Raw genomic sequence first — 57,671 nt, 5'->3', positions numbered from 1 at the left:
TATTTAAGAGCTTTTGAATATTCAAAAGCTCTTTTCTTTTTGTACCTTTCACTTTACCCTAATACTCCTTTATGGATAAACAAACAATAACTATAGGTCTAACGGGCGGTATCGGATCTGGAAAATCAACAGCTGCAAAATTCTTCGAAAAAGCTGGTATACCAATTTATTACGCCGATCAACGAGCCAAAGACTTGATGAACAATAATCCCCAGCTTATCAAGAAGATAAAAAATATTTTCGGTGAAAAAGCTTACCAAGACGGAAATTTGAATCGGGTTTGGATAGCTGAAAAAAGTTTTAGCAATCCTGAAACTTTACAACAACTCAATCAGGCGGTGCACCCTATTGTCTACAAAGATTACAAACAATGGATTAGCCAGCAAGCTTCGCCATTGGTAATGAAAGAAGCTGCCATCTTGGTAGAAAGCGGATCGTACAAAAACTGTGACGAAGTAATTGTAGTAGTTGCAGATGAAAAGCGAAGAATAGAACGCGTAAGCAAGCGTGATCGCACTACACAAGAAGCGATACAGCAGAGAATGAACAATCAGTTGAGCGACGAAGAAAGAAAAAAATTTGCTACTTTTATTATAGAAAACAATGAAGGTATTGAACAATTAGAAAAACAAGTTTCTAAGATAATTGTAGCACTACGAACCAAATATCATTTGACCTAACCCTATGAAGAAAGGATTTTATAAAGTTTTGATTATTGTCATGAGCGTCGCGCTTATCGGACTGATGATCATCCAATTCTATTGGTTGAAATTAACTTTTGACTCGAGCAAAGAAAACTTCAACACCAGTGTTTATCAGGCGATGAACAATACAGTAGAAAAGATAAACAAAGGAGAACTCGAGATGTATTACAAACAATTCGAACATGTCCAGAAAGATTTCCAAAACAACCAAAACAAACCTGAAGTTTTTTCTACTCAAGCGATTAAGGATTCGGTTGGCGTTACGTATGTTCTATTTACACGGTATATTCTCGACCGTGCTATGTTGCCAATTTCTGGACAATACAATGATAGTATTACCAAAGCCGATGTTTATAAACAAGAAAGTTTGATCAAAATTCCGAAAGATACTTCGGCAATAGGTGTTTCTCCATTGAATATGAATTTCGAAGAAGCTTTTAAGAATTCTACCTACTCTATCGAACGTTTGGCTCGTATAGACGCTGGAACGAAACCTATCGAAATGAGAGTTTCACTAGAGGTTATCGATTCAATCTTCAAAAAAGAACTGAAACATCGTGGCGTGCATGCCAACCCAGAATTAGGAATTACAAAAGTAGATTCGGGTGACACGAAGATCAAAACTCATAATTTTCGTCTGGCAGATACTAATTATTCGATTCCTTTGTTTTATGACAAAGATGAACATCCCGTTTATTATTTTAACGCTTATTTTCCACAACAAGTATTTGCTATTTTAGGCCCTATTGTTCCGATTTTGGCCTTGACATTTATCTTGACCTTGATTATAATTTCTGTTTTCTCCTTGGCTATTTATTATATGCAAATGCAACGAAATATATCAGAGATAAAAACAGATTTCATCAATAACATGACTCACGAATTCAAAACTCCTATTGCAACCATCAATATTGCTTCGGACGCTTTGAAGAATGAAAAAGTTACCCAAAACCCCGAAAAAGTAAGATATTATGCAGACCTCATCAAACAAGAAAACAAACGAATGAACTCTCATGTAGAAATGGTTCTTCGAATGTCTAAACTCGAAAGAAACCAAATGGAGATGAATCTGCAAAGTGTAGACATGGATAGTATTATAGAAAATGCATTAGAACCTATTCGATTTATTGTATCTGAACGAAGTGGTACAATTTTTGAAAGTTATGAAGCAGATCAAACTATCGTAAATGGTGATTCTTTCCATTTAGAGAATATTGTGATTAATATTTTAGACAATGCACGAAAATACTCTACTGGGAAACCCGAGATATCCATCAGAACTTATAACGATGATCTGTACTTTATCCTCGAAGTGAAAGATAAAGGAATTGGGATGTCACCTTCAGTTTTACGGAAGATATTTGATCAATTTTATAGAGAAGAAACAGGAAATATACACAATGTAAAAGGACATGGACTAGGTCTTGCCTACGTGAAAAAAATTGTAGAACTGCACCACGGAGCAGTTTGGGCAGAAAGCAAATTAGGCGAAGGAAGCAAATTCTATGTAAAAATACCTTTAAAAAAATAACTATGAGCGAAAAACAAAGACTGCTTTTAGTGGAAGATGATCCAAGTTTTGGTAGTGTACTAAAAGATTATTTATTAATTAATGATTTTGATGTTACCCATGCAATTGATGGAGAAGATGGTCTTAATAAGTTTAAAGAAGGCGAATACGACTTATGCATACTGGATGTGATGATGCCAAAAAAAGACGGTTTCACGCTGGGGAAAGAAATAAAACAACTAAAACCAGAGCAACCCATCATTTTTCTTACCGCAAAAAATATGCGAGATGATGTATTGAATGGTTATAAAATTGGTGCTGATGACTATGTACTCAAACCATTCGATTCGGAAGTTTTATTGTATAAAATAAAAGCGGTTTTACAACGTAATTTTGGTGAAGAAGAAAAATTCGAACAAGAAGAGTTTACGATTGGGAAATTTCATTTCAATGCTAAACTTAGACAACTAGTTTACGAAGGAAAATCACAGAAATTATCACCAAAAGAAAACGAATTGCTTCGTTTGTTAGCAATTTATAAGAACGATTTAATGCCGCGTGAAATTGCCCTAACCCGTATTTGGCACGATGATAATTACTTTACCTCTCGTAGTATGGACGTTTACATTGCAAAATTACGCAAATACCTAAAAAAAGACCCTAATGTAGAAATTGTCAATATTCATGGTGAAGGATTTCGTTTGCTCATACAAGAAATATAAAATGATGTATCAAAACAAAAAGCACAAGATATCCCTCTAAATCTTGTGCTTTTTTCTATTGAATTAATCTAATTTTTAGGCAGACAATATTTTTTTCACTTGTTCAGAAATTGTTTTGCCATCTGCTTTACCCGCTAACTGTTTTGATGCTACTCCCATCACCTTACCCATATCTTTTGGAGAGGTCGCACCTACTTCTGCCACAATAACTTCTAAGGCACTCACCAACTCTTCCTCAGACAATTGGGCTGGTAAGAAGGCCTGGATAACTTCTGCTTGCTTCAATTCTTTCTCTTCTAATTCTGGACGATTATTGACTCTGAATTGTTCCGCTGCTTCTTTTCGTTGTTTCACTAACTTTTGCAACAATGTAATTTCGTCCTGCTCGGTTAATTCTCCTAGATTTTCACCCGAAGTTTTTGCCAATAACAATTCAGATTTTATTGCTCTTAGGGCTTCTAAAGCAACTGTATTTTTTTCTTTCATAGCAGCTTTCATTTGCTCCATGATGTTGGTCTCTAAACTCATTTGTACTTTATTTTGTTATCCAAATTTACGAAATTTCTATCTTATAATTTTTGTCCTTGTTCGATTTTCGTTCGTTGTATAAGCTGGTTTTGCTCGGATATTTTTCCTGCCCCTCTACTGTTACGAAACAAAAAAGCTCCACCTTTTCAGTACGGAGCTCCTTTTGAATTAATAAGAATATAATATAGCGATTAATCTACATTATCGTGTAAAAAATTATTAGGTTTGATTTTAGAATCAGGACCAATCATGAAGTCTGAAGGCTTATTTTCTTCTCTTTCAGAAAGATTCAATCCTTGACGCTTATACGCTGGAATCGACTCAAACTCGTCTACTTGTGCGTTATTCAAAGTGTTTTTAAATTTGAAATTAAATTGCTTCAAACGATTTCTTCGTTCTTCTATGGTCGAATTCAGTGCTTCAGAAATAGGCTTTTGGAAATCTACAATTGGTGTTTCGATTATCTCCTCTTTCATGGTTTCCACATCTTGTGCAGCCATTGAGGTTTTTTTATCCTGATTGAGACTAAAAATTACCGTCTCTTGCTTTTCTACGATAGGTTTACTCGGTTTTTGGACAAAAGAATTTTTCGGCTGATCAGGATTCGAACTTCCTATGTTTTGATAAGATGATCCGGTTTGATTTTGAGTAGAATTCTCATTATTGATTTCTGATTTTAGACGCGGTTCATATTCATCAAAATGTTTTGTTTCTTCTGATTTGTACGTAGACTCTTCATCCAAAACATACTTGGTTATGCCTTCATCATCACTTTCTTTATCCTTAATTGGTTCTTGGAACGTATCTTGGTCGTGTTGAATAAACTCGTCTTTTTCTTCTGATCTTGTACCGAAATTCAACTCGAAATTAATCGGATTTACTTTAGGGGTAAGCGGTTGATCTATCGCCAATGTTTTGGTTATAGGTTGATCTTCTTCTAGAGCATGAATAATTTTCTCTTCTTCTTTTCCTGTATATACTTGGTCATCTTTTGGGAAGCCAGTCGCCACAATTGTAATCGAAATTTCTTCACCCAAACTTGGATCTTCGCCGATACCCATGATAATATTCGCACTATGTCCAGCTTCATTTTGGATATAATCATTGATGATTCCAATTTCATCCATCGTCAATTCATTATCACCAGATAGCAATAACAATAGAACATTTTTAGCACCTGTGATTCGGTTATTATTCAGTAATGGCGAGTCTAATGCAGCCTGGATTGCTTCTTTTGCTTTGTTTTCACCTTTTGCTTTAGCAGATCCCATAATTGCGGTTCCACTATCGGCTAAAACTGTTTTGGCATCGCGTAAATCTATGTTTATCGAGTAGTTATGCGTAATAACTTCTGCAATACCTTTGGCGGCTGTTGTAAGCACTTCATCGGCTTTTGCAAATCCACTTTTGTACCCTAAATTACCGTATAACTCTCGAAGTTTATCGTTATTGATAACAATCAATGAGTCTACATTACCGCGTAGTTTTTCGATTCCCAACTCGGCTTGTTCCAACCTCATTTTACCTTCGAAATAAAATGGAGCTGTTACAATCCCTACCGTTAAGATTCCTAATTCTTTTGCAATACCTGCAATTACAGGAGCAGCACCTGTTCCAGTTCCGCCACCCATACCGGCAGTGATAAAAGCCATTTTGGTGTTGCTATCGAGGACTGTTTTTATCTGGTCCATACTTTCTAAGGCGGCTTGTTCGCCTACTTCTGGGTTTGCACCAGCTCCCAAACCTTCTGTTATAGCTTCACCTAGCTGTATTCTGATCGGAATTGAGCTATTTTCTAGTGCTTGTGCATCGGTATTACATACCACAAAGTCTACTCCTGTAATCCCTTGTTCAAACATGTAATTCACGGCGTTACTTCCGCCTCCACCAACGCCTATGACTTTTATGGCTGATGATCGGTGTTTTGGTAAGTCGAATTTGACTAGTCCTTCTGTAATATCGCTCATACTAATTCTTTTTATTAATTCTTATTTATTCAGTTAATTTTTATTCTGTTTCGTTGATCATTTGGATGAATTTGTCTGTCCACTTGGAAAAGATGTTTGATTTTTTAGGCTTTTCACTGCTTTTTACTTTAGAACCTAATTTTACTCCCATCAATTCGTCTTCTTTTTCTTCTTCTTTATTCTGATGTTTTTCTTTGTTTTCGGTTTCTGCTTTTGAGAGGTTGAGTGTTTGATCTGAAGAGCTATCTTTACTCATCGAACCAATAATATTTTCGGTCATTGGATTTGCGTAAAGTTCTTTCATCTGTTTGTTTTCTAACTCTTCAATCCCTTTCATCAATAATCCGACGGCAGTTGCATATTCTGGTCCTGATAATTCTTCAGCTTTTGCGCCAACGATATGTTCATTAGAGTAACCAATTCGTACATCCATTCCTGTAATATATTCGGTCAATTGACGAATATGTTTTAACTTAGATCCACCCCCTGTTAGTACAATTCCTGCAATGAGTTTCGAGTTTTGCTCTTCGCACCCATAGTTTTTTAGTTCTAAAAATACTTGTTCGAAGATTTCTTGTACACGAGCATTGATAATTTGCGATAATCTTTTAAGCGAAATCTCTTTTGACCCGCGCCCTTTGAGTCCTGGAATAGAAACGATTTCTGTTTCTTTATTTTCTCCTGGCCATGCAGAACCATAACGCTCTTTGAGTAGCTCCGCCTGTCTACCAATAATGGAACATCCGGTTTTGATATCCTCTGAAATTACATTTCCTCCGAACGGAATTACTGAGGTATGTCGGATTACGTTATCCTTGAAAACTGCGATATCTGTTGTTCCTCCTCCTATATCGACAAGTGCTACCCCTGCTTCTTTTTCTTCTGGACTAAGTGCTGCATTAGATGATGCAAGCGGTTCTAAGGTGATACCAGAAAGTCGTAAACCAGCATTTTTCACGCAGCGGGCAATGTTACGAATAGATGCTACTTGACCAATTACTACATGGAAATTAGCTTCTAGACGGCTACCGTACATCCCGATTGGCTCTTCGATTTCATCTTCGTTATCTACTTTATATTCTTGCGGAAGAACATGGATAATTTCTTCGCCTGGTAGCATCACCAATTTATAAACTTGATTAATCAATAAACGTAAATCTTCTTCATCGATGACTTCTTCTGCATTTAGACGAGTTATGTAATCGCTATGTTGTAAACTTCTTATGTGTTGTCCTGCAATTCCTACTGTAACTTCTTCTATTTTGATCCCAGACATTGCTTCTGCTTGCGATACAGCAAGTTTTATAGAGTTAATAGTTTGGGTAATATTGTTCACTACACCACGGTGCACGCCTAGGCTTGGTGCATGACCGTATCCTAGTATTTCGATTTTTCCGTTGTCATTTTTCTTCCCGACTAAAGCGACAATTTTGGTTGTCCCGATGTCTAATCCGACTGCGATTTTACTATTATTCATTTTCGTTTGTTTTGGTTGCCACAACTTGATTTATAAATTTAATACTGATTTTCTTATAATAATCTAATCCTACATTACCGAGGTATTGATCATAAAAAAGTTTCAGATTCTTTAGTTTCTTCTCAAAATTATATAGGGTCCCTAGCTCAATATAATAGTTTCCTTTGTTCACTATTAAATTATACGATCGTTGACCAACTTTTTGTATACCAATGATATGATTTTTTAATAAATTATCGGTGTTAATATATTGTATCAAATCACTCAATCCCACATAGTCTTCTTCTTTTACATCTCCTGCAACCATGATTACTGGTGCAGAATAAACTTTTGAGATGGGCATTCTTTTTCCATCTGTTGTTATATAAAATTCATCTTTTGCAGTGTTTACACGTGCGATTGGCTCTTTTTGTTCTATGTTTACGTGTATGTTGCCATAAATATCTTTGCTTACTTGGGCGGTATCTACGTACGGACTTTCGTTTATTTTCTTTTCCATTTCATACACATCGAGATTACCGATTGGTGTATCCATGATTGGCTGACCGTCTTCTTCTATGATATTTTTCACGATACTATCATTCAAAAAATAATTATTTTTTTGATGTTCGATAATAACTTTCAATGACTCTACTTTTCGGCATGCATTTTTTCTTACCGAAAAACCGACCAAAACACCTAGAATTACTAATCCCAAGAAGACTTTTAATATTTTTAATTTAGTTTTCATTTAGCCATTCTTTTATGGGATTCACTAAGGTATCGATATTTCCAGCGCCTGCAGTGAGCAATATATCAAATTTCTTGGTTTTTAATAGGTCCATTGCTCCTTCTAAACTACAAACTTTTTTTTGGTCTAGCGTAATTTTAGACAATAGCCACTCAGAAGTAACGCCTTCTATCGGGAGTTCTCTTGCTGGATAGATGTCTAATAAAACTAACTCATCTACTGCTGATAGGCTTTCTGCAAATTCGTTTACAAAATCACGTGTTCTTGTATACAAATGTGGTTGAAAAACTAGTAGCAATTTTTTGGTAGGATACAATTCCCTTACCGATTCGATCACTGCTTTCAGTTCGTTTGGATGATGTGCATAATCATCGATATAGATTTTGTCAGTATATTCGAAACGATTGAATCGACGCTTGACACCTTTGAACTCTGCCAATGCTTCGATAATTTTCTTTTCATCGATCCCCATATAATCGGCAACAGCCAAGGCTGCCAATGCATTCTCCATATTATGTCTACCTGGTAATAGAATTCCTACATTGTGAATTTCTTTGGTTGGCGTCTGAACGTCGAATACATAGTGCCCATCTTCTATGCGTACATTTTTTGCTACATAATCAGCCTCTTCTTCTACGCCATAAGTTAAGGAATTTGAGAAATTTAATCCTTTCCGAACAAATAATTTTTCTTCTACAAGTTGTCCAAATTCATGAAAAGATTTTTCTACTTCTTTTCGTTCACCGTATATATCCAAATGATCTGCATCGATAGAAGTAATGATGGCAAGTTTTGGCGACAAGCGTAAGAAAGAACGATCGAACTCGTCGGCTTCTGCAACGGTTACTTCTCCTCCATTCAAGATGATACTAGAATGATAGTTTTCGGCAACTCCACCCAAAAATGCAGTGCTCTTTACCTCTGCAAACTTCAGCACATGCCCTAATATAGATGATGTGGTTGTTTTCCCGTGTGTTCCTGCTACGCCGATGCTGTAGGTGTGTTTGGTGATTTCTCCTAATACCTGAGAACGTTTGAGAACGGTAAAGCTATTTGCTCTGAAATAATTAAGCTCTTGATGATCAGATGGTACTGCAGGAGTATAAATCACTAAGGTATTATTAGGATTAATTTCGGGAGGAATCAACGCAACATTATCTTCGAAGTGGATTTCTATACCTTCATCCATCAAAGTTTTGGTTAATTCAGTTTGAGTTTTGTCGTAGCCCAAAACGTTTTTTCCTAATGATTTGAAATAACGTTCTAAAGCACTCATACCGATTCCTCCTGCACCGATAAAATAATAATATGTATAGTCTAAAACATTCATTATATTAATCCTAATACGATATCTACAATTTCTTTGGTGGCATTTGGTTTTGCCAATTTATTTATATTTTCACCTAAACGTTTTTGTTTCTCTTTATCGTTTGCTAATAACAGAACTTCTGTAACTAAACGTGTTTTGGCTTGTTCGTCGCTCAGCATTAATGCTGCATCAGCTTCTACCAAAGCTTGTGCATTTTTGGTCTGATGATCTTCTGCTGCAGTTGGTAATGGAATCAGTACCACTGATTTCCCAACCATTTCTAGCTCTGATATGGCCATTGCTCCGGCTCGCGATACAATTGTATCAGCTGCTGCATAGGCATCTTGCATATCATAAATAAATTCTGCCAAATGAATCATCGGATAACCATCACCCAATTTTTCTTTAATCGAGTTATAATCTAACTTTCCGGTTTGCCAAATCAACTGAACGCCCGACTGTGCAAGCTGATTGATGTTGGCCAGCCAAGCATTGTTAATTGCTCTAGACCCTTGACTTCCTCCTACACTTAGCACCGTTGGTTTTGTTGGGTCTAAGTGAAATTTACGGATCGATTCTTCTCTATCGGGTAAGTTCTGAAACATATCTACCCGAATCGGATTCCCAGTATAATGAGTTTTCTCTTTCGGGAACTGTGGAATTTCTTCGTACGCTGTGCAAATTGCCGATGCTTTTCTCATCAGTAACTTATTGGTCACACCTGGATACGAATTTTGTTCTTGCAATACATAAGGAATTTTATGTTTACCAACTTCCCATAACATCGGGCCAGAAGCATATCCTCCTGTACCTACTGCAATATCAGGCTGAAATTCTTTTCTTATTTTTTTAGCCAATAAAAGTGATTTCATTAATTTTATCGGGAAATTAACATTAGCCAAAAGATTGCCACGATCGAAACCGACAATTGGCAAACCTTTTATTGTGTACCCTATTTTTGGTACTTTTTCCATCTCCATTCTTCCATCGGCACCGACAAATAATATAGCAGCATCGGGAAGTCGACGTTTGATTTCGTCGGCTATCGCTATCGCAGGGTAAATATGTCCGCCTGTTCCTCCTCCGCTGATTAATATTCTAGGCGATGTCTTCGATGACTTCTTCACTGTTTAATTCTTTTTCTAATTCTATTTCTTCTTTCGATTTGATTTTTGTACTCACACTGAGAATTACTCCAAACGATATACAGGTCATCCACAAGGATGTTCCTCCATAACTTATTAATGGTAGGGGCTGTCCTGTTACAGGAAATAAACTAACGGCTACTGCCATATTAACAAATGCCTGTATGATGATCGGCATCCCCACCGCAAAAACTAAGAGAGTTCCAAAGATAGTATGTATTTTAGTGGCAATTACACAAATTCTATAAAGAATAAATGTAAAAACTCCTATGAGAAACAGGGCTCCGAATAAGCCATATTCTTCCACAATTATTGCGAAAATAAAATCGGATGAGGACTGTGGTAGAGTTTGTTTAAAGACGCTTTTTCCTGGTCCAGCCATTTCTACCAATCCTTTTGCTATTGCAGCTTTTGCACGTAATACTTGGTACCCTTCTACTCCTTCGTCATTAAAAAACTTATTAATTCTAGACATCCAAGTATGTACACGGGTATTGGGAATAAGATCTGGGAAATATAGCGCTATATAGATAAACAATCCTATCAAAATTCCACAAACTAATCCAACACCTAATAAATATTTTGTAGGAAAACCTCCTATAAACAATAGTACACCACACATAAAGAGTAGCATAAGTGCTGTAGATCCATTGGCAGGTAGGATTAATCCTACTACAACCACTATCGGAAGAAATAAATATAGAAAGATATTTTGGAGATTTGGCTGCTTGTTTCTGTTGATGGTAAGGTATCTTGCAATGTAAATTAACAAGGCTTGGGATGCCAAAACCGAAGGCTGAATACCTACCCCAATTCCTGGTATAGATAACCAACGTGCTGCATTAGCTCCCTCTATGGTAGTACCCATTAGGGCTGTGAATAACAAGATGATAGAAGTGATAAAAACTCCAAAAATAGCTATTACACCAAACCATTTATAATCAAATCGTTGTACGAAAAAAATAATCAACAAACCACCTAATAGGAAACCTGCATGTTTTATCATATGAGACAAAACGGTACCCGAACCCACTGTGTACACCAAGTTCGAGCTTGCTGAATAGACAGGTAAAAATGAGAACAAAGCAAGCAAAATAATAAATGCCCACAATGCTTTGTCACCTTTTAGGTTGTTTTGGATAATGTTTCGCATTCGTTTATAATTCTTTTACTTCTTTTTTAAATTGGTTTCCGCGATCTTGGTAACTTGTAAACAAGTCGAAACTTGCACAAGCGGGAGATAACAAAACGGTATCACCTTTTTCACCATACATATAAGCTGCGCGTACTGCGTCTTTCATTGTTTTGGTTTCGGTGATTTTTTCTACAACCCCCGAAAAGGCTTCGATAATTTTATGATTATCAACCCCAAGACAAACTATAGCTTTTACTTTTTTCTTGACAAAAGGCATTAGTTCGCTATAATCATTCCCTTTATCGGTTCCTCCGACAATCCAAATAACAGGATTTTTCATACTTTCTAATGCAAAATAGGTTGCGTTAACGTTGGTTGCTTTACTGTCGTTGATAAATTCTATTCCACCAATTTTCAGTACATTTTCTAGTCGGTGTTCTACCGACTTAAAATCGGATAAGCTACGCTTTATCACATCCTTTCTTATTTTCAAAATATTGGCTGCTGTAGCTGCAGCTAAAGAATTCGACACATTGTGTTTTCCTATCAATCCAAGATCTGCTATTGGCATTAGGAAACTGTTATCATTATCTTTTATTTCGAAAATCTTTTCGTTTGCATACGCTTTCTGTTTTTTATCTTTCATAGAAAAAGATGTTTTATTGGCTTTTATTTTTAGTTCTTTTATTAGCTCGTTAATCTTCTCATCATCTACATTGTACACGAAATATTCTTTATCGGTTTGGTTTTCTGTAATACGAAATTTAGAGTGAGCATACTTATCAAAATTATTCTCGTACCGATCTAAGTGATCAGGTGTAATATTTAGTATTATTGCGATATAAGGCTTGAAAAATCGAATGTCATCCAACTGAAAACTACTGATTTCTATCACATAATACTCATGAGGATCTTCTGCGACTAATTGCGCAAAACTTTTCCCGATATTTCCGCACAAGCCTACATCTAGACCTGCTTCTTTCATGATATGATACATGAGCGAAGTGGTCGTAGTCTTTCCGTTACTCCCGGTAATGGCTATTATTTTAGATTCGGTGAATCTCGAGGCAAATTCGATTTCAGAAATCACTTCTATTTGCTTGGCTTTTAGGGCCATTATCAAAGGTACGTTTTCTGGGATTCCTGGACTTTTTACCACTAAGTCTGCCGACATTATTTTTGCTTCGGTATGATGAGCAAACTCATATTCTATTTGATGTTCATCCAATATTCTCTTATAGTTATCTTTTAGCACTCCTCGGTCTGACAAGAAAACCTGATAACCTTCTTTTTTTCCCAAGATTGCTGCGCCAACCCCGCTCTCTCCTCCACCTAATATTACCAACTTTTTCATTATCTTATTTTTAGAGTGATGATGGCAACAATCGCTAAGAAAATTCCTACGATGATGGCACGGTTAACTATTTTACTTTCGTGATAACCCAATTTCTGGAAATGGTGATGCAATGGGGACATCAGAAAGATTCTTCTTCCTTCTCCGTACTTTCGTTTGGTATATTTGAAGTAGGACACCTGCATCATCACTGATAAGCTTTCTGCAAAGAAAATTCCGCACAATACTGGCAGCATCAATTCTTTTCTGACTATTAGTGCCAAAACAGCAATCAGCCCACCAATAGTTAAACTACCTGTATCGCCCATAAACACTTGGGCTGGATAGGTATTGTACCATAGAAAACCTATTAAACCTCCGATAAAAGCACCGCAGAAAATGAGTACTTCTTCTGATCGTGGAATAAACATAATGTTGAGATAATCGGCAAATACGATATTCCCAGATACAAATACAAAAAGTGATAGAGCCAAGACTATTACAGATGAAGTTCCTGCGGCCAAGCCGTCGATTCCGTCGGTAAGATTTGCCCCATTTGATACGGCTGTTATAATAAAAATAACTGCAAAAACGAACACAAATAGAACCACCCAAGAATATTGCTCTTTCTGATGGTCGTCTAGAAAGAACAGAATATCTCCATAGTTGAACTCGTTACCTTTGAGGAATGGAACAGTTGTATCTAAGCTTTTTTCTTCTTCGCCAAAGCGGACTATTTGATAACTATTCTCTAAATGTTCGGTTTTATTTTCTTGATGTTTCACTGTTACTTGAGGACTGAAATACAGGGTTAATCCTACTAAAACCCCTAAACCTACCTGTCCGAGTATCTTAAATTTACCTTTTAGTCCTTCTTTATTTTTTTTGAAGACTTTGATATAATCGTCTATAAAACCAATCACTCCAAGCCAAAGCGTAGAGATAAGCAACAGGATGATATAAATATTTTCGAGTTTTGCGAACAACAAAGTCGGGACGATAATCGCCAATATAATGATGATACCACCCATTGTTGGCGTTCCTGTTTTTTCTTTTTGTCCGGTCAATCCCAAATCGCGAACGATCTCTCCCATTTGTTCTCTACGTAGATAATTGATGATTTTTTTCCCATAGAATAAACTTATCACCATTGCCAACAAAACCGCACAGGCAGCTCTAAATGAGGTGTACTGAAAAATCCTTGCTCCAGGAAAATGGTATTGTTCATGTAAAAAATCAAATAAATAGTATAACATATTATTTATTTAGTTGGTGACTTAATTCTTTTGCAACTTCTACATCCGAGAAGTGATTTCTTACTCCGTTTATTTCTTGATAGGTTTCGTGACCTTTTCCTGCAATAAGAATAATGTCGTGTTTCTGACTCATTTTCAGTGCAGTTTTTATTGCTTCCTTCCGATCCGTAATTTTCAATGTTTTATTATAAAACTGTGGCTCTACTCCGGCTTCCATATCGGCCAAAATGGCTTCAGGATTTTCGGTACGAGGATTATCTGACGTAAAAATTGCTAAATCTGATTTTCGAGCTGCAATATCGGCCATTTCTGGTCGTTTTGTTTTATCGCGATCACCTCCGCACCCTACCACGGTTATCAATTGCTCGTTTTTGGTGCGTATCCCCTCTATCGTATCCAATACATTCTCTAGCGCGTCTGGTGTATGTGCATAATCGACTATTATTACACGATCGCCTTGAGTATGAAAAGTCTGGAAACGTCCTTCTACACTCCCCAAAACACTCAAAATCGTTAAGACCTCTGTATCCTCTTGCCCCAACAAATGTGCAATACCGTATACCAACAAAAGGTTATACGCGTTGAATTGCCCTATCAGGTTGGTCCAAAATTCTTGCTGATTAAAATTGAGCAGCATTCCATCAAATCGAGATTCTAGGATTTTACCTTTAAATTCAGCATCGCCCTTTAACGTAAAGAAATGTTTACTTGCTACAGTATTTTGTAACATTACACGGCCATTTCTATCATCCAAATTCACCAAAGCTTTTGTTGAAGCCGGTAATTCATCAAAGAATTTCTTTTTCGCTTGAATATAATTTTGGAAAGTGATATGATAATCTAGATGATCGTGCGTTATATTGGTAAAAGCCGCCACCCGAAAGTATAAACCAGCTATTCTATTTTGTACAATACCGTGCGAACTAACTTCCATAAAAGCATATTCACACCCTTTATCTACCGCTTGACGGAATATTCTGTTCAGGGTTACTATATCTGGTGTTGTATTTTGGGTAGGAATGATGTCACCATCTACAACTATCTGAATAGTTGATACCAATACCGAAGCATACCCTAATTTGGTAAAAAGCTCATACAGCAAACTTGTTGTGGTTGTTTTCCCATTGGTACCTGTAATGCCCACCAATTGCAAGTTTTTGGTAGGATTATCGTAATAATTAGAAGCCATCACGCCTAGAGCTATTGAGGCATCTTCCACCAAAACATAAACTATATTTTCTTTTTGTATCTCTGGAAGAACTTCGCACACGATTACCGACACTCCTATCTCTGTAACTTGTTCTATATACGAATGTCCATCGGTTTGCGTTCCTTTTATTGCGACAAAAACATCCCCCTTTTTAGCTTTTCGCGAATCGAAAATTAATTCACCAACAAGCACACCTTCGGCATCACCAATAGTTTTGATGATGGAAAGGTTAGTTAAGATGGTTGTTAGTTGTTTCATTATTTTAATACTAAATAAATCGTTTCACCTTTTTTGAACTTTGTACCATTCGGTAGAGACTGGCTAGTAACTTTTCCGATTCCGGTATAGCGAACATCGAGTCCTAGATTTTCTAACGTTGGAATTACCTCACTTCCAGAATATCCTACCACATTTGGCACTATTTTTTTCGACATATCCACATTCAGTTTTAATGAATTTGCCAATTGAGTTGTTAGATTTTTACCATTGGAATTAGGCTGTACACTTTTTGGTGTTTTCGAATACACCCAGTCAGAAATACGTTTAAAAACAGGTGCTGTCACTCGCCCTCCGTAATATCCTTTGCTTCTGTCGGGCTTATGAATAACGACAATAGAAGAATATTTCGGATTATCTGCTGGGAAATATCCAGCAAAAGATGCTCTGTATTGCATTGGTTGATTTTTTAGCCAATACTCTACTCTTGCTGTTCCTGTTTTCCCTGCTATAGAATAATTTTCGGTAAAAATATTTGCAGCTGTACCTCCTTGCTCCACGGCACCTGTCAACATATGCTGCATAGCACGCACATTCTCTAAGCTAGAAATTCTTTCGACTAGAATTTCGGGTTCATATACTATTTCGGGCTCTCCTTTTCTCACTACCTTATCCATAAAAAGAGGTTTCAGCATTACCCCATCATTTGCAATTGCATTATAAAATGTTAGAATCTGAATTGGAGTCATTCGAAATCCATAACCATATGCCATCACCGGTAGCGTTACTTTACTCCAAGTAGGATCTTTTGGCCCGATGATTCTCGGCTCTGCTTCTCCAGGAATATCAACACCTAGTGATTTGTCCAATTTCCATTCGTGCAGTTTTTTCAAGAATTTCTCTGGCTCTGCACCGTAAGCATTATTGATTAATTTCGCTGTTCCGATATTTGATGATTTTTTTATTACTCCATCCACAGTCAGGGTTCCATATCCACGGCTATCAGTAATAGTTCTGTTATATAGTCGGTAAGATCCATTTCCTACTACCACTGTAGATTCTGCATTGAAGTACCCATCATCCATACCGGCCAATATAGAAACCGGCTTGAAGGTTGAGCCAGGCTCAGCTGCTTCCCCAACAGCATAGTTATACACATCTAGATAAGATCCATCTTGCATACGAGACAGATTGACGATTGCTCGTATTTTTCCGGTACTTACCTCCATCACTACTACACATCCGTGTTCTGCATTATATTCCGCCAACTGATCGTGCAAAGCATCGTAAGCTATCATTTGTAAATCAGCATCGATAGTAGTATAAACAGAAGATCCTGGAATCGGTTCTTGCTCCCAGTTTTTAAAAGGTTTCCAAGTTCCATTCCCCATTTTCTGCTCCATCCGAATACCTTCACGCCCTTTCAGTAGACTACTGTAAGCACCTTCTAATCCGGTTTTGCCACGTGCATCATCAAACCCAATAGTCCTTGCTCCGACATCGCGCACAATAAGTTCTCGTTTATTTTCTGTTTCGTGAATAAATCCACCTTTTATTTGCCCTTTATTGAAAATTGGAAAACTTTTGATTCGCTGGTATTGTTCGTAATCGAGATTTTTCACCAAACGCATGTATCGATTACCTTTTTTTCTTTCTTCTCTAAAACGTTTTTCATACTCTGCTGCAGGTTTACCAAACATGATAGAAAGTGAATCAGACAGTGCTTTTATTTCTGTTTCAAACAAGTCATCTTTTATGGTTTTTAAATCCACAAAAACATTATGTTTTGTTACCGTAGTTGCCAACAAAGCTCCGTTCGATGCATACAAGTTTCCTCTTTCCGCTTCTTCTGTCGCCAATCGGAAGTTGTTTTCTTGTGCAAACTCATCGAGCTCGTCTCCCTCTACTAGCTTTATACGCAACATAGCAACAACTATGAGCACAGCCCAAATAACCATTAGAAAGGCAATAAACCAACCACGTAAAAGCGCAGTATTTCTATTCTTCAACATAGACTTTCTCGATTAACACATAAGGTTGCGAACTTGGCAACTCTAAGCCTAATTGCTGTGTATGCGAAATAATAGACGACTCTAGCTGTAGCTGCATCAACTCACTATGCTTATCTGTATACTGAGTTTTCAGATCGCTTACCGAATTTTTCAGCTCTGCAATACGCACTACTTTTTTGTCTACCGAATGCGCACTGGTAATACTAATAAAAGCTAAGCCCACTAGAAACAACATGAATTTCCAGTTTTGCCCCGCAGTATCGTTAGTCAAAAACTCTCCACGTAAAAAGCCTGCAAAAGTTTTCTTTTTTACTTTTGTATTTTTTCTTTTCTTGGCCATGATTAGTATTTTACAGCAATCCTCATTTTCGCACTTCTCGCTCTCGAATTTTCTTCGATCTCTTTTTCACTTGGCACAATCACTTTTGACTGTAATGGTTTGAAGGGCGCTGACCAATTCCCGTAGATATCGCGCTCTGGCTCACCTTCAAACACGCCATTTCTCATATACCTCTTCACCAAACGATCTTCTAATGAATGATACGAAATCACTACTAAACGACCCTCTGGACGAACTATCTCTCCCGACTGCAACAGCATTTCGCGTAAGGCAGCCATCTCATCATTCACCTCTATTCGCAAAGCCTGAAAAACTTGCGCAAAGAATTTATTTTCTTTGTTTTTGGGTATAAATGAAAAGATATCTTTTAAATGTTCTATAGTTTCAATCGACTGATTATTTCTTGCTTTAATAATTTCAGACGCCAATCGACGCGAGCCTTTTAACTCTCCGTAATTGTAGAAAATATCAGCCAATTGGTCTTCATCATACTCATTTACGATGTTTTTTGCCGATAACGATGAATTGATATTCATGCGCATATCGAGTTCACCGTCGAAACGAATAGAAAACCCTCTCTCGGGCGTATCAAATTGATGAGAAGAAACACCTAAATCGGCCAAAATCCCATCGACTTGTTTCACCCCACGAAAGCGTAAATTATTTTTCAGATAACGAAAGTTTTGATCTATCAACTCGAAACGTTCGTCTTCTATTTTATTTTGTTTTGCATCCTCATCCTGATCAAAAGCATACAAACGACCGTTATCGTCTAAGCGAGAGAGAATTTCGCTCGAGTGTCCACCACCCCCAAAAGTACAATCAACATAAACACCTGAAGGATTTACGACCAATGCATCTACACTTTCTTGTAAAAGAACTGGATTATGATAACTCGAATTCATCATTTTGATTTCCCATTACCTCTTCAGCTAAATCTGCAAAACTCTCAAAGTCTGCAGAAACTACTTTTTCATACTCCTCCTTATCCCACACTTCGATAACATCGATATTGAGCACCAAAACAACATCTTTATCAATCTTAGCGAAGCCGATCAAATCTTTCGAAAGCTGAAGCCTACTATTTGCATCAACCTCAACCTCTCTTACTCCCGCTGTAAAACGACGAATAAACTCGTCGTTTTTTCTTATAAAACGATTAAGCTTATTGATTTTCGCCATCTTGGCTCTAAACTCAGCTATCGGATGAATCTCTAAACACTGCTGAAAAATAGCACGTTTCAGCACAAAGCCATCTTCCATCACCTCTGCAAGTTGCTTCTTAACTCCTGCTGGTAATGGCAAGCGACCTTTGGCGTCAACTTTACATTCATATGTCCCGAAAAGAGAATTCATCAATATTTTTTTCAAAAATAGAAAATATTTTACCACAATTTACCATTTTTTACCACATTGTTGATAACTTTTTCCACTTTATCTGAAAATAGTTTAGTACAAAGTAACTTTTTAACTGTATTGATTTCTTCTGTAAGTATGATATCTTCAATAAAAATGGACTAAAAAACTGATTTTTAATTTTTTAAAAAACTTTCGGGGTAAAGACATTTTTTTAAACGATTTGTTTTTTTTGGAAATTAAAATTAAATTTTCATCATATCGTGATTATTTTTTTTGCTTGAAGAAATTCTTAAAAACAGCAGTAAAATAAAACTACTGGTTATTAAAACAGCTTTTTTCTTAACATTTCATTCATATAATAATAAATGTTGTAAATTTGCTGACTTAACGAGATTATACGCATGTCATTTAGCTTAAAACAAAAAGACAATTTCTCCTTCATAGAAATAGGTAAAGGAATACCAATCGCACTATTGCATGGTTTGATGGGAGAGTTAAGTAATTTTAGTGCTTTAACGGATTATTTTTCTAAAAAAGGGTATCGGGTATTTGCTCCAGAATTACCTCTCTATACTTTAGCTCCTAATGAAACGCGTGTAAAAAACATCGCAAAATTTGTTCATGAGTTTATAGAAAAAATAATTGGCGAGCCAGTAGTTTTGGTAGGAAATTCTTTGGGCGGTCATGTAGGCTTAGTGGTTTGCAAACATCATCCAAAAAGTGTTCGTGCACTTTGCCTAACGGGGAGCTCTGGATTATACGAGAAGTCATTCGGAGAAACTTATCCAAAAAGAGGTGATTACGATTATGTAAAACGAAAAACAGAGGAGGTTTTTTATGATCCTTCTGTTGCGACAAAACAAATCGTAGATGATGTTTTTGATACGGTAAATGACCGAAACAAAGCCATTAAAACTTTATATATTGCGCGCGATGCGATCCATTACAACATGAAGGATGATTTGCAAAACTTCTTGATGCCTGTTTGCCTTATTTGGGGAAAACAAGACAATGTAACCCCCCCTGAAGTAGCAATAGAATTTCATGAGGGCTTACCAAATTCTGATTTGTATTGGATAGACAAGTGCGGTCACGCTCCGATGATGGAACACCCCGAAAAATTTAATGAAATTTTACATGAGTGGTTAATAAAAGTAGGTATTACCGCTCCTCAACAATAAAAAACATGAGTGTACAAAGTGCCGAATTTATTAAAAGTGCGCAAACTTACAAAGATTGTCCTAAACCAGATTTACCAGAATATGCTTTTATTGGACGATCGAACGTAGGGAAATCATCGTTAATAAACATGTTAACCAATAAACGAGATTTGGCAAAGACATCGGGCACGCCTGGTAAAACTCAGCTTCTCAATACCTTTTTAATCAACAGCAATTGGTATTTGACCGATTTGCCTGGATATGGCTATGCGAAAGTTTCGAAAACGCACCGAGCTGGATTCGAACGGATGATTTATGATTACTTAGAGTTTCGCACGAATTTGGTCTGTACTTTTGTTTTAGTTGATAGCCGGCATGAGCCTCAAAAAAACGATTTGAAATTCATGGAATGGCTCGGACATAAACAAATACCGTTCGCGATTATTTTTACCAAATTGGATAAATTATCGAGTGCAAAGTTTCAGAAAAATCTCAATACATATAAACGAGAATTACTCAAAACCTGGGAAGATTTACCCATGATTTTCGCTACCTCATCAAGTAGTTTTATCGGAAGGAACGAATTGCTCGATTATATCAACACTCTTACCGAACAATTGAAAGACGAGTTTAACAACAAATAATTCGTCTATATCTAATCTGCAAAATCAATCGATCAGAAATTTTTCTATTGCCAATCGATAACCATCCAATCCCTTACCCGAAATTATATCTACACAGTTTTCGCCCGTTACGCTTATTTTTCTAAAATCCTCACGTGCATAAATATCAGAAATATGCACTTCTATTACGGGCGTTCTTATGGCTTTTATCGCATCGGCTATGGCATACGAATAATGCGTATAAGCTGCCGCATTGAGAACAATTCCATCATACAGAAAACCTACTTCGTGTAGCTTATCGATTACATCTCCTTCGTGATTCGATTGATAATATTGCAAAGAAATATTGGGAAATTGATGTTTCAACGTATCGAAAAAATATTCAAAGGATTGGCGCCCATAAATTTCGGGTTCTCGAATACCTAATAAATTGAGATTTGGACCGTTAATAATCTGAATTGTCTTCATCTTTTTTTTTCACAAATTACTTCTTTTTCTAATAAATTTTACTTGCAATATTAATTATTTAAATTAATTCTAAATAATATGTGAAATGTAAAATTTTTTTACGATATTTGCTTTTTATTTAGTCTTATTATAAATAGTAACATGAAAAAAATAATTTTACTCGGCTGCACTTTGACTTTTATGATAGCGTGCAATTCGGAAACTAAAACAGAGGATACACAAAAAACAACCATAGAAAAAACAAAATCGATGAATACAGAGCGAATAGTTTCGCTCAACGGATCGGTTACAGAAACCTTGGCACTTCTCGGTAAAGGAGGAAACATTGTTGGTGTTGACATCACGAGTACATTTCCGCAAAACATTAAAGAACAGGCAGCAAATCTTGGACATGTATCGAGTATTTCGGCCGAATCGATTCTTGCCTTGAAACCAACTTTGGTCTATGCAACAAGCAAAGAAATGAAACCAGAATTACAGAAACAATTAGAGCAAGCCAAGGTTACCGTCCGTTTAATCGACCAGCCAATGGCAGCAGATGAAACCAAAAAAATGATTGCAACGATTGCCACAGATATGCATTCATCTAATTATGAAAAATATCTAACCGAAATAGACAAAAAAATTCAACAAGTAAAACCCGTAGACCAAAAACCAAAAGTCTTATTTATCTATGCGCGTGGAGCAGGAAATCTCATGATTGCCGGACAGAAAACTCCAATAGAAAACATAATAGAAATGGCTGGCGGCATCAACGCGGTGAACAACATAGAAGATTATAAACCTTTGACTCCTGAAGCGCTGATTAATGCAAATCCTGACTATATCTTACTTTTTGATCGAGGCCTACAAAGTTTAGGTGGCAAAGAAGGGGTACTAAAAATAGAAGGAGTCTCGGCAACCAATGCGGGAAAAAAGATGAATATCATTTCTATGGATGGGCAGCTTTTATCAGGATTTGGACCTAGATTAGGCGAGGCTACCTTGCAATTAAATCAGTTATTACAAGGAAAGTAAAATCGGATAATGGTAATTTAAAGTAAAATGCAGAAAAAGCTAAGGTTTTACATATTTTCTTTTGGTCTGTTCACGATTCTCATCTCTATCACAGCTTTGTTTATTGGTGTCTATCAATTCAATACCCCAATCACAGAACACTTTAAGAATATTATTCTAATGAAAAAGATTACCGATGAAAGTGATGCTTATGTATTGTTCGATTTACGTTTACCCCGAATATTAATGGCGATTTTGGTAGGTAGTGGTTTGGCTGTTACCGGCACCTGTTTACAAGGAATTTTTAAAAATCCATTGGCTTCCCCAGACCTTATCGGAATTACATCGGGTTCTATTCTATTTGCGGCAATAACGATTGTATTAGGCCATCATTTATACGCCTTTTTACCAAAATTTGTACATTATTTTCTACTAAGCATCATGGCATTCATTGGTGCTTTGCTTACCATTTGGTTAGTGTATAAAATTTCTACCAAAAACGGACAAACCAATATTTCGTTACTTTTGCTTTCGGGTGTTGCCATTTCTGCGCTTTGCGGTGCTGGTACAGGTTTACTCACCTATTTATCTACAGAAGAAGAACTAAGAAACCTTACATTTTGGACTCTCGGAAGTTTAGCAGCGGCTAATTGGTACTCGATCGCAATTCTGAGTACAATTCTATTTTTCAGCTTTCTATTTCTCCTATCAAAAGGCAAAACCCTAAATACAATGCTATTAGGAGAAAAAAATGCGACACACATTGGGATTGATATCGAGCAGTCTAAAAAACAAATTATCTTATTTTCTGCTTTGATTGTCGGAAGCATTGTATCTTTCACCGGTACAATAGGATTTGTTGGTTTAATAATTCCGTACATTTTACGCCTAATATTTCATTCTAATTTCACCTATATGCTACCGTTATCTGCAATCTTAGGAGCATCTCTGGTGATTATTGCCGACACATTGAGTAGAACAATTGTAGCACCAGCCGAGATACCGATTGGGATTTTAACCTCGTTGATGGGAGCGCCCGTTTTTATTTCTATATTGATACAATACAAAAAAAGCTTATCATGATTCGTGCAGAACAAATACGTTTTCCCTCCAAAACAGCTGTCATTCTAAAGAATATAAAATTCCGTGCAGAAAAGGGGAAATTTATTGCGATTATCGGACCGAATGGCGCAGGCAAAAGTTCTTTATTGAATTATTTAGCAAATGAAATCGATCCGAAGATAAACCGTACGTGTTTCAAAGGAAAAAACTACCGAGAATGGTGCCGAAAAGAATTGGCGTGCCAAAAAGCAAAATTTTCTCAACAACAACAAAACGACATCCCTTTGCGAGTAAAAGATATTTTACTAATGGGTCGTTATCCGTATTTTCATTATCAACCCCAAAAAACCGATTGGGAAGCAACAAAAATATGGATGGAAAAAACAGAAATTTCTCATCTAGAAAACCGTGATTACAATCAACTTTCGGGAGGAGAAAAACAACGTGTTCATTTGGCGAGAATTTTTGCTCAGGTAGAAAATAAAGCTCAAGAAAAATTAGTATTTTTAGATGAACCCTTGAACAACTTAGACATTGCTCATCAATTCAAAATCTTACAAACAATCAAAGATTTTACACAAAATAACAATACGGCAATTACGGTTCTACACGACCTTAATCTTACAGCACAGTTTGCAGATGAAGTAGTATTGATGCAAAACGGAAAAATAAAAATGTACGATTCTCCGGAAAATGTTTTCCAAGAAAAAATCATTGAAAATGTTTATCAATTTCCATGTAAAATAATTTCTAACCCAATAACCAATAGACCCTATATCGTCTTTGGATAAAAAAATAGAATAGTATGAATTCAACCTTATTACACGAAAAATGGGATTTGCTAAGGAAAGAGCAACCCAATTTACGAATCAGAAATGCAGCCAACACGCTCGGAGTAAGCGAAGTAGAACTACTTTGTTTGCAACTAGGAAAAGGAGTTACTCGCCTAGAACCTAAATTTTCTGACCTTTTACAAGCTGTAGAATCTCTCGGGAAAGTAATGGCACTTACTCGAAACGACGAAGCTGTACACGAACGAAAAGGTGTTTATCTAAATCCAGATTTCAGCTCTCCACATGCTCAACTTTTTGTTGGCGAGGATATTGATTTGAGAATTTTTTCTTCATTCTGGCAAAGTGCTTATGCAGTTATTGAACCCACAAAAAATGGAGACAGAAGGAGTTTACAATTCTTTGGCAAAGATGGATCGGCTGTGCATAAAATATATCTTACCCCACAAAGCAATGTAGTCGCATTTGACTCTTTGGTAGAGAAATATAAAAATCAGGACCAGAGCTCGGTTGAAAAAATAAATTATCAAGAAGAAATAACTGAAGAAAAAGATGATAAAGAAATCGATGTGGCTGCTTTTCAGAAAGATTGGCTCGACCTTAAAGATACTCATGATTTTTTTATGATGCTAAAAAAACATGGCGTAAGTAGAACACAAGCTATGCGCTTGGCACCGTCGGATTATCATGCACACAAAATCGAATCGAATAAAATTGTAGAGGCCCTAGAAAAAGTTGCGAACAATCAGACTCCCATCATGGTTTTCATCGGAAACAAAGGAATGATCCAAATTCATACAGGCCCAATAAAGAAATTAATGTGGCATGACCAATGGTACAATATAATGGATGCTGATTTTAATATGCATTTGGCGATGGACAAAATCGATAATACTTGGATTGTTCGTAAACCGACCGAAGATGGTGTAGTAACATCGATCGAAGCCTTTAACAAAAAAGGTGAATTGATTGTTCAGTTTTTCGGAAAAAGAAAACCAGGAGTTCCCGAATTAGAGCAATGGCAACAAGTTATTGCAGAATTGTAAGCTCCCTTATTTAATTTATTGTTTTTCTTAACCCGATTCTTATAAGAAAGAATCGGGTTTATTATTTTTTCAGTTAGCAAATCACCATACAAAAAAAGGTTGCCTAAAAGACAACCTTCTTAAGATAGATATAAAATACAGAAATTATCGCAGAGCGATTTTTTTCGATTTTTTGATGCCGTTGCTTTCTATATTCACGATATATATACCAGATCCTAACTTGGATAAATTGATTTTTTTGGTCGTAAATTGTGCGCTCGGACGATAACTTTCTTGATGCACTATTTGTCCATTAAGATTGAACACACTAATCAGCATATTTTCGTTGGTAGAGAATTGTCCATTAAAAACAACCTGAATTGTTTTCGGCTCGCTCTGAATTGTATATACATCAAAGTTGCTGGTTCGGATGTCAGAGATACTTAATGAGCTGGTAACATCTTCATAATCGAAGGTGATTTTCCCGGTAGAGCTTCCTTCGAAACCAGTAAAATTCAGTCGATATATCCTGTTGGTATTGGTGTTTTTGATAAAATAGTTTAGGTTGGATAAACTGTAAGTAGACCCGTTAAAGGTTTTCCAATCGTACCCAATCGAATTTATTTCCGCCTTGTACGCATCGTCATCACTAGGATTTCCTGCTTCTGTTTTGGCTACTTTCACCAAATCTGATTGTAAAATTCCGGTAACAGGATACATTATAGTCCCACCTTCGTATGGTAGTGGGGTTTGGTATTTTGTAAACTTCATCTCCCATTTGTCCTGTTCTGCCTCTGCATTTACAATTTGTTTTGTAGACAGATTATAATAGTTGAAAATACGATTTTGGGATGTATTTTGCTCGATATTTACACGCTCATCGGCAGACCATGTGCCATTTTCCCACTTAGAAAAAGTGAAAGTATAAGTCCCATAAGCCAATTTATCGATGCGCAATTTTATATAATCACCGTTATCATACTTCAAAACAAAAATTATTTTACCGTTGACATGATGCGTTACCATGTCATATTCTCCCCAACCGTAGGTTGCAGAACCATGATTGAAAGCACCTTCGTCCCACTTTTCGACGCTATTATAGAGGGGAACCCAAGTACTTTCATTGCTTGGTGAGATCGAATTCCAATCGCTAAAAGAATTAGAAGCTTCGAAAACCTGAATACCTTTTGTATCATTTACTCGAATTCCTAAACCATACATAGATTTTCTAAAAAAAGCTAAATCCCATTCTTGTCGATTCACCTCGAATTGTGTCTGATTTTCTAAGCCAAAATATACATCATTTTGATAGGCTTGCCCCATCGAAATTTCACCTTGGATTATTTGAGCTTGCAAGCTAAGCCCTATCAAAAATGTTGTACTAAATAGAGTAAACTTTTTATTCATGATTACAATTTTTATTATTTATTTTTTTGTTTTTAACTATTTATATTATGGTATAAGTTGATATTCTAAACGTGGATATCCTCTTTCTCCTGATGTATTTTTTAGGTTGAGCATTCGTAGTTTATAGAAATAACCTTCTGTGTCTTTTAGGATAAAGAATCGATTTTTGATTACAGTTCCTTCAAAAACATTTCGCCAATTGCTTCCGATAGTTCGTATATCTTTATCGAATTTTGATGCATCAATCATCGATTTTGAAAAACTAGAGAAAGTCTGATCCTTGGTTTCGGTCACCATATACACTTCTACGCTACCCAAGCGATTATGAACGATGAAGTCAGAGTTCCCATATGACCCACTGCCTTCGATGAGCGTGGTAAAAACTGTAAAACCAATATCCCACTTGGTAGATTCTGGTTGAGCTTCTACTAGTTTATGCTCTTGTAGATTGACAAAGCTAAAATTGGCTCGTGAATTTTTTGAGATTACGATTTCTCGATGAGTTGTTTCATTTAATTTGGCATATTGTAGCAGATAATTTCCATTTCTTTTCAATACTCTAATTTTCATCCAACCTCTGTGATCTCCTGCGATTGCCACAGAACCTATTGCAGGTGTTATACTCCCTACCTCATAACCTAGATTGATTAGATAGACACTATTTTCGTCATCATTATCAGCTATTTCTGCAATGGCGGTTTGGTTTATGTCACCAGAAGGATGATCGATATATGCAGCATTTTGTGCATCGAAAGTTCCTACAGCAACTTGCGGAAAGAAAATCTTTACTTGATCTTCTGTTACTTGATCTATATCATAAACCAATAACTTTTTCGCTGCCATATAAATAGATCCGTTGAGGATGACACGAAATTCATTCCCGGTATAAAAACCAAAATCCCACTGATCTCGTCTAACTTCGAACATTTTCTCTTCACTGAGGTCGATATACACTTGGTTTGGTTCATTTGGTCCACCAACATTCGGCGCAAGCGTTGCTCCGATTGATGCCTCGAAAGAAATTGTCAATTGCGTATATCCTTGTATAGAATATGCCTCATCGGATTCGATAGTTTTTATTTTGAATTGAATTCTTTTATCTGCACGATCAAACGGATAAATAAGATTGGTAAAAGAAAAACTCAACCGATTAGCATCTTTCTCATAGGGCAAACGAATTTGTTTGTTTTGTGCTTTTGGAGTTGTGGTGTAATCATTGTCATATTCGGCATTTTCATCAACTATTTCTATAATTACTACGCCGTTTTGCGATGCAGGTTTAGAGAAGTCCAACTCAATTTTTTGTTCATTTTGGATGTTCGAATAGTTGAGTGATTGATTGGCAAAAGCAATCACAAATGGCTGAGACAATGGTTGTTCATCGTCTACGCAAGACGAGAAAAATAAAACTGAAAAAAAAGAGAGTATCCAAAAATATTTAGACATAATTAATTGTATTTCAGATTATAAAGAAATTTTATAAAATAAGAACGTCCATATCCTAACATCATCCTACTGTTGGCTAACGCATGCCCGTTTGCCCCTTGTGTCGTATTACGAATGGTTTTTACGTCGAACAAATTTCTTGAACCAAGCACTAATTCTATTCTATTATCGAATAGTCTTTGACGAATAGATGCATCCATCCAACTATACGAGTCTTGTACACCTTTCACATACTCTGTTTGCTGATCCAATTGACTTTGTTCTCGATACAATTCTTGTTTACCATTGTATTTATAGAAAAAAGAAAAAGTAGTTTTGGTTGATGGTATCAGAAAAGAAGCATTAAGGTTGAAGTTTGTTGAATAAAAATATTTTTCATCAACATTTGCTTCTTCAGCTAAATTTTGTTTTATACCGGTTAATGAAATTCCTGCGCCGAACTGTAAGGTTTTCCATTTCCAATCCGAACTATAAGTTAGCCCTTGCGTATCATACTTATCTACATTGATATATTTGTACTTTAGCGGTGATAAACTCAAAGCCATAAGTTCTATTTTATCGCGTAAATGAATTTTCCAGGCAGAAAATTTTTGTTCATAAGAAGAGTTTTCCCAATACCATTTTTTTTTCAGATGCAAGAAAAGAGAACTTCCTTTTTCGGGTTTCAAGTCTGGATTTCCCTGCAAGTCGTGGTTAACATCTACAAAGTAAGTAAACAGCTCGTCAAAATCGGGCGTTCTTGGCGATGTTCCAGCAATCACTCTCAACTCAAAATCTTTAGGCAAGAGAATCTTAGTACTTAAACTTGCCGCGTGCTGGGTATCGAATAAGTTAGAAAGCATGACTCTGTATCCCGGCCGCACAGAGAATTTTGGAGAAAAATTTATTTCGGAAGATGCAAAAAAGTCATACGAACTTACCTGACGATCAATCGGATTGGCATAGATATCTTTGCGTTGTGCTGCTTTCCCGAATATTGTATTGATTTCATAACCAAACTGAAAGTCGAATATCCGTCCCGTCACAACATTGCTAATCGTGGCTTTAGAGTAGATTGTTTCTCGGCTATCGAAGGTAGAAGTGCGCACATCGTTTTCGGTCTGTGAAGCAATTTGGTATTGATAGTTTTTTTGTTGCCTTCGTTGGTTTTGGTAGGACAAACTCGCATCGTATTGCCACTCATCCGAAATATTTCCATTTGCATTGAATAAATTGTACCAACGTTGCGTCTTGAATTCGGTGTCTTCTGCAAGAGCGTTATTGGTTGCTGTTGAAGGCTGTTCGTGCAGTTGTACTACTGGATTATAATAGTTTGTTTTTTCATTGAAGTATTCGAGTCGATAAAAAAACTGATGAGCTGCAGTAGCATACCTCATCAAAAACTTACTGCCATTTTGTTCTTTTGGTAGCCAAGAGTAACCTCTTTCCCCATTGTTTTCGGCATGATGTTTTCCTTTTTTTTCATCCCAAAAACCTTTAAAATCATTTCGATTGAAATTAAATTCCGTATACCATCTAGGACTGATGGTGTGTCCAATTTTCAGTGATTGTATATGTCGCCCTTTATTTTTCAGATTATATTCATCGTTCACAGTTTCTTCTTGTACAAATGCAGAAATGTCGACCTTACCTCTCGCATTCTTTCGGGTAATAATATTGATAACTCCTGCCAATGCATTGGCACCATAATCCACTCCCATAGCACCTTCTACAATTTCTATCTGTAGAATATCATCTAAATGAAGCTGTGTCAAATCGGTATGATTTCCTAAACCTTCGTCGTTGAGCAGTGGAATATTATCGACCAATACTTTGAAATACTGCCCACCCATCCCGAACATGCTTACCGATGATTTCCCAGTATTTGGACTACTTATCACGGTGAGATTGAGTGTTTGATTGAGCACATCGGCCAAGTTATTAGCAGCTAAACGATCAATCACATCTCGGTTGAGTACTTTTACTTCATAGATCGATTTCTTTACCGATTGTTTGTTGTATTGTCCAGACACGATGATTTGTTCTAATTCTATTGGGTTAGAGATAATAGAATCTTTGGTCTGAGCAAAAGTAGCCTGAAACACAACTCCCGATATAAACAAAAACAGAAACCTCATGCGTAATTATTTAGAATTAGTCTACATAAATTTTGACAAATATAATGTTATTTTTAATAATTCTAAATAAAAATTACGAAAAATGTTTTTTTAGAAAAAAAATAGCTCAACTATTTATAGCTGAGCTAGTTTTTATTGATGTCTTTAACCGTGTTAATACTTATTCTTCCAGCGTGCTTTCATTATTTGTTGATCGACTTGTTCTCGTTTATTATTGCCAGGTTCGTAGAAAGAAGTTCCGGTCAATTCTTCTGGCAGAAACTCTTGGCAGACAAAATTCTCATCATAATCATGCGCATACAAATAGTTTTTGCCGTAATCCATATCTTTCATCAACTTCGTTGGCGCATTGCGTAAATGCAAAGGCACAGACAAATCTCCTGTTTCTTTCACCAATTGTTGAGCACGATTAATCGCCATATAAGTCGAATTACTTTTAGGTGAATTGGCCAAATAAATAGCACATTGACTAAGAATAATTCTACTCTCTGGATAACCAATAACACTTACCGCCTGAAATGTGTTGTTTGCCAAAATAAGTGCAGTAGGATTAGCGGCACCGATATCTTCCGAAGCAGCAATTAGCATTCTACGTGCAATAAATTTCACATCTTCCCCACCTTCTATCATACGTGCCAACCAATAAACCGTTGCTTGCGGATCAGATCCGCGAATTGACTTTATAAAAGCGGATACAATATCGTAATGTTGTTCTCCGGTTTTATCGTATCTAGCTGTATTTTGTTGTATTCTTTGTTGCACCGTTTCATTCGTAATGATTATTTCTTCATTCTCACCAAAACTATTCACAACCAACTCAAAAGCATTTAATAATTTCCTAGCATCTCCTCCCGAAAAACGAATCAAAGCATCGGTTTCATCAAGACGAATCTTTTTGGTAGACAAGAGATTATCTTCTTGTATTGCTCGAAACAAAAGATCTTCTAAATCTTCTTTCACTAAAGCATGCAATGTATAGACTTGAGCGCGTGATAGCAAAGCTGGAACCACCTCGAAACTTGGATTTTCGGTCGTTGCACCAATCAACGTAATATATCCTTTCTCGACTGCACTTAACAAACTATCTTGTTGAGATTTATTGAATCGATGAATCTCGTCTATAAAAAGAATTGGATTTTTTTCGGTGGTGAATAGGTTCTGACTTTTTGCTTTATCTATCACCTCTCGTACATCTTTCACTCCTGCATTAATAGCACTTAACGTATAAAAAGGGCGATTCGATAATTCTGCAATCAATTGAGCCAAAGTTGTTTTTCCTGTTCCTGGTGGCCCCCAAAAAATCATAGAAGCAATCATGTCATGCTGCAGCATCATCCGAATAGGTGCATTTTCACCTAACAAATGCTTCTGATTAATATACTGATCCAATGATTTTGGTCGCATTCTTTCGGCTAAAGGTGCTATCATATCGAACTATTTTTTATCAAAGTTACGGATTATCACCAAAAATTCATCGCGACACAAATCGACGCTAAGCTTTTGAATATTTGTTATACGGTTATATAAATTATAAAAACAATAATCATGAAAGAAGCATTGGAACAAGCCTTATTAATTTGCAAAAAACACGAAAAATTGGTGAATGATTTGTTGTATCATAATCTGGATAAAAACACTTACAAAAAGAAACTTTCCCTGTGTTTATCTATAGAACGAGAAATGCAACTATTTTTAGCGGACGTGGCCGAGCATAAATTCGAAATTATTTTGGAAAAAGAAAGCATGAATATTTTTTATTATTTACAAAAATACTTTTTGCATTTACACGAAAAGAATACCTCGGATTTGTACAAAAAAAATCCTCGAATAAGAACGAGAATTATAAACAACAAAATAGAAACGATACAAATAAGTTTTTGATTTACCACAAAAATTCTTGTACTTTGTCATAAAATATAGAGTTATGAGATTAATGTTTTTTGTGAGTATGTTTTTCTTTTTAGTGAATGCAAATTTATCTGCGCAAAACACGATCGAAAAAAATATTTATCAACCCGAAGCTAATGCAGAGGAGCAAATCAACCAAGCGATTGCTTTGGCTAAGAAAGAAAACAAACATGTTTTTGTGCAAATAGGTGGAAATTGGTGTCCGTGGTGTCTAACTTTTAATCATCTTTTGACCACGAATGAAGAGCTAAAAAATACGCTCAGAGACCACTACAAGGTTGTGCATCTGAATTATAGTAAAGAAAACAAAAACCTTCCGATGTTGGCTAAACTTCGACATCCAGAGCGTTTTGGTTTTCCGGTTTTTGTAATTTTAGACGGGAATGGAAAATTACTTCACACCCAGAATTCTGCATATTTAGAGAATAAAGATGGTACAACTGGGCACGACCCAAAAATTGTCAAAGATTTCTTAGAGGCTTGGACCTACAAAGCATTAGATCCAGCTACGTACGAATCAAAAAAATAAAAAATTCTTCATGCGAAAGATTCTTATCTATCCTTTTGTTTTTTTGGTCAGACTTTATCAAGTGATGCTTTCGCCTTTGCTTGGTAGTAATTGTCGTTTCCAGCCAACTTGCTCATCCTACATGATACAAGCATTGCAAATGCATGGTTTACTAAAAGGACTATATTTGGGTACGAAAAGAATTTTACGTTGTCATCCTTGGGGAGGCAGCGGTTATGATCCTGTTCCAAAAAAATAACATTATGCTAATACATCTTTTTTCATTTATTACCTGGGATCCAAGTCCATATTTAGTCGATTTAGGCTTCCTAAAAATTCATTATTACAGTCTTTGTTGGATTCTTGCCTTTGTTATCGGTTGGTACATGATGGCGAAAATCTTCCGACAAGAAAACGAAAAGAAAGAACTACTCGACCCTTTATTTTTGTATGTTTTTATAGGTTGTATTTTAGGGGCTAGGCTAGGAGAGTTTATATTTTATGACCCGAAAGCATTTATCGATCGCCCCATAGAAGTATTGCTCCCCGTTGCTTATAGTCCAGGACATACAGCTTTTGGTTTTTTACAAGATTACGAATTTGTAGGTTTCCAAGGACTCGCTAGTCATGGTGCTGCTTTAGGAGTGATTATATCGGCTTATTTTTTTTCTAGAAAATATCTTAAAAGAAGTGCTTTGTGGATTCTCGACCGAATTGCAGTAGTTGTTCCTTTAGGAGGAGCAGCTGTACGTTTTGGTAACTTCATGAATTCTGAAATTGTCGGCAAACCTTCTGATTTGCCTTGGGCAGTGAAGTTTTTAGCACAAAGTTCCTCATACGGTGAAGTAGTTCCTCGTCATCCAGCGCAATTATATGAAGCATTAGGCTATATAATTTTAGGGTTTATTATGTGGACTTTGTACCAAAAAATACAATATCGGAAACAAATGGGTGCTTTGCTTGGCGTGTTTTTGTTCTTTTTATTTCTGATTCGTTTTATTGTCGAGTTTTTTAAAGAAAATCAAGGCAAGGAAGCTGTGGCAGAAACCATAAATGTAGGACTGAATAATGGACAAATCTTGAGTATTCCCTTTATGCTAATCGGATTGTACTTATTTATCAGCTCGAAAAACAGGATATTTAACCGAGCATAAAAACTTATTTTGTTCAACCAATAAAAGATAGTTAGTTTATGCGAAACTAATTTTTATACCTTTGTATATTAAAAAAATTATTTTTCATTACCAATCGTAAAACTTTTACATTATGGGATTTATCAAAGAATTTAAAGAATTTGCTGCTCAAGGTAGCGTTATCGACCTTGCTGTCGGTGTGGTAATTGGTGGTGCTTTTGGCAAAATTGTCACATCTCTTGTCGACGATATTATTACACCTGCCATCCTTAGTCCTGCACTAAAAGCGATCCATGCAGAAGAGTTAGAGAAGCTTGTAATTCCTGGTACAGCAATCAAGTATGGTAATTTTATTTCGGCTTCAATTTCTTTTATTGTAGTAGCATTCGCATTGTTTTTATTAATCAAAGGAATCAACCAACTAAAGAAACCTAAAAAAGTTGAAGAAGAAGCTCCGGCAGCTCCGTCACAGGAAGAATTATTAGCAGAAATAAGAGATTTATTGAAAAATAAATAAACTGAATTATACAAAAAAACGGTTACAAAAAGTAACCGTTTTTTTATTGTATAGTTTATATTCTGAGTTGTCTGCTATTAGAACTTCCAACCCAAAGTTACTAAATAACTATTGTTGTTGTTTTTTACTTCGCCACTGTTTAAAGCCAAATTTACAGATGATTTACCATCCACAAAATGGCCACCTATCGGCATTACATATTTCTGATTCGAGTATTGATAAGCTGCATCTATAAAGAAACCTCCAAAATCATAACCAAACCCGAAGCTTACACGATTTAGGTTGCCTAGGTACATATTTTTGTAGTTATTGGCTATCGTGATTGTTTGCCCTTGATCGTTGATACCTTCGGTAAATATAGTTGCATCTTTGATTGGAGATTGCACATATGTGTATCCTGCACGAACTTTAAACTTGTCGTATCGATATTCACCTCCTATGCGAACTTCACTACTGTTATTTACATTATCGTCTATGAACTGATTGGCACTTCGTAAGTTATTATCCGAAAAATTTATCATTTTATTGAAGTGCTGGGTATAATCTATATCAAATGCGAAAGATTTCCCAATAACAAATCCAAGAGATCCCACCATTCTAGCACCCGATTGAAGTTTATAATTTGAGTAATAAATGTTATTCATTCCTGCTTCATCTACTCTGAAATATTCTTCATCTACATTATACCACACCGGAGTATGAAAGGCTAAACCTGCTCGCAGATTCTGGTTCAATTTTCCGATAATCCCCAATCCAAAAGAAAAGCCTTGCCCAATTTCCGAGTATGGCGCACCGTCTAAATTCATATAAGAAACAGCTCCATTGGGTGCAACATCCGAATAAATGATAGAGTTGTTATAATTGGTTTCATGAAAATTGAAGTTTGCTCCTAAAAATAGTCGATCTTGATAAGATGTACCAAAATTGAGGGTAAATTTGGTTTTATAACCTGAAACTCCATCATAAAAACCATTCATTTTATAGGCATTCCCTTGATCATCGTACGTAGCTATTTTTGCATTAGGCCCAAACACGACTTCGTTATCTAGCTGCTCATTTAGAAAAATAAAACCAAGCACAAAACGATTCCAATCCTCCGATCGTGTATTGAACACTAAGGTTCCTCCTGCTTGACTAAAATCGAACGTGTTATCTTCCGATGTGACCACCTTATCCATTTGAGTTTTATTTTTATAAGCTTTTACGGAAGCCGTAAAGGCTACTTCAGAAGATATTGCTACACCTGTACCTGCAGGATTTTGTTCGGTAGAGTTTATTTCACCCCCCAACGCACCATTTGCACCTGCCATGGCTACACTTCTGGCAGAACCTGCCTGAACTCCTTCCCCGTAAAAACGAAGGGCATTGGTCGGATATTGCACATTATAGTCCTGCGCCCATACATTTGAAAAGCCTATTGCAAAGAATAGGCTCAATGTTATTTTCTTCATATATTAACGTTATCTCTTTCAATTATACTTATCTTCTTGTTCCTCTTGCTCCTCCACCTATAGAACTTCTAGATGTACCTATCGAACCACTTCCCATTGATGAACGAGAAGGTTGTGAATAAGTAGGAGAACGTTCTAATGATGAAGATCTTGGCGTCATATTCCCTCTATTGGTTGGATACGATGACGAACGTGGCGTAGAAGAACGATCGTATTGTGGTGAGGTTCTAATGGTAGAGCCACTTCTTGTTGGTTGTTGTGTTGATCGAATCTGACTACGATCTACTTGTGGACGAACGACACGATCTGTAGAACGAACTGGAGCAGAATTCGTGTTCATTTGCTCTGCCTCTGTACGAACAGGTCTTGTTGTTCTGATGGTTTGATTCTGTGATGCACGTATCGGTCTTGTTGTCTGCATAGTTTCTTGCTGAGAACTTCTTATCGTACCAGTAGCATTATTTCTTATTGTTGAAGAAGCATTTCTATCAGGGCGTATAGTTTCTCTTACATTGCTATTAGACGAACGAATTGTAGAGTTTACTACACCCGAACGAACTGCAGACGAACTATTGCGTAACGTACCAGAGTTATGATTGATTATTGAACGCCCGTAATCGCGATTGGTAGCACGTATTCCAGGTCGAGAGCCCGCATATGCTCTTTGCCCATAACGCGGATAGTAACCATAGTAACCGTTATAATAACTACCATAACCATAGTAACCATAGTACGGATATCCCCAATTTCCGTAACCACCCCAATAATAATAAGGTGAATACCAAGGATTCCATCCCCATGCATAGTATGGTGTGTACCAAGAGTACCAACCCCAATGTCTATACCAAGGGTAGTAACCTAGCCCGTAATAATTCCATCCGAAAGGAGAATACCAAAAAGAATTTCCCCAATAATTGACTTGGACATCTACCCCATCGTATCTACCCCAATCTGTAGTTGGCTCTAATGAAAAAGTCTGGCTTCCGTAATATCCAGGGTTCGTGTAAATATTTACGGTTTGATTTTTCTGCTTATATTCAGTGGCATCTGCTTTGGTTACCGAATCATCATAAAACAAATCTTCTGCTCCATTTCCATTGGCATCAAAATAAGCACCACCAATCCTAATCATTCCATCATTAGCATTGTTTTCTGCTTCTGCTTGTGCCAACGTTTTATCACTAGAAGGATTATAATAAACCCCATCGGTTTCTACACCACCCACTGATTGGGTTGCACAAGAAACCAATCCTAAAAATAAAACAAAAGAACTAGTTATTTTTAGAATTTTTTTGGTAATGTTATAAAACTTATCCATAATTGTTGTTTTAATTAATGTTGTACTATTTTTGCAAATAGATATTGGCAATTTTTATACCAATTCTACCAAACAAACTATATACAAATATACGAAATTTATGGCAAAACTTACTTCAAGAGCTGAAGATTATTCTAAGTGGTACAATGAGTTAGTCGTTAAAGCTAACTTAGCAGAAAATTCGGGCGTTAGAGGTTGTATGGTAATCAAACCATACGGATACGCTATTTGGGAGAAAATACAAGCCGAATTGGATAAACGTTTTAAAGAAACCGGACATCAAAACGCATATTTCCCCATTTTTGTACCTAGAAGCTATTTCGAAGCCGAGGAAAAAAATGCCGAAGGTTTCGCTAAAGAATGTGCTGTAGTAACACATTATCGATTGAAAAATGACGAAAGTACACCTGGGAAATTAATGGTTGATCCGGAAGCAAAATTAGAGGAAGAATTGATTGTTCGCCCAACCTCTGAGGCCATTATTTGGAGCACCTATAAAAACTGGATCCAATCTTACCGTGACCTTCCAATACTCATTAATCAATGGGCAAATGTTGTCCGCTGGGAAATGCGCACACGTCTTTTTCTACGAACTACTGAATTTCTTTGGCAAGAAGGACATACGGCACATGCTACAAAAGAAGAAGCGATTAGCGAGTCTAGACAAATGCTCGATGTATATACAGAGGTAGTCGAAAACCATATGGCTATCCCAGTTGTACGAGGATGTAAAACGCCGTCGGAAAGATTTGCAGGAGCCGAAGAGACTTACACCATAGAAGCTATGATGCAAGACGGTAAAGCTTTGCAAGCTGGTACTTCTCATTTCCTTGGCCAAAACTTTGCGAAAGCTTTTGATGTGAAATTTACCACAAATGAAGGAAAACAAGATTATGTTTGGGCAACCTCTTGGGGTGTTTCTACTCGCTTGATGGGAGCTTTGATTATGACGCATTCAGATGATTATGGATTAGTGCTCCCTCCGAAAATTGCACCAATCCAAGTGGTAATCGTACCGATTTTCAGATCAGAAGAGCAACTTATACAAGTTTCTGAGGTCGCCAATCGTATCAAAAATGAATTACACTCGATAGGTATTTCGGTAAAATTTGATGATGATGAAAAAACAAAACCGGGCTGGAAATTTGCAGAGTACGAACTTAAAGGTGTACCTGTTCGAATAGCAATCGGGCCAAAAGATTTAGAAAACAACCAAGTAGAGATTGCCCGACGTGATACCTTAGAAAAATCGACTATTCCGATGGACGGCATTTCTTCGTACGTAGAAAATCTATTGGTAGACATACAAGAAAATCTTTTTACCAAAGCAAATGAATACCGAGATTCTCATATAACAGAAGTAACTTCTTATGAAGAGTTTAAAGAGCTTATAGAAACCAAAGGTGGTTTTTTTTCTGCTCTTTGGGATGGCACAGAAGAAACCGAAGAAGCAGTAAAAAATGAAACCAAAGCAACGATCCGTTGTATTCCTTTAGATTACGAAACACCAACAGAGGGTGTCGACTTTTATTCAGGGAAACCTGCTAAATTTAGAGTTTTATATGCAAAAGCATATTAATTAATAAAAAAAGCCTTCAGAAAATCTGGAGGCTTTTTCATTTATTATCTTCTCGTGTTTTACTTTATATCACGAGCCTTTATCCATTCTCGATATTTTTTCGCATTCTTCACATGCTCTTGATAATCATTAGTGTAGAGATGGTAACCAGGCTTGTCGGGATCGGCAACAAAGAATATATAATCATGATTAGCAGGATTTAGAACCGCATCGATTGCTTTTACATTTGGCAGACAAATTGGCGCTGGTGGTAAACCTTTGTTGCGATAGGTGTTGTATTCGTTAGCAGATTGTGTCCATTTATAGTAAACACGTTGAATTTTATGGTCGAAACCATTCTCTAACTTATATGCATAAATTGATGTAGGATCCGCCTCTAATCGCATATCTTTATCCAAACGATTCATATAGGCTTTTGCTACGCGTTGTTGCTCATCAAAATTATCAGAAGATTCTAACTGAACAATAGAAGCGAGCGTAACCACTTCTAATGGTGTCATATGAAGTGCTCTAGCTTCATCAATTCTTTTCTGATTCCAAACTTTTTTATACTCTTTTTCCATTCGTTCTACAAACTGATCGGCCGACATATTCCAATACACGAAATAGGTTTCGGGTATAAAATACTGTTTCACCGTCTCTTCGGTCAAAGTAGAATCTTTGGCATTTGCCCATTTCATAACCGACTGAATAATTGAAATGGAGTCGGCATCGATTTGTTTAGAAACTGCACTGGCCATATGAAAAAGAGTTGGATGATTTTTGATTTGTAAACGTACTTCTTCTTGAGCTCCGTCTTGCAATCGATTGAGTAAAGAGCGAGAACTTTCGTTGGCAACAATTTTATATTTTCCAGATTTAATAGTACTTGGATACAAATCCTCTTCGGCCAATTTTCTAAAAAATGCTGGGTTTTGTAGATATGGACTCAAAGAATCCATCACCTGATCGAAATTAGCACCGCGAGGTATGTACACAAACCCATCTTTGATAGGATTTCCTTTGAAACTCTCGATAAAAGTACAGCTACTCATCAAGCCTAGAACACATAAGGCGATAAATGTTGGAATCGTTCTTATTTTTTGCATATTAATTTTCTAATGTTATCATTCCTTCAAAAACAAACTGTGCAGGTCCCTCTAACCACACTTGTTCATAACGCAAATTTGCTAACATAAACTGTACCGATAAATCACCCCCTACAGCTTTTACATGTATTGGTAGTTGCGATACCTTCCCGGCAGAATAAGCAGCGATAGCTGCAGCCGTAACACCTGTACCACAAGCTAAGGTTTCGGCTTCCACTCCTCGTTCATACGTTCGGATGTGCAGGGTTTGATTTTCGTCTACTTCCACAAAATTCACATTACTTCCTTGCTCAAAATATGGCATACCGTACCGTATTTTCGCACCTTCCTTTTGCACATCTATCTTTTGCACATCGTCTACAAATTGTACATGATGCGGTGATCCTGTATTGAGGAAATAATGAGAAGGATAGACCTCTACTTTATCTACATCAATCATTTCTAACGCAACATAAGTAGGATGAACCACAGCTCGGTGCAAACCATCGATCGCCTCGAAAGTCATTTCTTGTTGCACAAGTCCCAAGTCAAAAGCAAACTGCGCAATGCATCGTCCGCCGTTACCACACATGCTGCTTTCTCTACCATCGGAGTTGAAGTATCGCATTCTAAAATCGTACGGATTACTATTTTGCAATAAAATCAATCCATCGGCACCCACACCGAAATTACGGTGACATATTCTCTCTATTTTTTGTCGATCCACCAAAAAGGTTTCCTCTCGATCATCTAATAACACAAAATCGTTACCTGCACCTTGGTATTTGTAAAAAGTGTACTTCACTTAGATTTGTTTTTCTATCACAAATTTAGTATATTTTCTTAGGAAAATAGCATTTGGTAAAGCTTAGCTAATAATTGTTAAAAAGCAGTTAAACCACTTAAATGTTAAAATGTTTGGTTATAAATTTGATATTACAGATAACAACATAGAAAAGAATATTATTTATTAGTACAATGAAAAAATATACAAATTACTTATTGGTCGGGCTTTTCAGTTCGATGACAACTTTGGGAGGTTTCTATGCCTTATCGAAGTATGATAATGAAAATGGAAATATAATTACGGATGCACGTGTTTTGAACAAAGGTGATTTTCAGTATGTGGATTATAAAGGTAATTATGGATACGATGCACCTAATTTTGTAGAAGCAGCAAACAAATCGGTTAATACAGTTGTTGCGATTAACAACTATCAGAAGCAAACTCGTCAACAATCCCGAGATCCTTTCTTTGATTTCTTTTTCGGGTTTCCGGATCAGCGCCAACAGCGTCAACAAGAAAACCAACCTTCGGGTTCGGGTTCTGGTGTAATTATTTCTGCCGATGGATATATTGTTACCAATAATCATGTAATTAAAGGAGCAAATAAAATCGAAGTTAAACTCAATAACCAGAAAACGTATATCGCTGATTTGATTGGGACGGATCCAAGTACAGATATTGCATTGATCAAAATTGACGAAAAAGCATTGCCTTATATGAAATTTGTTGATTCTGATGCGATTAACGTCGGAGATTGGGCTTTGGCTGTAGGAAATCCGTTTGGGTTAAACTCAACCGTAACTGCCGGGATTATTTCTGCCAAAGGAAGAAGTATCAATATTTTACGACAAAACACAGATTCTCCAGTTGAATCGTTTATCCAAACCGATGCAGCAATCAATCCAGGAAATTCTGGTGGGGCACTAATCAACGTAAACGGAGACCTTATCGGGATCAACACGGCGATTGCTTCTCCCTCTGGTACGTATGCTGGTTATGGTTTTGCTGTCCCTTCTAACTTGGTGAAAAAAGTGGTAGAAGATATCAAAAAATACGGTTTAGTTCAGAGAGGTTATTTAGGTATTCGCGGGTTTGATTTATCGAATGACGAAGCGGTAAGACAATACAACACCCAGAACAAAACATCTCTAAAAACTGGGAACGGTGTCTACATTTCGGATGTTGAAGCAAGAGATACAGGACTGAAATCGGGTGATATTATTATTGAAGTAGATGGTAAACCAATTTCTTCGATGGCTAATTTATCGTTCATCGTAGGAAGCAAACGCCCTGGTGATAAAGTTAATGTAAAAGTTAACCGTAATGGTAAAATAAACAGTTATACGATTACTCTACGCGATGCTAAAGGAAATACCAATCTAAGAAGCAGAGCCGACTTATTGCCTAACGAAATTTTAGGTGCTGATTTCGAAGAGTTGACCGAAAGACAAAAAGACAATTTCGGGTTGAATTATGGAGTACTCGTAAAAAACCTGAAACAAGGAAAATTAGCTCAAGCCGGAATTAGAGAAGACTATATCATACTGAAAATCAATGATAAAGAAGTAAAAAATGAAGATGATGTAAATCGAATTCTCAAAAATTACAAAGGTAGAGTTTCTATTAACTTTATCGATTATTATGGACAAATCTATACAAAAGGTTTCCAGATGGACTAAATTTTTGAAAATATAATTAAAAATAAGTAAAGCTACCGCCTATGTTCGGTAGCTTTTTCTTTTCTACCGTTATATTTACATTCTCGTCTATCAAAAGATGATAATTTAATCGTTATCTGAAAAATTGATTTTATTTTTGTACTTATGAAAAAGATTGCTGCACTTCTAATAATATTGGGTATCTCATCGGTTCTTCTAGGGCAACAAAAAAATCCTACTACGCCGTATTTTCTTCTACAAACTGGCTACACAAATTGGAATGGTAATTATGGTAAACTAGGTGCTGATCTATATTTGGTTCAACCAAACGACAATATAATCGATCTTGGGCTGGCAGGCAATTTAGGCTACATGCAAAATAATTTTATTTTAATACCTGAAGCTTCGATTGGCTATTTATTCAATTTTTATCAAAAAGCAGCTGATCCGTATAGCAAAAACTTTCGTTCTTCTTTTTATACTGCACGCATCAATGTTTCCCCATGGAGTATTTCACCCGAACTTGGTTTTACTGTACTAAGTGTATTGGAGTTCAATGCCGGTTATGCTATCGAGTTTAGAGAATACAAAGATTTCAAATCGTTAGAAGGGTTACGTTTTGGTTGTACGTTTCATCTTCCGACTCAACTGTTTGCCAACTGAAAATCTTTCAACTGCATATATAAATCATAGGTAGAAGTGAGACTCGGTCCGCTACTGAAAACAAATTGTGTATGGTCTACGTATAAATAAATCGTTTCTTGCCCATCACTTAAACTGAAAGAATTTTTGATGTTTTGACCTTCCGATTCATCGTGCCATTTGATAACAACCGTATCTGGATAAAAGACTTTATCTTCGGTATGAAAAGAATCTTTGAAATAGATTAACTTATTCATCGTGTATAAAATTCCACTTCCCTGAAATTTTTTTTCTTTGAGAAATCTTCCTTGTGGACGACCAATATTGAATCGGACAATGGCTTTTCCTGTCGTTGATTCTGGTAAATCTTGTAAAAGTTTTAGTTGCAAAAGATCTCGCTTTTTAGCATCCTGATACGCTATAACCATAAGAATACTCACCGGTATAATGAGAAAGGCAATAAAAATTAGGATAGGAACTAAAACATTATACATATTTCTGAATTTTAGATAAAAATAAAAAAACCTTTGAGTATCTCAAAGGTTTTTTCTACACATATTTTTAGATTTCTGCATCCATATCAAAATTTTCTAAATATTCGGCCACCCGCTTCACAAACATTCCACCCAAAGCACCATCTACCACGCGATGATCATACGCATGTGATAGATACATTTTATGTCGAATACCGATCATATCTCCTTGTGGAGTTTCAATAACAGCAGGTTTCTTCACGATTGCTCCTACCGCCATAATGGCTACTTGCGGCTGAGGAATAATCGGCGTCCCTAGGGTGTTACCGAAAGATCCTATATTGGTTATCGTATAAGTGCCACCCTGAATTTCGTCTGGTTTTAATTTGTTCTGACGAGCTCTATTCGCCAAATCGTTTACTTTCTTAGCCAAGCCAGATAAACTGTATTGGTCTGCATTTTTGATGACTGGTACGATGAGATTGCCACTTGGTAATGCGGCAGCCATCCCAATATTAATATTTTTCTTTTTAATGATTCGTTCACCATCTACCGAAACATTGATCATCGGGAAATCGAGAATTGCCTTTGTTATTGCCTGGATGAAAATTGGCATATAGGTAATCTTCTCACCATACTTTGCTTCGAAAGCTTTCTTGTTTTTCTCTCTCCACAGAACAATGTTCGTTAAATCAGCTTCGATGAAAGACGTTACATGAGGTGCAATTTGTTTGGCTTGTACCATATTTTGCGCAATTATTTTACGCATTCTATCCATCTCGATAATTTCATCTTCACCCGAAACTGTCATCACTGGAGCAGTTGCTGGAGAAATTGATTGTTGACTTGTAGCAGCTTGTGTTGTTGATTCTATCTTTGGTTGTTGACCGCGAGTTTCTAAATATTTTTTTAGATCATCTTTGGTTACACGTCCCTCGAGACCTGTTCCATGAATTTGATCCAATTCTGTTTGTGAGATGCCTTCTTCTTTGGCAATCGATTTCACCAAAGGAGAATAGAAACGATCAGCAGACGAAACTACTTCTTGTACAGGGTTTTCTTGGCTAGTTGTTACCGATTGTTTTAGTTGGTCTATATCTTTTTCTATAGTTTCACTTGCTTGTACTACTTCTTCTTGTTCAACTTCTCCATCGACTTCTAAAATTGCAACTGGTTCACCTACTTTTGCAACTTCATCAACCTGAACTAAAATTTCTTTTAAAGTACCACTAACTGGTGAAGGCAAATCCGAATCTACTTTATCTGTAGCTATTTCTACTACCGATTCGTCTTCGGCAATTGTATCGCCAATATTTTTCAACCAATTGGTTACTGTTGCTTCCATAACACCTTCTCCCATCGAAGGTAATATCAGTTTATAATCCGCCATATTTGTGAATTTTGATGCATTACAAAACTAAACATTTTTTAATTGTAATAGGGAATTTTTGGTTGCATTTTATCAATCTCACAAATACAAACGAGAATTACTCTGTTTCTTTATGATATTGATAATATTATTGTATATAATAAAAAAACCCCTATTAAAAAAATAGAGGTTTTTCTTTTTTATCTTCTTTCGATTATGCTTCGAAATTAGCCGTCAAGTTTTGTTTAGGCTCAACGATTTCTCCAAAATTGTTCTCGAAGTTACTAACATTTTCTGCTAATGATTTCGCTAACGATTTTGCTTGCAATGGTGATAATATAATTCTAGATTTTACGCTTGGTCTAGCACCTGGCATAAATTGAATAAAATCTACCACAAATTCTGATGGTGAATGATTGATAATTGCACCTGTTGCGTAAACTCCTTGAGCTACCATTTCGTTTAACTCAATGTTTAATCCGTCGTTTTGTTGATTGTCTGACATTATGATTCTTGTTTTGCGTTAATTAATTCTTCGTATTCTTTATTTGATCCTACGATGATATTTTGATATTCTTTTAATCCTGTACCTGCAGGGATTAAATGCCCTACAATTACATTTTCTTTTAATCCGTTTAACTCGTCGATTTTTCCAGCAACTGCAGCTTCGTTAAGTACTTTTGTTGTTTCCTGGAACGATGCCGCAGACATAAACGATTTTGTTTGTAACGATGCTCTTGTAATCCCTTGCAATACAGCTTCTGCCGTTGCAGGCATTGCATCACGCGCTATAACGAGCGCTTTATCTTCACGTTTCAGACGAGAGTTTTCGTCGCGTAATTCACGTGGAGTAATGAATTGTCCAGGACGTAACACATCGCTATCTCCTGCATCTTCGACAATTTTCTTACCGAAAATTTTATCGTTTTCTTCCATAAAGTCGTCTTTATGTTCTAAGCTATCTTCTAAGAATCGGGTATCACCTGAATCTACAATTCTAACTTTTCTCAACATTTGACGAACAATAATCTCGAAGTGTTTATCGTCAATTTTCACTCCTTGTAAACGGTATACATCCTGAATTTCATTTACTAAATATTCTTGTACAGCCGTTGGACCTTTGATACGTAGAATGTCATCTGGTGTAATCGCACCATCTGATAAGGATTCACCTGCACGAACGAAGTCATTTTCTTGAACCAAAATTTGTGCAGATAACTTCACTAAGTATCGACGAATTTCACCGTTTTTAGATTCAACGATAATCTCTCGGTTACCTCGCTTGATTTTACCAAACGATACTACACCGTCCATCTCACATACGACCGCTGGGTTGGATGGGTTACGTGCTTCGAATAACTCAGTTACTCGTGGTAAACCTCCGGTGATATCTCCTGATTTTGCAGATTTACGAGGTATTTTCACTAAAACTTTACCTGCTTTAATTTTCTCCCCATCATTTATAATTAAGTGGGCTCCTAATGGTAGGTTATAAGTTTTTTCTTCTCCGTCTTTGGTAATAACCTTCAGAGCAGGAACAATTTTCTTGTTACGAGATTCAGAAATTACTTTTTCTTGGAAACCAGTTTGTTCGTCTATTTCTAATTGATAAGTTACTCCTTGCTCCAAGTTTTCGTATTCAACTTTTCCTGGTGCTTCGGCAATAATAACTCCATTGTATGGATCCCAGTATGCGATTGTATCACCTTTTTCAACTTTTGATCCGTTCGTTACCTTTAGAATCGTACCATAAGAAATATTGGTTGTTTGTCGTATGTTTCCGTCCTTATCCATCAACTTCATTTCGGTAGAACGAGAAACAACTACATCTACTGTTTTCCCTTCATCGTCTTCTGATTTTACTGTACGTAAATCATCAAACTCAACTATTCCATCAATTTTTGCTGTGATAGAAGATTGTTCTGATACGTTACCTGCAGTACCACCTACGTGGAATGTACGTAGAGTTAACTGAGTTCCAGGCTCACCAATTGATTGTGCTGCAACTACTCCTACTGATTCTCCTTTGCGAACTAATTTACCAGTAGAAAGATTACGACCGTAACATTTTGCACAAATTCCAACTTTCGCTTCACACGTTAATGGAGAGCGTACTTCTACAGTTTCGATACCTGCTTGCTCGATTGAATTTGCAATTTCTTCGGTAATCATTTCACCTGCTTCTACCAACAATTCATTGGTATCCATATTATAGATATCGTTGAGTGAAGTTCGTCCTAAGATACGAGAAGATAAGCTTTCTAAGATTTCTTCTTTTTTCTTGAGTGCTGATATTTCTAGACCACGCAAAGTACCACAATCATCAGACATTACGATAACGTCTTGTGCTACGTCTACTAAACGACGAGTTAGGTAACCAGCATCGGCAGTTTTCAGAGCGGTATCGGCCAAACCTTTACGTGCACCGTGCGTAGAAATGAAATACTCTAGAATCGAAAGACCTTCTCGGAAGTTAGAGATAATTGGGTTCTCGATAATGTCACCTCCAGACGTACCTGCTTTTTGTGGTTTTGCCATTAACCCTCGCATTCCTGCTAACTGACGAATTTGCTCTTTCGATCCACGTGCTCCAGAATCTAACATCATAAATACAGAATTGAAACCTTGGTCGTCTTCTGTCATGCGACGCATTACGACTTCTGTTAACGTGGCATTGGTACTCGTCCAAACATCAATTACTTGATTATAACGTTCGTTATTGGTTATGAGTCCCATGTTATAGTTCATCTTGATATTCTCTACTTGCTCGATAGCTCCGTTGATAAGTTCTTTTTTCTGTTCTGGGATAATAATATCTCCAAGCGAGAATGACAATCCACCTTCGAATGCATTTCGATATCCTAGATTTTTCATGTCATCTAAGAATACAGCAGTTGTAGGAAAATCGGTTAATTTGATGATATCGGTAATGATGGTACGTAACGATTTTTTTGTCAAAACCTCGTTAACGAAACCAACTTGTTCTGGTACAATTTTATTAAATAATACTCGCCCAACAGAAGTTTCGATCAACTCGTATACAAATTCTTCGCCTTTACGAATGCGTGCTCTTACTTTAATTGGAGCGTTGAGTTCTACGGCTTTTTCGTTATAAGCAATTTGTACTTCTTCTTCTGAATAGAAGGTAAGTCCTTCTCCTTTTACTTTTCTATCTTCAGTAGAACGACGGATTTTGGTCATATAATATAAACCTAAAACCATGTCTTGTGAAGGAACTGTAATTGGTGATCCGTTGGCCGGATTCATGATATTTTGAGAAGCCAACATCAATAATTGAGCTTCTAAAATAGCCTCAGGCCCTAGTGGTAAATGCACTGCCATTTGGTCACCATCAAAGTCAGCATTAAACGCCGTACATACTAATGGGTGTAGACGGATTGCTTTTCCTTCGATTAGTTTCGGTTGGAATGCTTGGATACCTAAACGGTGAAGCGTTGGAGCACGGTTCAATAATACAGGATGTCCTTTGATTACATTCTCTAAAATATCCCAAACAACAGGCTCTTTACGATCGATAATTTTCTTGGCTGATTTAACGGTTTTTACAATACCACGTTCGATTAATTTACGAACGATAAATGGTTTGTATAATTCTGCAGCCATATCTTTTGGTAAACCACACTCGTGTAATTTCAGATTAGGTCCCACTACAATCACAGAACGTGCCGAATAATCTACACGTTTACCTAATAAGTTCTGACGGAACCTTCCTTGTTTACCTTTTAATGAGTCTGATAGTGATTTCAATGGTCGATTACCATCCGCTTTTACAGCAGAAGCTTTTCTTGTGTTATCGAACAACGAATCCACAGCTTCTTGCAACATACGTTTTTCGTTGCGCAAGATTACTTCTGGTGCTTTGATTTCTATCAAACGTTTCAGACGATTGTTACGGATAATTACACGACGGTAAAGATCATTTAAATCAGATGTAGCAAAACGTCCTCCATCTAAAGGAACTAATGGTCGCAACTCAGGTGGTATAACCGGAATTACACGCATTACCATCCACTCTGGGCGGTTGGTATAACGTTCATTCGCTTCACGCAACGATTCTACAACTTGAAGTCTTTTTAGGGCTTCGGTACGACGTTGTTTCGATGTTTCGTTATGTGCTTTGTGACGTAAGTCATAGGACAATTCGTCTAAATCAACACGAGAGAGAAGATCTTCTAAGGCTTCTGCTCCCATTTTGGCGATAAATTTATTTGGATCCGAATCTTCTAAATATTGATTTTCGATCGGAAGAGTTTCTAAAATATCCAAATACTCTTCTTCTGTCAAGAAATCTAGTTTATTTAATTCTTCTCCTTCTATACCTTTTGCTATACCTGGTTGAATTACAACATAACGCTCATAATAGATAATCATGTCGAGTTTCTTCGATGGCAAGCCAAGTATATAACCTATTTTATTGGGTAGAGAACGGAAGTACCAAATATGGGCAATAGGCACTACCAAGTTGATGTGTCCTATGCGCTCGCGACGTACTTTCTTTTCGGTTACTTCTACCCCACAACGATCACAAACTATCCCTTTATACCGGATACGTTTATACTTTCCACAAGCACACTCGTAGTCTTTTACTGGACCGAATATTCGCTCACAGAACAAACCATCGCGCTCTGGTTTATGCGTTCTATAATTAATCGTTTCGGGTTTTAGAACTTCTCCTTTCGACTCTTGCAAGATAGACTCTGGTGAAGCTAACCCAATACGGATTCTAGAAAATTGACTTGTTTTGTTTTTTGTTGACATATAGGAATGTATCTAACAATTTTTATATATAACGATTAGGAAGAATTAATAGGCAAGCCTATTAATCTTCCAAATTGATGTCTAATCCAAGACCTTGTAACTCATGCAACAATACGTTGAATGATTCTGGTATACCAGGTTCTGGCATTGGTTCTCCTTTTACGATTGCTTCGTAAGTTTTAGCTCTACCTACTACGTCATCAGATTTAACTGTTAAAATCTCACGTAGGATATTCGCAGCACCAAAAGCTTCTAGTGCCCAAACCTCCATTTCTCCGAAACGTTGTCCACCGAATTGTGCTTTTCCTCCTAATGGTTGTTGTGTAATCAACGAGTATGGACCAATAGAACGTGCGTGCATTTTGTCATCGACCATGTGCCCAAGCTTCAACATATAGATTACTCCTACTGTTGCTTTTTGAGCGAAACGTTCTCCTGTATTCCCGTCGTATAGGTATGTTGTACCGTGTTTAGGGATACCTGCTTCATCGGTAATATTATCAATATCTTCGATTTCCGCACCGTCGAAAATAGGGGTAGCAAATTTCTTACCTAATTTCATACCAGCCCATCCTAGAACTGTTTCATAAATCTGTCCAATATTCATACGAGATGGTACTCCTAATGGGTTTAGGACAATATCTACTGCGGTTCCATCTTCTAAGAAAGGCATGTCTTCATCTCGTACAATTCTTGCCACGATACCTTTGTTACCATGTCTACCGGCCATTTTATCTCCTACGCGTAACTTACGTTTTTTCGCAATATAGATTTTGGCTAATTTTACAATTCCTGCTGGTAATTCATCCCCTACAGCAATGGTAAAGCGTTCTCGGTTTAAGGCACCTTGCAAATCATTATGTTTGATTTTGTAGTTATGCAATAATTCTTTTACCAACTCGTTTTTATCTTCATCGGTAGTCCAAACTGTTTCACTTCCATTCAAGTTTAGGTAATCTTCAACATTTTGAAGCATCTTTTGGGTATATTTTACGCCTTTTTTGATGACTTCTTCTTTAAGATCATTGTAAACTCCCTGTGAAGTTTTTCCATTTAAAAGGATATATAGTTTTTCTAAAAGTACGTTGCGTAGTTCATTAAACTTAACTTCAAATTCGTTTTCTATGCTTTCGATAATGGCTTTATCTTGTGATCTTTTTCGTTTATCTTTAATCGATCGTGAGAATAATTTCTTATCGATTACAACACCCCGAAGTGATGGAGAAGCTTTTAATGAAGCATCTTTTACGTCACCTGCTTTGTCTCCAAAGATTGCACGTAATAATTTTTCTTCAGGGGTAGGATCGGATTCTCCTTTAGGAGTAATCTTGCCGATTAAGATATCGCCTGGTTTCACTTCGGCACCGATACGAATCATACCATTTTCATCTAAATCTTTGGTTGCTTCTTCTGATACATTAGGTATATCAGCTGTTAGCTCTTCCATTCCCAACTTGGTATCTCGAACATCTAGCGAGTATTCATCAATATGGATTGAGGTAAACCAATCTTCGCGTACTGCTTTTTCAGAGATCACAATCGCGTCCTCGAAATTATATCCTTGCCATGGCATAAAGGCTACAACCATATTACGTCCTATTGCCAGTTCTCCACCTTCGGTTGCATAACCTTCACACAATACTTGCCCTTTATCTACTCGATCTCCAACTTTTACAATTGGTTTCAGGCAGATGGTTGTTCCTTGATTCGTTTTACGGAATTTGGTCAAAGAATAGGTCTTTTCATTCGAATCGAAACTTACTAATTCTTCATTTTCGGTACGATCGTATGCAATGATAATCTTATTGGCATCTACGTAAGTAACAGTTCCTTCTCGTTCTGCGTTGACCAAAATTCGAGAGTCTTTGGCAACTTGTTTTTCTAAACCTGTCCCTACAATTGGGGCTTGTGGTTTTAATAACGGAACTGCCTGACGCATCATGTTCGATCCCATCAATGCACGGTTTGCATCATCATGCTCAAGGAATGGGATTAAGGATGCAGAAATAGAAGCTATCTGATTTGGAGCAACGTCCATTAAATCAACTTCATGTGGTTCTACTACAGGGAAATCTCCATCTTCGCGAGCAACAACACGCTCGGTTTGTATCGTTCCATCCTCTCCCATTTCGATATTCGCCTGAGTAATGATTTTTCCTTCTTCTTCTTCTGCAGATAGATAAATAGGATCTTTCTCTAAGTTTACTTTACCTTTCTCTACTTCTCGATACGGCGTTTCGATAAAACCTAAATTATTAACTTTCGCAAATACACAAAGAGAAGAAATCAATCCAATATTTGGTCCCTCTGGGGTTTCAATCGGACACAGTCGTCCGTAGTGCGTGTGATGTACGTCACGCACCTCAAAACCTGCTCGTTCTCTCGAAAGACCACCTGGTCCTAGTGCCGAAAGACGACGTTTGTGGGTAATCTCTGATAATGGATTTGTTTGATCCATGAACTGAGACAACTGATTGGTTCCGAAGAATGAGTTAATGACGGATGATAAAGTTTTTGCATTAATCAAGTCTATTGGCGTAAACACTTCATTATCTCGGACATTCATTCTCTCTCGGATTGTTCTTGCCATACGAGCAAGACCAACGCCAAACTGAGCGGCCATTTGCTCTCCAACTGTACGTACGCGACGGTTAGAAAGGTGATCGATGTCGTCTACTTCTGCTTTAGAATTAATTAATTCGATTAAGTATTTAATAATCGAAATTATATCTTCTTTGGTTAACACTTCGATATCTTCTGAAATGTTAAGCCCTAATTTTTTATTTAAACGGTAACGTCCTACTTCTCCTAATGAGTAACGTTGATCAGAGAAGAATAATTTATCAATAATTCCGCGTGCGGTTTCTTCATCTGGTGGCTCTGCGTTACGTAATTGTCTATAGATATATTCTACCGCTTCTTTTTCGGTATTGGTTGGATCTTTTTGTAGGGTATTGTGTATAATACCATAGTCTGCAGAATTATTGTCTTCTTTGTGTAGAAGAATTGTTTTCACTCCAGAGTCTACGATTTGATCAATATGATCTTTTTCGATGATGGTTTCTCGGTCTAGAATGATTTCATTACGCTCGATAGATACTACTTCACCAGTATCTTCGTCTACGAAATCTTCGTGCCAAGTATTCAATACACGAGCAGCTAGTTTGCGTCCTAAAATTTTTTTCAGATTAGCTTTGGTAACTTTTACTTCTTCTGCTAAATCGAAAATTTCTAAAATATCTTTATCTCTCTCGTAACCTATAGCTCTTAATAAAGTCGTAAGTGGTAATTTTTTCTTACGATCAATATAGGCATACATTACGCTATTAATATCTGTTGCAAATTCTATCCACGAACCTTTGAATGGGATAATTCTAGAAGAATATAATTTTGTCCCATTGGCATGGAAAGATTGTCCGAAGAAAACACCTGGTGAACGATGTAGTTGTGATACTATAACACGTTCTGCTCCATTAATTATAAACGATCCCGATGGGGTCATGTAGGGGATTGTACCTAAGTACACATCTTGTACGACTGTTTCGAAATCTTCGTGTTCTTCGTCGGTACAATATAGTTTTAGACGTGCTTTTAGCGGCACGCTGTACGTTAGTCCTCGCTCGATACACTCATCGATAGAATAACGTGGTGGATCTACAAAGTAGTCCAAGAATTCTAAAACAAACTGATTGCGAGTATCTGTAATTGGAAAGTTCTCTGCAAAAGTTTTGAAAAGACCTTCATTATTGCGTTGGTCTGGTCTTGTTTCTAACTGGAAAAAATCTTCGAAAGATTTGATTTGAATGTCTAAGAAATCTGGAAACTGAGCAACTGCTTTGGTAGATGCGAAACTCAATCTTTCGTTTTTTACAGCTGGGTTGTTTGTTGTTGTAGCCAATTTCGAACGAATTTTGGATTAGATAATATCTTAATGCTTAAAAAGGCTTAGACCTATCACACAATGGTGAAGGCCTAAACCTATATTGGTGGAGTAAAAAAGATTACTTCAATTCCACTTCAGCACCAGCTTCTTCAAGCTGTTTTTTCAAAGCTTCAGCTTCTTCTTTAGAAACTTGTTCTTTGATTGTTGCAGGAGCAGAGTCTACTAAATCTTTCGCCTCTTTTAATCCTTTACCTGTTAAATCTTTTACTAATTTAACAACCGCTAATTTATTAGCACCACCCGCTTTAAGAATTACGTCGAACTCTGATTGCTCTTCAGCAGCAGCTTCTCCTGCTCCTCCTGCAACAACTACTGCAGCAGCAGCTGGTTCGATTCCGTATTCATCCTTAAGGATAGTTGATAATTCATTAACTTCGACAACTGTTAAATTTACTAATTCTTCAGCTAATTTTTTTAAATCTGCCATTTTTGTTTTCTTTTTGTTTTACAACTTTATATTTAATAGTGAGTGCGTCTTACGCTTCTGCAGGAGCTTCTCCTTCTTCTGCATTGTTTTTGTTCTCTAATTGTGAAAGAACAGTTTGGATTGGTGACTTCAATAGTGCAATAATGTCTGCAATTAATTCTTCGCGAGACTTGAAGTTTGCTAACGTTACAAGCTTGTCATCACCTACATAGGTTACATTGTCAATCCATGCACCTTTAAGGATTGGTTTTTCAGATTTTTTTCTGAATGCTTCTATTACTTTTGCTGGTGCATTTTCTTTCTCTGCAACCATCAAAGCTGTATTTCCTTTTAAAGATCCATAAAGCTCTTCGAAGTTTCTATCCTCGATTCGCTCCATTGCCTTCTTTAATAAAGTGTTTTTTACAACGCGTAAAGACACATCGCTCTTAAAGCATGCTCTTCTTAATTCAGTAGAATTAACAGAGTTTAATCCTTCGATATCTGCAAGATAGATTACTTTAGAGTCTTGTAAAACTCCTTGTAATTCCTCTATCATGGTTGCTTTTTCATCTCTTGTCATTGCCATAATATTCTACTTTTTATGCGTTTACACTTTTAGGATCTACAGGAATACCAGGCGATTGAGTAGACGAAAGTGTGATGCTTTTTACATATACTCCTTTCGCTGCTGTTGGTTTCAATTTCACCAAAGTTGTCATCAACTCATTGATATTTTCTTGCAGTTTTACCGGCTCGAAAGATACCTTTCCTATCGCTGCATGGATAATCCCGTAACGATCTACTTTAAAATCAATTTTACCTGCTTTTACTTCTGATACTGCCTTACCAACTTCTAGAGTTACTGTACCAGATTTTGGATTAGGCATTAAACCACGTGGCCCTAAAATACGACCTAATGGACCTAATTTACCCATAACTGCAGGCATTGTTACTATTACATCTACGTCTGTCCAACCTTCTTTAATCTTTTGTAAATATTCATCTAAACCTACGTAGTCTGCTCCAGCTTCTTTTGCTTCTGCTTCTTTATCTGGAGTTACTAAAGCCAAAACACGTACGTCTTTTCCTGTACCATGTGGTAAAGAAACAACACCACGTACCATTTGATTGGCTTTTTTAGGATCTACACCTAAACGTACAGCGATATCAACCGATGCATCGTATTTGGCGTAATTAACTTCTTTTACTAATGAAGTTGCTTCTTCAACTGAGTAAAGAGAAGTTCTATCTATTTTTTCTAAAGCTTCCTTTTGCTTTTTGGTTAATTTTGCCATTTCTGATAATTGGTTTGATTAATTACTCTGGAGCTTGTCCACCTTTTACAGTTATACCCATAGAACGTGCAGTACCAGCAACCATTTTCATAGCAGATTCTACAGTAAAGCAGTTCATATCTGCTAACTTATCTTCAGCGATTGTTCTTACTTGATCCCAAGTTACTGAACCAACTTTTTGACGGTTAGGCTCTCCAGAAGCTTTCTTCAATTTTGCTAACTCCATTAACTGTACTGCAGCTGGAGGAGTTTTAATTACAAAATCAAATGATTTGTCTTGATAAACAGTAATCACTACAGGCAATACTTGCCCTTGTTTTTCTTGTGTTCTACCATTAAATTGTTTACAAAACTCCATAATGTTTACACCAGCAGCACCTAAAGCAGGCCCAACAGGTGGTGAAGGATTTGCTTGCCCTCCTTTTACTTGAAGTTTTACAACTTTTTCAATTTTTTTTGCCATTTCTTTATATAATAAAATTAAGCGTTATGTGGAAGCAGCCTAAATTTTTTCAACTTGACCGAAGTTTAACTCAAGTGGTGTTTTACGTCCGAATATTAGAACCATTACCTCTAACTTGCGTTTATCTTCATGAATTTTTTCTATACTTCCCGTAAATCCACTGAAAGGACCATCGATTACTTTGATTGTTTCTCCTACGTCAAAAGGAATAGAATTACTCTCAATTGAGTCGGCCAACTCATCTACTTTTCCTAACATACGATTTACCTCTGATTGGCGCATAGGAACAGGATCTCCACCTTTAGTGGCACTCAAGAAACTAATTACGCCTGGGATATTTTTCACGATATGTGGAACTTCTCCCTGCAGAGATGCCTCTATCATAACATACCCCGGGAAGTGTACCTTTTCTTTTTGGTACTTTTTACCATTACGTATTTGAAACACTTTTTCCATAGGCACAACAACCTGACCAATATAATCGGTTAGTTTGTGATATTGTGCTTCATTTTCAATATAGTTTTTCACCTTAAGCTCTTGCCCGCTTACAGTTTTTACTACATACCATTTTTTATCAACCATGCTCAACTACGTTGTACGGATTATTATCTTAATGTTTCGTAAATGTTGTATAATATTTTTGCAAAAACAGAATCTATTATATACAAAAATATAGCCAACAATACAGTTGCTATAGTTACAATAATTGTATCTTTTTGTAAGTCTTGAAAAGAAGGCCAAGTAACATTCTCTTTAAACTCTACAAAAGATGATTTTATAAAATTGACAACTTTCATACCATGTTATCTTAGCACGGGCACAAGGATTCGAACCCTGATCAACGGTTTTGGAGACCGCTATTCTACCATTGAACTATGCCCGTATAAAAATGGTAGTCATGGATGACTACCATTTCTTATATTTACTATACTTTCGTATAGCTTATTCTATAATTTCAGTTACCTGACCAGCACCAACTGTTCTACCTCCTTCACGGATCGCAAAACGTAATCCTACATTCAAGGCAATTGGTTGCAATAATTCAACATCGATAGTTAAGTTATCACCTGGCAACACCATCTCTACTCCTTCTGGTAAGTGAATTTCACCCGTAACGTCTGTTGTACGTACGTAGAATTGAGGACGGTATCTGTTATGGAATGGAGTGTGACGTCCACCTTCTTCTTTAGTCAAGATATACACCTCTGCTTTGAATTTCTTATGAGGAGTTACTGAACCTTGTTTTGCGATAACCATACCACGGCGGATATCAGTTTTCTCAATACCACGTAATAATAAACCTACGTTATCTCCAGCTTCACCTCTATCCAAGATTTTGCGGAACATCTCTACCCCAGTTACAGTTGAAGTTAACTTCTCTTCACCCATACCTACGATATCCACAGGATCCCCAGAGTTGATAATACCAGACTCAATACGCCCTGTTGCTACAGTTCCACGACCTGTAATTGAGAACACGTCTTCGATTGGCATCAAGAAAGGCTTATCTTGATCACGTACTGGCTGCTCAATCCAAGCATCAACAGACTCCATCAAACTTAAAACAGTCTCAACCCATTTCGGCTCACCATTCAATGCTCCTAATGCAGATCCTTGAACCACTGGTGTATTATCTCCGTCATACTCATAAGAAGATAATAAATCTCTCACCTCCATATCTACCAACTCTAACAACTCAGCATCATCAACCATATCCACTTTGTTTAAGAAAACAACGATACGCGGAACGTTTACCTGACGACACAATAAGATATGTTCACGTGTCTGTGGCATTGGGCCATCTGTAGCCGCAACAACCAAGATTGCACCATCCATTTGAGCCGCACCAGTAACCATGTTCTTCACATAATCCGCGTGACCTGGACAGTCTACGTGAGCGTAGTGACGGTTAGCTGTTTCATACTCAACGTGAGATGTATTAATTGTAATACCTCTCTCTCTTTCTTCTGGAGCGTTGTCGATTGAATCATAAGCTCTTGCTTCTGAAAAACCGGCGTCAGCCAATACTTTTGTAATAGCAGCAGTTAAAGTAGTCTTACCATGGTCAACATGCCCAATAGTTCCGATGTTTAAGTGCGGCTTATTACGATTAAAAGTTTCCTTTGCCATTTTACTTTTTATTAATTTCTATGTTATACTTAATCTAAAGATTCTAAACTAAAAAACTCTCTTACCTCTCGATAAAAAAACATGAGCCAACGAAGGGAATTGAACCCTCGACCTCTTCCTTACCAAGGAAGTGCTCTACCCCTGAGCTACATCGGCCAGAAGTTGAGCGGGAAACGAGACTCGAACTCGCAACA

52 protein-coding genes and 2 tRNA genes are annotated in these 57,671 nt (G+C 36.8%); 17 read left to right on the top strand and 37 right to left on the bottom strand.

Going from position 1 to position 57,671, the window contains the following annotated elements; genetic code table 11:
* Positions 1 to 71: 71 nt before the first annotated feature.
* From coaE to HMPREF2660_RS05245, 3 genes are read left to right on the top strand one after another with little or no spacing between them, the layout of a single operon-like run.
* Positions 72 to 680 (top strand): dephospho-CoA kinase, encoded by a 609-nt coding sequence (gene coaE, locus HMPREF2660_RS05255; RefSeq protein WP_070485954.1) that lies wholly within the window; start codon positions 72 to 74, stop codon positions 678 to 680.
* Positions 681 to 684: 4 nt separating this feature from the next.
* Entirely contained in the window at positions 685 to 2,235 is a 1,551-nt protein-coding gene (locus HMPREF2660_RS05250; RefSeq protein WP_070485952.1) for a sensor histidine kinase, read from the top strand.
* A gap of 2 nt (positions 2,236 to 2,237) precedes the next feature.
* A complete protein-coding gene (locus HMPREF2660_RS05245) occupies positions 2,238 to 2,936 on the top strand; it encodes a response regulator transcription factor (protein ID WP_013597784.1) in 699 nt (232 codons plus the stop codon).
* A gap of 75 nt (positions 2,937 to 3,011) precedes the next feature.
* On the opposite strand, the gene HMPREF2660_RS05240 is transcribed toward HMPREF2660_RS05245, so the two are convergent.
* The 14 genes from HMPREF2660_RS05240 to mraZ form a co-directional block, all read right to left on the bottom strand.
* Positions 3,012 to 3,464, bottom strand: coding sequence for a GatB/YqeY domain-containing protein (locus HMPREF2660_RS05240; protein ID WP_013597785.1), 453 nt, complete (start codon positions 3,462 to 3,464; stop codon positions 3,012 to 3,014).
* Between the two features lie 191 nt (positions 3,465 to 3,655).
* Complete coding sequence (gene ftsZ / locus HMPREF2660_RS05235; RefSeq protein ID WP_070485950.1) at positions 3,656 to 5,431, bottom strand: cell division protein FtsZ; 1,776 nt, start codon at positions 5,429 to 5,431, stop codon at positions 3,656 to 3,658.
* Positions 5,432 to 5,471: 40 nt separating this feature from the next.
* Positions 5,472 to 6,908 (bottom strand): cell division protein FtsA, encoded by a 1,437-nt coding sequence (gene ftsA, locus HMPREF2660_RS05230; protein WP_070485948.1) that lies wholly within the window; start codon positions 6,906 to 6,908, stop codon positions 5,472 to 5,474.
* Positions 6,901 to 7,638 (bottom strand): cell division protein FtsQ/DivIB, encoded by a 738-nt coding sequence (locus HMPREF2660_RS05225; RefSeq protein ID WP_013597788.1) that lies wholly within the window; start codon positions 7,636 to 7,638, stop codon positions 6,901 to 6,903. The genes ftsA and HMPREF2660_RS05225 overlap by 8 nt, the downstream gene beginning before the upstream one ends.
* Positions 7,628 to 8,968 carry a UDP-N-acetylmuramate--L-alanine ligase gene (murC, locus tag HMPREF2660_RS05220; RefSeq protein ID WP_070485947.1) on the bottom strand — a complete coding sequence of 447 codons (1,341 nt, stop codon included), beginning with the start codon at positions 8,966 to 8,968 and terminating at the stop codon, positions 7,628 to 7,630. Before murC ends, HMPREF2660_RS05225 begins: the two co-directional genes overlap by 11 nt.
* Positions 8,968 to 10,074, bottom strand: a complete 1,107-nt coding sequence (gene murG, locus HMPREF2660_RS05215; protein WP_070485945.1) for an undecaprenyldiphospho-muramoylpentapeptide beta-N-acetylglucosaminyltransferase — start codon at positions 10,072 to 10,074, stop codon at positions 8,968 to 8,970. Before murG ends, murC begins: the two co-directional genes overlap by 1 nt.
* A complete protein-coding gene (locus tag HMPREF2660_RS05210) occupies positions 10,046 to 11,245 on the bottom strand; it encodes an FtsW/RodA/SpoVE family cell cycle protein (RefSeq protein ID WP_070485943.1) in 1,200 nt (399 codons plus the stop codon). Before HMPREF2660_RS05210 ends, murG begins: the two co-directional genes overlap by 29 nt.
* A gap of 4 nt (positions 11,246 to 11,249) precedes the next feature.
* Positions 11,250 to 12,581 (bottom strand): UDP-N-acetylmuramoyl-L-alanine--D-glutamate ligase, encoded by a 1,332-nt coding sequence (gene murD / locus HMPREF2660_RS05205; protein WP_013597792.1) that lies wholly within the window; start codon positions 12,579 to 12,581, stop codon positions 11,250 to 11,252.
* On the bottom strand, positions 12,581 to 13,816 hold the full coding sequence (mraY, locus tag HMPREF2660_RS05200) for a phospho-N-acetylmuramoyl-pentapeptide-transferase (protein ID WP_013597793.1): 1,236 nt from the start codon (positions 13,814 to 13,816) through the stop codon (positions 12,581 to 12,583). Before mraY ends, murD begins: the two co-directional genes overlap by 1 nt.
* A 1-nt stretch (position 13,817) precedes the next feature.
* The gene (locus HMPREF2660_RS05195) at positions 13,818 to 15,284 is read right to left on the bottom strand and encodes a UDP-N-acetylmuramoyl-L-alanyl-D-glutamate--2,6-diaminopimelate ligase (protein ID WP_070485941.1); all 1,467 of its coding nucleotides are present in this window, start codon (positions 15,282 to 15,284) and stop codon (positions 13,818 to 13,820) included.
* Positions 15,284 to 17,254: a penicillin-binding protein gene (locus HMPREF2660_RS05190; protein WP_013597795.1), complete on the bottom strand. Its 1,971-nt coding sequence runs from the start codon at positions 17,252 to 17,254 to the stop codon at positions 15,284 to 15,286. Before HMPREF2660_RS05190 ends, HMPREF2660_RS05195 begins: the two co-directional genes overlap by 1 nt.
* A complete protein-coding gene (locus tag HMPREF2660_RS05185) occupies positions 17,241 to 17,594 on the bottom strand; it encodes an FtsL-like putative cell division protein (RefSeq protein ID WP_013597796.1) in 354 nt (117 codons plus the stop codon). The genes HMPREF2660_RS05190 and HMPREF2660_RS05185 overlap by 14 nt, the downstream gene beginning before the upstream one ends.
* Before the next feature lie 2 nt (positions 17,595 to 17,596).
* A complete protein-coding gene (gene rsmH, locus HMPREF2660_RS05180) occupies positions 17,597 to 18,502 on the bottom strand; it encodes a 16S rRNA (cytosine(1402)-N(4))-methyltransferase RsmH (RefSeq protein ID WP_070485939.1) in 906 nt (301 codons plus the stop codon).
* The gene (gene mraZ / locus HMPREF2660_RS05175; protein WP_041942057.1) at positions 18,480 to 18,950 is read right to left on the bottom strand and encodes a division/cell wall cluster transcriptional repressor MraZ; all 471 of its coding nucleotides are present in this window, start codon (positions 18,948 to 18,950) and stop codon (positions 18,480 to 18,482) included. Before mraZ ends, rsmH begins: the two co-directional genes overlap by 23 nt.
* Before the next feature lie 404 nt (positions 18,951 to 19,354).
* Between mraZ and HMPREF2660_RS05170 the strand changes: the two genes are divergently transcribed.
* Entirely contained in the window at positions 19,355 to 20,134 is a 780-nt protein-coding gene (locus tag HMPREF2660_RS05170) for an alpha/beta fold hydrolase (RefSeq protein WP_070485937.1), read from the top strand.
* A 5-nt stretch (positions 20,135 to 20,139) separates the two neighbouring features.
* A complete protein-coding gene (yihA, locus tag HMPREF2660_RS05165) occupies positions 20,140 to 20,757 on the top strand; it encodes a ribosome biogenesis GTP-binding protein YihA/YsxC (protein ID WP_070485935.1) in 618 nt (205 codons plus the stop codon).
* A 24-nt stretch (positions 20,758 to 20,781) separates the two neighbouring features.
* Here the strand turns inward: yihA and HMPREF2660_RS05160 are convergent, their stop codons facing one another.
* Entirely contained in the window at positions 20,782 to 21,204 is a 423-nt protein-coding gene (locus tag HMPREF2660_RS05160; RefSeq protein ID WP_013597801.1) for a type II 3-dehydroquinate dehydratase, read from the bottom strand.
* A gap of 141 nt (positions 21,205 to 21,345) precedes the next feature.
* Between HMPREF2660_RS05160 and HMPREF2660_RS05155 the strand changes: the two genes are divergently transcribed.
* The 4 genes from HMPREF2660_RS05155 to HMPREF2660_RS05140 are packed head-to-tail and all read left to right on the top strand — an operon-like array spanning position 21,346 to position 25,099.
* Positions 21,346 to 22,221 carry a heme/hemin ABC transporter substrate-binding protein gene (locus tag HMPREF2660_RS05155; protein WP_013597802.1) on the top strand — a complete coding sequence of 292 codons (876 nt, stop codon included), beginning with the start codon at positions 21,346 to 21,348 and terminating at the stop codon, positions 22,219 to 22,221.
* A 27-nt stretch (positions 22,222 to 22,248) separates the two neighbouring features.
* Positions 22,249 to 23,283, top strand: coding sequence for a FecCD family ABC transporter permease (locus HMPREF2660_RS05150; RefSeq protein WP_013597803.1), 1,035 nt, complete (start codon positions 22,249 to 22,251; stop codon positions 23,281 to 23,283).
* Positions 23,280 to 24,053: a heme ABC transporter ATP-binding protein gene (locus HMPREF2660_RS05145; protein WP_070485934.1), complete on the top strand. Its 774-nt coding sequence runs from the start codon at positions 23,280 to 23,282 to the stop codon at positions 24,051 to 24,053. The genes HMPREF2660_RS05150 and HMPREF2660_RS05145 overlap by 4 nt, the downstream gene beginning before the upstream one ends.
* A 14-nt stretch (positions 24,054 to 24,067) precedes the next feature.
* Positions 24,068 to 25,099: a hemin-degrading factor gene (locus HMPREF2660_RS05140; RefSeq protein ID WP_070485932.1), complete on the top strand. Its 1,032-nt coding sequence runs from the start codon at positions 24,068 to 24,070 to the stop codon at positions 25,097 to 25,099.
* A gap of 144 nt (positions 25,100 to 25,243) precedes the next feature.
* Here HMPREF2660_RS05140 and HMPREF2660_RS05135 read toward each other — a convergent pair whose 3' ends face one another.
* From HMPREF2660_RS05135 to HMPREF2660_RS05120, 4 genes are all read right to left on the bottom strand, one after another.
* Positions 25,244 to 26,485 carry a T9SS type A sorting domain-containing protein gene (locus HMPREF2660_RS05135; RefSeq protein ID WP_013597806.1) on the bottom strand — a complete coding sequence of 414 codons (1,242 nt, stop codon included), beginning with the start codon at positions 26,483 to 26,485 and terminating at the stop codon, positions 25,244 to 25,246.
* A gap of 45 nt (positions 26,486 to 26,530) precedes the next feature.
* A complete protein-coding gene (locus HMPREF2660_RS05130) occupies positions 26,531 to 27,931 on the bottom strand; it encodes an HmuY family protein (RefSeq protein WP_013597807.1) in 1,401 nt (466 codons plus the stop codon).
* Between the two features lie 2 nt (positions 27,932 to 27,933).
* The gene (locus HMPREF2660_RS05125) at positions 27,934 to 30,048 is read right to left on the bottom strand and encodes a TonB-dependent receptor plug domain-containing protein (protein ID WP_070485930.1); all 2,115 of its coding nucleotides are present in this window, start codon (positions 30,046 to 30,048) and stop codon (positions 27,934 to 27,936) included.
* 153 nt (positions 30,049 to 30,201) lie between these two features.
* Positions 30,202 to 31,476, bottom strand: coding sequence for a replication-associated recombination protein A (locus HMPREF2660_RS05120; RefSeq protein WP_013597809.1), 1,275 nt, complete (start codon positions 31,474 to 31,476; stop codon positions 30,202 to 30,204).
* Positions 31,477 to 31,593: 117 nt separating this feature from the next.
* On the opposite strand from HMPREF2660_RS05120, the gene HMPREF2660_RS05115 reads away from it, so the two are divergent.
* From HMPREF2660_RS05115 to mscL, 5 genes are all read left to right on the top strand, one after another.
* Positions 31,594 to 31,929, top strand: a complete 336-nt coding sequence (locus HMPREF2660_RS05115) for a hypothetical protein (protein ID WP_013597810.1) — start codon at positions 31,594 to 31,596, stop codon at positions 31,927 to 31,929.
* Between the two features lie 43 nt (positions 31,930 to 31,972).
* On the top strand, positions 31,973 to 32,485 hold the full coding sequence (locus tag HMPREF2660_RS05110) for a thioredoxin family protein (RefSeq protein WP_013597811.1): 513 nt from the start codon (positions 31,973 to 31,975) through the stop codon (positions 32,483 to 32,485).
* Between the two features lie 10 nt (positions 32,486 to 32,495).
* Complete coding sequence (yidD, locus tag HMPREF2660_RS05105; RefSeq protein WP_013597812.1) at positions 32,496 to 32,723, top strand: membrane protein insertion efficiency factor YidD; 228 nt, start codon at positions 32,496 to 32,498, stop codon at positions 32,721 to 32,723.
* Positions 32,724 to 32,727: 4 nt separating this feature from the next.
* On the top strand, positions 32,728 to 33,618 hold the full coding sequence (lgt, locus tag HMPREF2660_RS05100; RefSeq protein ID WP_070486108.1) for a prolipoprotein diacylglyceryl transferase: 891 nt from the start codon (positions 32,728 to 32,730) through the stop codon (positions 33,616 to 33,618).
* A gap of 112 nt (positions 33,619 to 33,730) precedes the next feature.
* Positions 33,731 to 34,114, top strand: coding sequence for a large conductance mechanosensitive channel protein MscL (mscL, locus tag HMPREF2660_RS05095; RefSeq protein ID WP_013597814.1), 384 nt, complete (start codon positions 33,731 to 33,733; stop codon positions 34,112 to 34,114).
* Positions 34,115 to 34,191: 77 nt separating this feature from the next.
* On the opposite strand, the gene HMPREF2660_RS05090 is transcribed toward mscL, so the two are convergent.
* Both HMPREF2660_RS05090 and HMPREF2660_RS05085 read right to left on the bottom strand, forming a co-directional pair.
* Positions 34,192 to 35,565 (bottom strand): OmpP1/FadL family transporter, encoded by a 1,374-nt coding sequence (locus tag HMPREF2660_RS05090; protein ID WP_141743550.1) that lies wholly within the window; start codon positions 35,563 to 35,565, stop codon positions 34,192 to 34,194.
* A 28-nt stretch (positions 35,566 to 35,593) separates the two neighbouring features.
* The gene (locus HMPREF2660_RS05085; protein WP_070485926.1) at positions 35,594 to 36,883 is read right to left on the bottom strand and encodes a hypothetical protein; all 1,290 of its coding nucleotides are present in this window, start codon (positions 36,881 to 36,883) and stop codon (positions 35,594 to 35,596) included.
* A 100-nt stretch (positions 36,884 to 36,983) separates the two neighbouring features.
* Here HMPREF2660_RS05085 and proS point away from each other — a divergent pair, with 100 nt between their 5' ends.
* Positions 36,984 to 38,462, top strand: a complete 1,479-nt coding sequence (proS, locus tag HMPREF2660_RS05080; protein WP_070486106.1) for a proline--tRNA ligase — start codon at positions 36,984 to 36,986, stop codon at positions 38,460 to 38,462.
* Positions 38,463 to 38,521: 59 nt separating this feature from the next.
* Here proS and mltG read toward each other — a convergent pair whose 3' ends face one another.
* Together mltG and dapF are read right to left on the bottom strand one after the other, a co-directional pair.
* Positions 38,522 to 39,550, bottom strand: a complete 1,029-nt coding sequence (gene mltG, locus HMPREF2660_RS05075) for an endolytic transglycosylase MltG (protein ID WP_070485925.1) — start codon at positions 39,548 to 39,550, stop codon at positions 38,522 to 38,524.
* A 1-nt stretch (position 39,551) separates the two neighbouring features.
* Positions 39,552 to 40,334, bottom strand: coding sequence for a diaminopimelate epimerase (dapF, locus tag HMPREF2660_RS05070; RefSeq protein ID WP_070485923.1), 783 nt, complete (start codon positions 40,332 to 40,334; stop codon positions 39,552 to 39,554).
* Positions 40,335 to 40,507: 173 nt separating this feature from the next.
* Here dapF and HMPREF2660_RS05065 point away from each other — a divergent pair, with 173 nt between their 5' ends.
* Positions 40,508 to 41,995 carry a Do family serine endopeptidase gene (locus HMPREF2660_RS05065; RefSeq protein ID WP_070485921.1) on the top strand — a complete coding sequence of 496 codons (1,488 nt, stop codon included), beginning with the start codon at positions 40,508 to 40,510 and terminating at the stop codon, positions 41,993 to 41,995.
* 144 nt (positions 41,996 to 42,139) lie between these two features.
* A complete protein-coding gene (locus HMPREF2660_RS05060; RefSeq protein WP_070485919.1) occupies positions 42,140 to 42,637 on the top strand; it encodes a hypothetical protein in 498 nt (165 codons plus the stop codon).
* Here the strand turns inward: HMPREF2660_RS05060 and HMPREF2660_RS05055 are convergent.
* From HMPREF2660_RS05055 to HMPREF2660_RS04990, 14 genes are all read right to left on the bottom strand, one after another.
* On the bottom strand, positions 42,619 to 43,110 hold the full coding sequence (locus tag HMPREF2660_RS05055) for a hypothetical protein (RefSeq protein ID WP_070485917.1): 492 nt from the start codon (positions 43,108 to 43,110) through the stop codon (positions 42,619 to 42,621). The two genes, HMPREF2660_RS05060 and HMPREF2660_RS05055, sit on opposite strands and share 19 nt — an antisense overlap.
* A gap of 67 nt (positions 43,111 to 43,177) precedes the next feature.
* On the bottom strand, positions 43,178 to 44,479 hold the full coding sequence (locus tag HMPREF2660_RS05050) for a dihydrolipoamide acetyltransferase family protein (RefSeq protein WP_070485915.1): 1,302 nt from the start codon (positions 44,477 to 44,479) through the stop codon (positions 43,178 to 43,180).
* Positions 44,480 to 44,672: 193 nt separating this feature from the next.
* Complete coding sequence (locus HMPREF2660_RS05045) at positions 44,673 to 44,963, bottom strand: DUF3467 domain-containing protein (protein WP_013597824.1); 291 nt, start codon at positions 44,961 to 44,963, stop codon at positions 44,673 to 44,675.
* On the bottom strand, positions 44,963 to 49,237 hold the full coding sequence (gene rpoC, locus HMPREF2660_RS05040) for a DNA-directed RNA polymerase subunit beta' (protein ID WP_013597825.1): 4,275 nt from the start codon (positions 49,235 to 49,237) through the stop codon (positions 44,963 to 44,965). Before rpoC ends, HMPREF2660_RS05045 begins: the two co-directional genes overlap by 1 nt.
* A 61-nt stretch (positions 49,238 to 49,298) precedes the next feature.
* Positions 49,299 to 53,135, bottom strand: a complete 3,837-nt coding sequence (gene rpoB / locus HMPREF2660_RS05035; RefSeq protein ID WP_070485914.1) for a DNA-directed RNA polymerase subunit beta — start codon at positions 53,133 to 53,135, stop codon at positions 49,299 to 49,301.
* 103 nt (positions 53,136 to 53,238) lie between these two features.
* Complete coding sequence (gene rplL, locus HMPREF2660_RS05030; protein WP_013597827.1) at positions 53,239 to 53,607, bottom strand: 50S ribosomal protein L7/L12; 369 nt, start codon at positions 53,605 to 53,607, stop codon at positions 53,239 to 53,241.
* Between the two features lie 49 nt (positions 53,608 to 53,656).
* The gene (gene rplJ / locus HMPREF2660_RS05025; RefSeq protein WP_013597828.1) at positions 53,657 to 54,175 is read right to left on the bottom strand and encodes a 50S ribosomal protein L10; all 519 of its coding nucleotides are present in this window, start codon (positions 54,173 to 54,175) and stop codon (positions 53,657 to 53,659) included.
* A 13-nt stretch (positions 54,176 to 54,188) separates the two neighbouring features.
* Positions 54,189 to 54,884: a 50S ribosomal protein L1 gene (gene rplA, locus HMPREF2660_RS05020; protein ID WP_013597829.1), complete on the bottom strand. Its 696-nt coding sequence runs from the start codon at positions 54,882 to 54,884 to the stop codon at positions 54,189 to 54,191.
* Positions 54,885 to 54,906: 22 nt separating this feature from the next.
* Complete coding sequence (rplK, locus tag HMPREF2660_RS05015; protein ID WP_013597830.1) at positions 54,907 to 55,347, bottom strand: 50S ribosomal protein L11; 441 nt, start codon at positions 55,345 to 55,347, stop codon at positions 54,907 to 54,909.
* Between the two features lie 39 nt (positions 55,348 to 55,386).
* A complete protein-coding gene (gene nusG / locus HMPREF2660_RS05010) occupies positions 55,387 to 55,929 on the bottom strand; it encodes a transcription termination/antitermination protein NusG (protein WP_013597831.1) in 543 nt (180 codons plus the stop codon).
* A gap of 23 nt (positions 55,930 to 55,952) precedes the next feature.
* Positions 55,953 to 56,144, bottom strand: a complete 192-nt coding sequence (gene secE, locus HMPREF2660_RS05005) for a preprotein translocase subunit SecE (RefSeq protein ID WP_013597832.1) — start codon at positions 56,142 to 56,144, stop codon at positions 55,953 to 55,955.
* A gap of 15 nt (positions 56,145 to 56,159) precedes the next feature.
* Positions 56,160 to 56,230 (bottom strand) — tRNA-Trp (locus HMPREF2660_RS05000).
* Positions 56,231 to 56,289: 59 nt separating this feature from the next.
* A complete protein-coding gene (gene tuf / locus HMPREF2660_RS04995; RefSeq protein WP_013597833.1) occupies positions 56,290 to 57,477 on the bottom strand; it encodes an elongation factor Tu in 1,188 nt (395 codons plus the stop codon).
* A gap of 84 nt (positions 57,478 to 57,561) precedes the next feature.
* Positions 57,562 to 57,633 (bottom strand) — tRNA-Thr (locus tag HMPREF2660_RS04990).
* Positions 57,634 to 57,671 lie beyond the last annotated feature (38 nt).

Origin of the sequence: Weeksella sp. HMSC059D05 (genome assembly GCF_001809725.1) — a bacterium.
Taxonomy (GTDB): Bacteria; Bacteroidota; Bacteroidia; order Flavobacteriales; family Weeksellaceae; genus Weeksella; species Weeksella virosa.
The sequence above is the reverse complement of the archived record's forward strand: the minus strand, read 5'-3'. Positions and strand labels throughout refer to the sequence as shown.

Excerpts from the sequence above, each read along its gene's own strand:
- HMPREF2660_RS05155 (WP_013597802.1), top strand. The coding sequence starts at position 21,346 with ATGAAAAAAATAATTTTACTCGGCTGCACTTTGACTTTTATGATAGCG.
- rplJ (WP_013597828.1), bottom strand. The coding sequence starts at position 54,175 with ATGGCAATGACAAGAGATGAAAAAGCAACCATGATAGAGGAATTACAA.
- rplL (WP_013597827.1), bottom strand. The coding sequence starts at position 53,607 with ATGGCAGATTTAAAAAAATTAGCTGAAGAATTAGTAAATTTAACAGTT.
- rplA (WP_013597829.1), bottom strand. The coding sequence starts at position 54,884 with ATGGCAAAATTAACCAAAAAGCAAAAGGAAGCTTTAGAAAAAATAGAT.
- yidD (WP_013597812.1), top strand. The coding sequence starts at position 32,496 with ATGCGAAAGATTCTTATCTATCCTTTTGTTTTTTTGGTCAGACTTTAT.
- yihA (WP_070485935.1), top strand. The coding sequence starts at position 20,140 with ATGAGTGTACAAAGTGCCGAATTTATTAAAAGTGCGCAAACTTACAAA.
- HMPREF2660_RS05150 (WP_013597803.1), top strand. The coding sequence starts at position 22,249 with ATGCAGAAAAAGCTAAGGTTTTACATATTTTCTTTTGGTCTGTTCACG.
- HMPREF2660_RS05190 (WP_013597795.1), bottom strand. The coding sequence starts at position 17,254 with ATGTTGAAGAATAGAAATACTGCGCTTTTACGTGGTTGGTTTATTGCC.
- nusG (WP_013597831.1), bottom strand. The coding sequence starts at position 55,929 with ATGGTTGATAAAAAATGGTATGTAGTAAAAACTGTAAGCGGGCAAGAG.
- secE (WP_013597832.1), bottom strand. The coding sequence starts at position 56,144 with ATGAAAGTTGTCAATTTTATAAAATCATCTTTTGTAGAGTTTAAAGAG.
- HMPREF2660_RS05045 (WP_013597824.1), bottom strand. The coding sequence starts at position 44,963 with ATGTCAGACAATCAACAAAACGACGGATTAAACATTGAGTTAAACGAA.
- HMPREF2660_RS05170 (WP_070485937.1), top strand. The coding sequence starts at position 19,355 with ATGTCATTTAGCTTAAAACAAAAAGACAATTTCTCCTTCATAGAAATA.
- rpoC (WP_013597825.1), bottom strand. The coding sequence starts at position 49,237 with ATGTCAACAAAAAACAAAACAAGTCAATTTTCTAGAATCCGTATTGGG.
- HMPREF2660_RS05110 (WP_013597811.1), top strand. The coding sequence starts at position 31,973 with ATGAGATTAATGTTTTTTGTGAGTATGTTTTTCTTTTTAGTGAATGCA.
- lgt (WP_070486108.1), top strand. The coding sequence starts at position 32,728 with ATGCTAATACATCTTTTTTCATTTATTACCTGGGATCCAAGTCCATAT.
- HMPREF2660_RS05090 (WP_141743550.1), bottom strand. The coding sequence starts at position 35,565 with ATGAAGAAAATAACATTGAGCCTATTCTTTGCAATAGGCTTTTCAAAT.
- proS (WP_070486106.1), top strand. The coding sequence starts at position 36,984 with ATGGCAAAACTTACTTCAAGAGCTGAAGATTATTCTAAGTGGTACAAT.
- murD (WP_013597792.1), bottom strand. The coding sequence starts at position 12,581 with ATGAAAAAGTTGGTAATATTAGGTGGAGGAGAGAGCGGGGTTGGCGCA.
- rplK (WP_013597830.1), bottom strand. The coding sequence starts at position 55,347 with ATGGCAAAAAAAATTGAAAAAGTTGTAAAACTTCAAGTAAAAGGAGGG.
- rsmH (WP_070485939.1), bottom strand. The coding sequence starts at position 18,502 with ATGATGAATTCGAGTTATCATAATCCAGTTCTTTTACAAGAAAGTGTA.
- HMPREF2660_RS05135 (WP_013597806.1), bottom strand. The coding sequence starts at position 26,485 with ATGAATAAAAAGTTTACTCTATTTAGTACAACATTTTTGATAGGGCTT.
- HMPREF2660_RS05130 (WP_013597807.1), bottom strand. The coding sequence starts at position 27,931 with ATGTCTAAATATTTTTGGATACTCTCTTTTTTTTCAGTTTTATTTTTC.
- HMPREF2660_RS05195 (WP_070485941.1), bottom strand. The coding sequence starts at position 15,284 with ATGAAACAACTAACAACCATCTTAACTAACCTTTCCATCATCAAAACT.
- tuf (WP_013597833.1), bottom strand. The coding sequence starts at position 57,477 with ATGGCAAAGGAAACTTTTAATCGTAATAAGCCGCACTTAAACATCGGA.
- ftsA (WP_070485948.1), bottom strand. The coding sequence starts at position 6,908 with ATGAATAATAGTAAAATCGCAGTCGGATTAGACATCGGGACAACCAAA.
- HMPREF2660_RS05245 (WP_013597784.1), top strand. The coding sequence starts at position 2,238 with ATGAGCGAAAAACAAAGACTGCTTTTAGTGGAAGATGATCCAAGTTTT.
- HMPREF2660_RS05125 (WP_070485930.1), bottom strand. The coding sequence starts at position 30,048 with ATGAGGTTTCTGTTTTTGTTTATATCGGGAGTTGTGTTTCAGGCTACT.
- HMPREF2660_RS05140 (WP_070485932.1), top strand. The coding sequence starts at position 24,068 with ATGAATTCAACCTTATTACACGAAAAATGGGATTTGCTAAGGAAAGAG.
- HMPREF2660_RS05225 (WP_013597788.1), bottom strand. The coding sequence starts at position 7,638 with ATGAAAACTAAATTAAAAATATTAAAAGTCTTCTTGGGATTAGTAATT.
- HMPREF2660_RS05120 (WP_013597809.1), bottom strand. The coding sequence starts at position 31,476 with ATGATAGCACCTTTAGCCGAAAGAATGCGACCAAAATCATTGGATCAG.
- ftsZ (WP_070485950.1), bottom strand. The coding sequence starts at position 5,431 with ATGAGCGATATTACAGAAGGACTAGTCAAATTCGACTTACCAAAACAC.
- mraZ (WP_041942057.1), bottom strand. The coding sequence starts at position 18,950 with ATGAATTCTCTTTTCGGGACATATGAATGTAAAGTTGACGCCAAAGGT.
- HMPREF2660_RS05145 (WP_070485934.1), top strand. The coding sequence starts at position 23,280 with ATGATTCGTGCAGAACAAATACGTTTTCCCTCCAAAACAGCTGTCATT.
- murC (WP_070485947.1), bottom strand. The coding sequence starts at position 8,968 with ATGAATGTTTTAGACTATACATATTATTATTTTATCGGTGCAGGAGGA.
- mltG (WP_070485925.1), bottom strand. The coding sequence starts at position 39,550 with ATGCAAAAAATAAGAACGATTCCAACATTTATCGCCTTATGTGTTCTA.
- mscL (WP_013597814.1), top strand. The coding sequence starts at position 33,731 with ATGGGATTTATCAAAGAATTTAAAGAATTTGCTGCTCAAGGTAGCGTT.
- HMPREF2660_RS05055 (WP_070485917.1), bottom strand. The coding sequence starts at position 43,110 with ATGTATAATGTTTTAGTTCCTATCCTAATTTTTATTGCCTTTCTCATT.
- HMPREF2660_RS05210 (WP_070485943.1), bottom strand. The coding sequence starts at position 11,245 with ATGCGAAACATTATCCAAAACAACCTAAAAGGTGACAAAGCATTGTGG.
- mraY (WP_013597793.1), bottom strand. The coding sequence starts at position 13,816 with ATGTTATACTATTTATTTGATTTTTTACATGAACAATACCATTTTCCT.
- HMPREF2660_RS05065 (WP_070485921.1), top strand. The coding sequence starts at position 40,508 with ATGAAAAAATATACAAATTACTTATTGGTCGGGCTTTTCAGTTCGATG.
- HMPREF2660_RS05050 (WP_070485915.1), bottom strand. The coding sequence starts at position 44,479 with ATGGCGGATTATAAACTGATATTACCTTCGATGGGAGAAGGTGTTATG.
- HMPREF2660_RS05250 (WP_070485952.1), top strand. The coding sequence starts at position 685 with ATGAAGAAAGGATTTTATAAAGTTTTGATTATTGTCATGAGCGTCGCG.
- HMPREF2660_RS05085 (WP_070485926.1), bottom strand. The coding sequence starts at position 36,883 with ATGGATAAGTTTTATAACATTACCAAAAAAATTCTAAAAATAACTAGT.
- HMPREF2660_RS05060 (WP_070485919.1), top strand. The coding sequence starts at position 42,140 with ATGAAAAAGATTGCTGCACTTCTAATAATATTGGGTATCTCATCGGTT.
- coaE (WP_070485954.1), top strand. The coding sequence starts at position 72 with ATGGATAAACAAACAATAACTATAGGTCTAACGGGCGGTATCGGATCT.
- HMPREF2660_RS05115 (WP_013597810.1), top strand. The coding sequence starts at position 31,594 with ATGAAAGAAGCATTGGAACAAGCCTTATTAATTTGCAAAAAACACGAA.
- HMPREF2660_RS05160 (WP_013597801.1), bottom strand. The coding sequence starts at position 21,204 with ATGAAGACAATTCAGATTATTAACGGTCCAAATCTCAATTTATTAGGT.
- HMPREF2660_RS05185 (WP_013597796.1), bottom strand. The coding sequence starts at position 17,594 with ATGGCCAAGAAAAGAAAAAATACAAAAGTAAAAAAGAAAACTTTTGCA.
- HMPREF2660_RS05240 (WP_013597785.1), bottom strand. The coding sequence starts at position 3,464 with ATGAGTTTAGAGACCAACATCATGGAGCAAATGAAAGCTGCTATGAAA.